This window comes from Streptomyces sp. NPDC058650 (assembly GCF_042717315.1).
In the GTDB taxonomy this organism is placed as follows: domain Bacteria; phylum Actinomycetota; class Actinomycetes; order Streptomycetales; family Streptomycetaceae; genus Streptomyces.
The window spans coordinates 1-52,574 of sequence record NZ_JBHXRL010000033.1 but is presented as its reverse complement, the minus strand read 5'-3'; the positions used below and the strand labels follow the sequence as shown (position 1 = coordinate 52,574).

67 protein-coding genes and 1 pseudogene (1 of these 68 running past the window's edge) are annotated in these 52,574 nt (G+C 71.3%); 20 read left to right on the top strand and 48 right to left on the bottom strand.

Annotation, left to right across the window (positions count from 1 at the left end; all coding sequences use genetic code 11):
- From ACFWWU_RS36015 to ACFWWU_RS35970, 10 genes are all read right to left on the bottom strand, one after another.
- Positions 1–386: the 5' portion of a hypothetical protein gene (locus ACFWWU_RS36015; RefSeq protein ID WP_384152991.1), read on the bottom strand. Its footprint begins 160 nt before the window's first position; the window shows 386 of its 546 coding nt (coding positions 1–386); its start codon is at positions 384–386; the stop codon falls past the left edge of the window.
- Between the two features lie 209 nt (positions 387–595).
- Positions 596–1,006 (bottom strand): DUF6415 family natural product biosynthesis protein, encoded by a 411-nt coding sequence (locus ACFWWU_RS36010; RefSeq protein ID WP_327379089.1) that lies wholly within the window; start codon positions 1,004–1,006, stop codon positions 596–598.
- Positions 1,007–1,050: 44 nt separating this feature from the next.
- Positions 1,051–1,233, bottom strand: a complete 183-nt coding sequence (locus ACFWWU_RS36005) for a hypothetical protein (protein WP_327379037.1) — start codon at positions 1,231–1,233, stop codon at positions 1,051–1,053.
- A gap of 96 nt (positions 1,234–1,329) precedes the next feature.
- Complete coding sequence (locus ACFWWU_RS36000) at positions 1,330–2,181, bottom strand: helix-turn-helix transcriptional regulator (protein ID WP_327379036.1); 852 nt, start codon at positions 2,179–2,181, stop codon at positions 1,330–1,332.
- Between the two features lie 32 nt (positions 2,182–2,213).
- Positions 2,214–2,741 (bottom strand): DUF6879 family protein, encoded by a 528-nt coding sequence (locus ACFWWU_RS35995; RefSeq protein ID WP_384152987.1) that lies wholly within the window; start codon positions 2,739–2,741, stop codon positions 2,214–2,216.
- Positions 2,710–2,901 carry a hypothetical protein gene (locus tag ACFWWU_RS35990; protein ID WP_384152984.1) on the bottom strand — a complete coding sequence of 64 codons (192 nt, stop codon included), beginning with the start codon at positions 2,899–2,901 and terminating at the stop codon, positions 2,710–2,712. Before ACFWWU_RS35990 ends, ACFWWU_RS35995 begins: the two co-directional genes overlap by 32 nt.
- A gap of 146 nt (positions 2,902–3,047) precedes the next feature.
- A complete protein-coding gene (locus tag ACFWWU_RS35985; RefSeq protein ID WP_384152981.1) occupies positions 3,048–3,692 on the bottom strand; it encodes a DUF402 domain-containing protein in 645 nt (214 codons plus the stop codon).
- A 145-nt stretch (positions 3,693–3,837) separates the two neighbouring features.
- On the bottom strand, positions 3,838–4,308 hold the full coding sequence (locus tag ACFWWU_RS35980; protein WP_384152978.1) for a hypothetical protein: 471 nt from the start codon (positions 4,306–4,308) through the stop codon (positions 3,838–3,840).
- A gap of 155 nt (positions 4,309–4,463) precedes the next feature.
- Positions 4,464–5,336 carry a replication-relaxation family protein gene (locus ACFWWU_RS35975; protein ID WP_384153008.1) on the bottom strand — a complete coding sequence of 291 codons (873 nt, stop codon included), beginning with the start codon at positions 5,334–5,336 and terminating at the stop codon, positions 4,464–4,466.
- 321 nt (positions 5,337–5,657) lie between these two features.
- Positions 5,658–6,128, bottom strand: a complete 471-nt coding sequence (locus ACFWWU_RS35970; RefSeq protein WP_327379030.1) for a hypothetical protein — start codon at positions 6,126–6,128, stop codon at positions 5,658–5,660.
- Positions 6,129–6,388: 260 nt separating this feature from the next.
- On the opposite strand from ACFWWU_RS35970, the gene ACFWWU_RS35965 reads away from it, so the two are divergent.
- Positions 6,389–6,826, top strand: coding sequence for a hypothetical protein (locus tag ACFWWU_RS35965; RefSeq protein WP_327379029.1), 438 nt, complete (start codon positions 6,389–6,391; stop codon positions 6,824–6,826).
- Between the two features lie 778 nt (positions 6,827–7,604).
- Here the strand turns inward: ACFWWU_RS35965 and mobF are convergent.
- The gene (gene mobF, locus ACFWWU_RS35960; RefSeq protein WP_384152973.1) at positions 7,605–9,374 is read right to left on the bottom strand and encodes a MobF family relaxase; all 1,770 of its coding nucleotides are present in this window, start codon (positions 9,372–9,374) and stop codon (positions 7,605–7,607) included.
- Between the two features lie 159 nt (positions 9,375–9,533).
- Here mobF and ACFWWU_RS35955 point away from each other — a divergent pair, with 159 nt between their 5' ends.
- Entirely contained in the window at positions 9,534–9,731 is a 198-nt protein-coding gene (locus tag ACFWWU_RS35955; protein ID WP_384152970.1) for a hypothetical protein, read from the top strand.
- Between the two features lie 190 nt (positions 9,732–9,921).
- Here ACFWWU_RS35955 and ACFWWU_RS35950 read toward each other — a convergent pair whose 3' ends face one another.
- The 20 genes from ACFWWU_RS35950 to ACFWWU_RS35855 form a co-directional block, all read right to left on the bottom strand.
- The gene (locus ACFWWU_RS35950) at positions 9,922–10,776 is read right to left on the bottom strand and encodes a hypothetical protein (RefSeq protein ID WP_384152967.1); all 855 of its coding nucleotides are present in this window, start codon (positions 10,774–10,776) and stop codon (positions 9,922–9,924) included.
- Positions 10,777–10,891: 115 nt separating this feature from the next.
- On the bottom strand, positions 10,892–11,551 hold the full coding sequence (locus ACFWWU_RS35945) for a plasmid partition protein (RefSeq protein WP_384152964.1): 660 nt from the start codon (positions 11,549–11,551) through the stop codon (positions 10,892–10,894).
- A 147-nt stretch (positions 11,552–11,698) separates the two neighbouring features.
- Positions 11,699–12,232 (bottom strand): hypothetical protein, encoded by a 534-nt coding sequence (locus ACFWWU_RS35940; RefSeq protein ID WP_384152961.1) that lies wholly within the window; start codon positions 12,230–12,232, stop codon positions 11,699–11,701.
- Complete coding sequence (locus tag ACFWWU_RS35935) at positions 12,229–12,648, bottom strand: hypothetical protein (RefSeq protein WP_384152958.1); 420 nt, start codon at positions 12,646–12,648, stop codon at positions 12,229–12,231. Before ACFWWU_RS35935 ends, ACFWWU_RS35940 begins: the two co-directional genes overlap by 4 nt.
- A 94-nt stretch (positions 12,649–12,742) precedes the next feature.
- Positions 12,743–12,922 (bottom strand): hypothetical protein, encoded by a 180-nt coding sequence (locus tag ACFWWU_RS35930; protein WP_327379014.1) that lies wholly within the window; start codon positions 12,920–12,922, stop codon positions 12,743–12,745.
- Complete coding sequence (locus ACFWWU_RS35925) at positions 12,919–13,404, bottom strand: hypothetical protein (RefSeq protein WP_384152954.1); 486 nt, start codon at positions 13,402–13,404, stop codon at positions 12,919–12,921. Before ACFWWU_RS35925 ends, ACFWWU_RS35930 begins: the two co-directional genes overlap by 4 nt.
- Positions 13,404–13,610 carry a hypothetical protein gene (locus ACFWWU_RS35920; protein ID WP_073920992.1) on the bottom strand — a complete coding sequence of 69 codons (207 nt, stop codon included), beginning with the start codon at positions 13,608–13,610 and terminating at the stop codon, positions 13,404–13,406. Before ACFWWU_RS35920 ends, ACFWWU_RS35925 begins: the two co-directional genes overlap by 1 nt.
- 23 nt (positions 13,611–13,633) lie before the next feature.
- Entirely contained in the window at positions 13,634–13,915 is a 282-nt protein-coding gene (locus tag ACFWWU_RS35915; protein ID WP_073920993.1) for a hypothetical protein, read from the bottom strand.
- Entirely contained in the window at positions 13,912–14,352 is a 441-nt protein-coding gene (locus ACFWWU_RS35910; RefSeq protein ID WP_384152951.1) for a hypothetical protein, read from the bottom strand. Before ACFWWU_RS35910 ends, ACFWWU_RS35915 begins: the two co-directional genes overlap by 4 nt.
- Positions 14,349–15,026 carry a GGDEF domain-containing protein gene (locus tag ACFWWU_RS35905; protein WP_384152948.1) on the bottom strand — a complete coding sequence of 226 codons (678 nt, stop codon included), beginning with the start codon at positions 15,024–15,026 and terminating at the stop codon, positions 14,349–14,351. Before ACFWWU_RS35905 ends, ACFWWU_RS35910 begins: the two co-directional genes overlap by 4 nt.
- Positions 15,027–15,117: 91 nt before the next feature.
- The gene (locus ACFWWU_RS35900; protein ID WP_384152945.1) at positions 15,118–15,393 is read right to left on the bottom strand and encodes a hypothetical protein; all 276 of its coding nucleotides are present in this window, start codon (positions 15,391–15,393) and stop codon (positions 15,118–15,120) included.
- 107 nt (positions 15,394–15,500) lie between these two features.
- Complete coding sequence (locus ACFWWU_RS35895; RefSeq protein WP_362910344.1) at positions 15,501–15,701, bottom strand: hypothetical protein; 201 nt, start codon at positions 15,699–15,701, stop codon at positions 15,501–15,503.
- A complete protein-coding gene (locus tag ACFWWU_RS35890; RefSeq protein WP_384152942.1) occupies positions 15,698–15,964 on the bottom strand; it encodes a hypothetical protein in 267 nt (88 codons plus the stop codon). Before ACFWWU_RS35890 ends, ACFWWU_RS35895 begins: the two co-directional genes overlap by 4 nt.
- Positions 15,961–16,950 (bottom strand): AAA family ATPase, encoded by a 990-nt coding sequence (locus ACFWWU_RS35885; RefSeq protein ID WP_384152939.1) that lies wholly within the window; start codon positions 16,948–16,950, stop codon positions 15,961–15,963. The genes ACFWWU_RS35890 and ACFWWU_RS35885 overlap by 4 nt, the downstream gene beginning before the upstream one ends.
- On the bottom strand, positions 16,947–17,300 hold the full coding sequence (locus ACFWWU_RS35880) for a hypothetical protein (RefSeq protein WP_384152936.1): 354 nt from the start codon (positions 17,298–17,300) through the stop codon (positions 16,947–16,949). Before ACFWWU_RS35880 ends, ACFWWU_RS35885 begins: the two co-directional genes overlap by 4 nt.
- Positions 17,297–17,806, bottom strand: a complete 510-nt coding sequence (locus ACFWWU_RS35875) for a hypothetical protein (RefSeq protein ID WP_384152933.1) — start codon at positions 17,804–17,806, stop codon at positions 17,297–17,299. The genes ACFWWU_RS35880 and ACFWWU_RS35875 overlap by 4 nt, the downstream gene beginning before the upstream one ends.
- A gap of 116 nt (positions 17,807–17,922) precedes the next feature.
- Positions 17,923–18,342: an RRQRL motif-containing zinc-binding protein gene (locus ACFWWU_RS35870; RefSeq protein ID WP_384152930.1), complete on the bottom strand. Its 420-nt coding sequence runs from the start codon at positions 18,340–18,342 to the stop codon at positions 17,923–17,925.
- Between the two features lie 241 nt (positions 18,343–18,583).
- Entirely contained in the window at positions 18,584–18,799 is a 216-nt protein-coding gene (locus tag ACFWWU_RS35865; protein WP_073920997.1) for a hypothetical protein, read from the bottom strand.
- Between the two features lie 119 nt (positions 18,800–18,918).
- A complete protein-coding gene (locus ACFWWU_RS35860) occupies positions 18,919–19,704 on the bottom strand; it encodes a hypothetical protein (protein ID WP_384152928.1) in 786 nt (261 codons plus the stop codon).
- 58 nt (positions 19,705–19,762) lie between these two features.
- On the bottom strand, positions 19,763–20,254 hold the full coding sequence (locus ACFWWU_RS35855) for a hypothetical protein (RefSeq protein ID WP_138899410.1): 492 nt from the start codon (positions 20,252–20,254) through the stop codon (positions 19,763–19,765).
- Positions 20,255–20,474: 220 nt separating this feature from the next.
- On the opposite strand from ACFWWU_RS35855, the gene ACFWWU_RS35850 reads away from it, so the two are divergent.
- Positions 20,475–20,636: a hypothetical protein gene (locus tag ACFWWU_RS35850; protein WP_350240895.1), complete on the top strand. Its 162-nt coding sequence runs from the start codon at positions 20,475–20,477 to the stop codon at positions 20,634–20,636.
- Here the strand turns inward: ACFWWU_RS35850 and ACFWWU_RS35845 are convergent, their stop codons facing one another.
- The 13 genes from ACFWWU_RS35845 to ACFWWU_RS35785 form a co-directional block, all read right to left on the bottom strand.
- Entirely contained in the window at positions 20,637–20,825 is a 189-nt protein-coding gene (locus tag ACFWWU_RS35845) for a hypothetical protein (RefSeq protein WP_138899411.1), read from the bottom strand. It lies immediately after the preceding gene.
- Between the two features lie 79 nt (positions 20,826–20,904).
- Positions 20,905–23,037, bottom strand: coding sequence for a chromosome segregation protein ParM (locus ACFWWU_RS35840; protein ID WP_384152925.1), 2,133 nt, complete (start codon positions 23,035–23,037; stop codon positions 20,905–20,907).
- 81 nt (positions 23,038–23,118) lie between these two features.
- On the bottom strand, positions 23,119–23,538 hold the full coding sequence (locus tag ACFWWU_RS35835; protein WP_327378997.1) for a conjugal transfer protein TraB: 420 nt from the start codon (positions 23,536–23,538) through the stop codon (positions 23,119–23,121).
- A 21-nt stretch (positions 23,539–23,559) separates the two neighbouring features.
- Entirely contained in the window at positions 23,560–25,323 is a 1,764-nt protein-coding gene (locus tag ACFWWU_RS35830; RefSeq protein WP_384152922.1) for an ATP/GTP-binding protein, read from the bottom strand.
- Between the two features lie 562 nt (positions 25,324–25,885).
- Entirely contained in the window at positions 25,886–26,194 is a 309-nt protein-coding gene (locus tag ACFWWU_RS35825; RefSeq protein WP_384152919.1) for a hypothetical protein, read from the bottom strand.
- On the bottom strand, positions 26,191–26,667 hold the full coding sequence (locus ACFWWU_RS35820; RefSeq protein ID WP_384152916.1) for a hypothetical protein: 477 nt from the start codon (positions 26,665–26,667) through the stop codon (positions 26,191–26,193). Before ACFWWU_RS35820 ends, ACFWWU_RS35825 begins: the two co-directional genes overlap by 4 nt.
- 257 nt (positions 26,668–26,924) lie before the next feature.
- The gene (locus ACFWWU_RS35815; RefSeq protein ID WP_384152913.1) at positions 26,925–29,096 is read right to left on the bottom strand and encodes a DUF2637 domain-containing protein; all 2,172 of its coding nucleotides are present in this window, start codon (positions 29,094–29,096) and stop codon (positions 26,925–26,927) included.
- A 138-nt stretch (positions 29,097–29,234) separates the two neighbouring features.
- Positions 29,235–29,606 (bottom strand): hypothetical protein, encoded by a 372-nt coding sequence (locus ACFWWU_RS35810; RefSeq protein ID WP_384152910.1) that lies wholly within the window; start codon positions 29,604–29,606, stop codon positions 29,235–29,237.
- A 110-nt stretch (positions 29,607–29,716) separates the two neighbouring features.
- Positions 29,717–29,893: a hypothetical protein gene (locus ACFWWU_RS35805; protein ID WP_384152907.1), complete on the bottom strand. Its 177-nt coding sequence runs from the start codon at positions 29,891–29,893 to the stop codon at positions 29,717–29,719.
- 95 nt (positions 29,894–29,988) lie between these two features.
- A complete protein-coding gene (locus ACFWWU_RS35800) occupies positions 29,989–30,183 on the bottom strand; it encodes a DUF5999 family protein (RefSeq protein WP_384153005.1) in 195 nt (64 codons plus the stop codon).
- A gap of 204 nt (positions 30,184–30,387) precedes the next feature.
- The gene (locus tag ACFWWU_RS35795) at positions 30,388–30,684 is read right to left on the bottom strand and encodes a WhiB family transcriptional regulator (RefSeq protein WP_384152904.1); all 297 of its coding nucleotides are present in this window, start codon (positions 30,682–30,684) and stop codon (positions 30,388–30,390) included.
- Positions 30,685–30,936: 252 nt separating this feature from the next.
- On the bottom strand, positions 30,937–31,137 hold the full coding sequence (locus ACFWWU_RS35790) for a hypothetical protein (protein WP_384152901.1): 201 nt from the start codon (positions 31,135–31,137) through the stop codon (positions 30,937–30,939).
- Positions 31,138–31,313: 176 nt separating this feature from the next.
- Positions 31,314–32,126, bottom strand: coding sequence for a hypothetical protein (locus tag ACFWWU_RS35785; protein WP_384152898.1), 813 nt, complete (start codon positions 32,124–32,126; stop codon positions 31,314–31,316).
- Between the two features lie 361 nt (positions 32,127–32,487).
- Between ACFWWU_RS35785 and ACFWWU_RS35780 the strand changes: the two genes are divergently transcribed.
- The 9 genes and pseudogenes from ACFWWU_RS35780 to ACFWWU_RS35740 all read left to right on the top strand — a co-directional run bounded on the left by ACFWWU_RS35780 (position 32,488) and on the right by ACFWWU_RS35740 (position 41,200).
- Positions 32,488–33,807, top strand: a complete 1,320-nt coding sequence (locus ACFWWU_RS35780; protein ID WP_384152895.1) for a GNAT family N-acetyltransferase — start codon at positions 32,488–32,490, stop codon at positions 33,805–33,807.
- 121 nt (positions 33,808–33,928) lie between these two features.
- Positions 33,929–34,150: pseudogene (locus tag ACFWWU_RS35775) on the top strand (helix-turn-helix domain-containing protein); the annotation flags it as partial.
- 237 nt (positions 34,151–34,387) lie between these two features.
- Complete coding sequence (locus ACFWWU_RS35770; protein WP_384153002.1) at positions 34,388–35,362, top strand: DNA-binding protein; 975 nt, start codon at positions 34,388–34,390, stop codon at positions 35,360–35,362.
- Positions 35,363–35,366: 4 nt separating this feature from the next.
- Complete coding sequence (locus ACFWWU_RS35765) at positions 35,367–36,047, top strand: RibD family protein (protein WP_384152892.1); 681 nt, start codon at positions 35,367–35,369, stop codon at positions 36,045–36,047.
- Positions 36,047–36,514 (top strand): deaminase, encoded by a 468-nt coding sequence (locus tag ACFWWU_RS35760; RefSeq protein WP_384152889.1) that lies wholly within the window; start codon positions 36,047–36,049, stop codon positions 36,512–36,514. Before ACFWWU_RS35765 ends, ACFWWU_RS35760 begins: the two co-directional genes overlap by 1 nt.
- Before the next feature lie 479 nt (positions 36,515–36,993).
- A complete protein-coding gene (locus tag ACFWWU_RS35755; RefSeq protein ID WP_384152886.1) occupies positions 36,994–37,266 on the top strand; it encodes a helix-turn-helix transcriptional regulator in 273 nt (90 codons plus the stop codon).
- 890 nt (positions 37,267–38,156) lie between these two features.
- Positions 38,157–39,602 (top strand): winged helix-turn-helix domain-containing protein, encoded by a 1,446-nt coding sequence (locus tag ACFWWU_RS35750; protein WP_384152884.1) that lies wholly within the window; start codon positions 38,157–38,159, stop codon positions 39,600–39,602.
- Between the two features lie 9 nt (positions 39,603–39,611).
- Positions 39,612–40,478 (top strand): DciA family protein, encoded by an 867-nt coding sequence (locus tag ACFWWU_RS35745; RefSeq protein ID WP_384152881.1) that lies wholly within the window; start codon positions 39,612–39,614, stop codon positions 40,476–40,478.
- Between the two features lie 62 nt (positions 40,479–40,540).
- Positions 40,541–41,200, top strand: coding sequence for a hypothetical protein (locus tag ACFWWU_RS35740; RefSeq protein ID WP_384152878.1), 660 nt, complete (start codon positions 40,541–40,543; stop codon positions 41,198–41,200).
- A gap of 58 nt (positions 41,201–41,258) precedes the next feature.
- Here the strand turns inward: ACFWWU_RS35740 and ACFWWU_RS35735 are convergent, their stop codons facing one another.
- Complete coding sequence (locus tag ACFWWU_RS35735) at positions 41,259–41,975, bottom strand: hypothetical protein (protein ID WP_384152875.1); 717 nt, start codon at positions 41,973–41,975, stop codon at positions 41,259–41,261.
- A 200-nt stretch (positions 41,976–42,175) separates the two neighbouring features.
- Here ACFWWU_RS35735 and tap point away from each other — a divergent pair, with 200 nt between their 5' ends.
- Complete coding sequence (gene tap / locus ACFWWU_RS35730) at positions 42,176–44,482, top strand: telomere-associated protein Tap (protein ID WP_384152872.1); 2,307 nt, start codon at positions 42,176–42,178, stop codon at positions 44,480–44,482.
- Between the two features lie 15 nt (positions 44,483–44,497).
- On the top strand, positions 44,498–45,055 hold the full coding sequence (tpg, locus tag ACFWWU_RS35725) for a telomere-protecting terminal protein Tpg (RefSeq protein ID WP_384152869.1): 558 nt from the start codon (positions 44,498–44,500) through the stop codon (positions 45,053–45,055).
- A gap of 134 nt (positions 45,056–45,189) precedes the next feature.
- Here the strand turns inward: tpg (ACFWWU_RS35725) and ACFWWU_RS35720 are convergent, their stop codons facing one another.
- The gene (locus tag ACFWWU_RS35720) at positions 45,190–45,918 is read right to left on the bottom strand and encodes a GNAT family N-acetyltransferase (RefSeq protein WP_384152866.1); all 729 of its coding nucleotides are present in this window, start codon (positions 45,916–45,918) and stop codon (positions 45,190–45,192) included.
- Between the two features lie 220 nt (positions 45,919–46,138).
- On the opposite strand from ACFWWU_RS35720, the gene tpg (ACFWWU_RS35715) reads away from it, so the two are divergent.
- From tpg (ACFWWU_RS35715) to ACFWWU_RS35690, 6 genes are all read left to right on the top strand, one after another.
- Entirely contained in the window at positions 46,139–46,729 is a 591-nt protein-coding gene (gene tpg / locus ACFWWU_RS35715) for a telomere-protecting terminal protein Tpg (protein WP_384152863.1), read from the top strand.
- An 85-nt stretch (positions 46,730–46,814) separates the two neighbouring features.
- Positions 46,815–47,594: a hypothetical protein gene (locus tag ACFWWU_RS35710; RefSeq protein WP_384152860.1), complete on the top strand. Its 780-nt coding sequence runs from the start codon at positions 46,815–46,817 to the stop codon at positions 47,592–47,594.
- 79 nt (positions 47,595–47,673) lie between these two features.
- Entirely contained in the window at positions 47,674–47,931 is a 258-nt protein-coding gene (locus ACFWWU_RS35705; RefSeq protein ID WP_384152857.1) for a hypothetical protein, read from the top strand.
- A 289-nt stretch (positions 47,932–48,220) separates the two neighbouring features.
- Entirely contained in the window at positions 48,221–48,457 is a 237-nt protein-coding gene (locus ACFWWU_RS35700) for a hypothetical protein (protein ID WP_362453826.1), read from the top strand.
- On the top strand, positions 48,457–48,729 hold the full coding sequence (locus tag ACFWWU_RS35695; protein WP_384152854.1) for a hypothetical protein: 273 nt from the start codon (positions 48,457–48,459) through the stop codon (positions 48,727–48,729). The genes ACFWWU_RS35700 and ACFWWU_RS35695 overlap by 1 nt, the downstream gene beginning before the upstream one ends.
- 17 nt (positions 48,730–48,746) lie before the next feature.
- The gene (locus ACFWWU_RS35690) at positions 48,747–49,271 is read left to right on the top strand and encodes a hypothetical protein (protein WP_384152851.1); all 525 of its coding nucleotides are present in this window, start codon (positions 48,747–48,749) and stop codon (positions 49,269–49,271) included.
- A gap of 955 nt (positions 49,272–50,226) precedes the next feature.
- On the opposite strand, the gene ACFWWU_RS35685 is transcribed toward ACFWWU_RS35690, so the two are convergent.
- Positions 50,227–50,703: a hypothetical protein gene (locus ACFWWU_RS35685; protein ID WP_384152848.1), complete on the bottom strand. Its 477-nt coding sequence runs from the start codon at positions 50,701–50,703 to the stop codon at positions 50,227–50,229.
- Positions 50,700–51,359: a hypothetical protein gene (locus ACFWWU_RS35680; protein WP_266977056.1), complete on the bottom strand. Its 660-nt coding sequence runs from the start codon at positions 51,357–51,359 to the stop codon at positions 50,700–50,702. The genes ACFWWU_RS35685 and ACFWWU_RS35680 overlap by 4 nt, the downstream gene beginning before the upstream one ends.
- Positions 51,360–52,574 lie beyond the last annotated feature (1,215 nt).

Genomic DNA, 52,574 nt, shown 5'->3' with positions numbered 1-52,574 from the left:
AAGCGGCGGTCACGGTGCTGCTCGGCATCGACCTTCTGGAAGCAGCCGGCCACCGTGCCCACGAAGTGCGGGACCAACAGGACCAGCCACCAGGTCGACCGGTCGAGGATGAAAACAAGCGCGATCAGCACGGCGCCGACGGCCGCCTGGCTGCGCCAGGACCACGTCACGATGCGCTCACTGCGTTGGCGCTCGGGTTCGGCCAGCCGCTCGGGGATCGTCTTCTCGAACTCCACCAGCCTGCTGGTGGAGTTCACCAGTCGGGCGTACTCCACCGCGAACTGGTCGTCATCGACGTCATGCTTCAGGACCTCGGCATGGCGAGCGCCGACCTTCTGCTGAAGCTGCGCCAACTGCTCTTCGATCTGCTGCTCGGTGCTGCCCACCGAACCACCCCCACCCGCGATGCGACGACACGCCGACCGGACACTTCCCCGCCGCCGGTCACCGCCAGCCGTCAAATCGATCGACCGTATCCGCAGCTGTCCGGGACTCGCCGGGTAATCGCACGCAGTGGCCGAAACCTTGCCGATCACGTCCGTTGTGCTGCTGCCTTGCCAGGGGCTTCACGGCGATGGCAGATACGGAGCGCGGGTCAGCCGACGGGCGGTGCAGTCCTGTCGGCGGTGAGCGCGGCCTCCAGGCGGTCCAGCCGTTCGTAGAGGGCGCGTACGAGGCGGGCGCGGTTCTGGACGCAGTGCACGGTGCCCTCAAGCGTCGCGGACAGCCGGCCTTCCGCCTCGCGCAGGACGACGTCGGCGAGCGCCCGGCGCCCGCTGCTCTTCGGCAGCTGGTCCGCGCGGCGCCGGACGTCGGAGGCGACGGCGCGGGCGTGGCCGGTCAGCTGGAGGCCGATCTGCTCGTAGTCGCGCTCCGCGAGCGTGTCCTCGCCGGTCCACGCGAGCACGGCCTTGACGAGGCACTCGTACGGTTCCCGGTCCAGCGGGAGTTCCGCCTCGATCAGCCCGTCGGGGTCGTACAGGACCGTGTGGCTGCTGGTGTGCATGGCGGGCCTCGCTGCCGGGAGCGTCTTGTGCGGGTGGCCGGCGGTCACCGCTGGGGTTCCTCGCTGCCGCCGTCCCCGTCGTCCTGGTCCTCGCCGTGCCGACCGAGGAACCGGGCGAAGCCGCGGTCCGCGCGGGCGAGCAGGGCCGGGGAGGGGACGCCGTACGCGGGCGGCTGGAGAACGCGGCCCTCCGGGGCCGGGGCGGTGGTGTCGTGGTGTGCGCGCATGCGGCCCCGCCTCTCCGGCTGGTGGTCCGTCGGTGACTTCGACGCTACGCAGCGTGGGAGACCACCTTCAACGAGATTGCGCGAAATTGCGGAGGTTCACTCCAGGGCGTCCATCGCGGCCGCGATGAGCGCGCGGGCAGCCTCGCCGTAGACGGCCATCTCCGCGAGGCCGGCGAACGCCTTCAGGTAGTCGGCGAGCTCGCGCGGCTGCGTCACCTTGATCTCCGCCGTCAGGGTCTCCACCACGGCGCTGGTGTCGTCGTGGACGTAGAACGCCTCCAACGGCCACACGGTGCGCTGCGCAGTGAACGGGATGATCCCCAGCGAGAGGGACGCGAGCGGCATCACGGTCAGGAGGTGGCGCAGCTGGCCGCGCATCGCCTCGGGGTCGGCGGTGCGGAAGCGCAGGACCGACTCCTCCATGAGGACGACGTAGCGGTGCCCGCCCTCGTAGAGGAACCGGGAGCGGGCGACGCGGGCGGCGACGGCTTCGGCGACGTCGTCGGGGGTGCCCTGGAAGCGGGTGATCTGGTTCATGAGGGCGGTCGCGAACGCCGGGGTCTGGAGAAATCCCGGGGGCACGTTAGAGAGGTAGACGCGGCAGATCCGGGTCTGCGCGTGCAGGTCGTACCAGTCCTGCTGGACCTGGCGCATCCCGTTGCGGTGCAGGCGGCGCCACTCCATGTACATCGAGTCGACGGCGCGGGCGGTGGCGATGAGGTCGTCGGCCTGGTCGTCCGCGCCGCACGCCGCGCACCAGGTCCGGATGTCCGCGTCCGAGGGCAGGGCGTCGCCCTTCTGGATCCTGCTGGTCTTCGCGGGGTGCCAGCCGCACCGGGCGGAGAGTTCCTTCCCAGTGAGGCCGGCGTCCTTGCGCAGGTGCGTGAGCCGCACGGCGAGCGCCTCGCGGGCCGACTGGGCACTGGACGAGGGTGAGGTGGTCGTCATGGAGTGGCGGCCCTTGATGTGCGTGGGTCAGATCAGATGCGGTAGTCGGCGTGCGGGGTGGCCAGGTCCCACACCGCACGGAACGCCTCCGCACACAGCTTGACGGCCTGCGGGTCCTCGGTGTGGTCGGGCTCCAGGACCTCGCCGTCGCCGGAGAAGACGTTGAAGCGGACGACCTGGTCGTCGATGAGCCAGAAGTCGTTGCCCGGCAGGGCGAGGGTCGAGGCGCGGCGGCGGGGCAGCCACCGGACCTGTTCACCGGCGCGGAGGTTGGCGTCGGTGATGGCGTGCTCGAAGCGGATGTAGTCGGTGACGGGCTCGGACACGACCCTCGCCCGCCAGACCTTCACCCCGCGCGCGACGGTCCGCTTCACCAGCGGCAGCCACCCGTTCCAGTAGTCCGAGTCGTCTGCGGGGACGCTCCCGTTGCGCAGGAAGGTGTCGTAGACCTCCCGCTCCTCCCCCACGGCGTAGGCGTCGCGGAGCTCCAGGTGCAGGGCGTGCCATTGGGCGGAGTCGAGCAGGTCCTCAAAGCTGAGGACGGGCGGCTTCTGCGGCATCGCATGCCTTCCTGATCTGGTCGATCATCCGCACGGAGAGCCGGATGACGCCCTCGTCGTCCGCCGGCGGACTGTCCTGGCTGCACGCGGCCCGGGTCGCCGTGTCGGCGAACTTGCCCTGCAGAACCAGTTCCGGCCCCTCAGCGGCTTCGGTGTCCACCCACACCGCGGGGCAGTTCCCTCCGCCGGAGTTCGGGTCCGTGCCGAAGAAAAGTAACGCCATGATCGCCTCCGGAGAAAGCCAGTTGCGGGGAGTTGCGCAATGACCGTCCCGCGCAGCGGCGCCTCGGTCAAGGGCGCGCGGCTTCACCGGCTCGCCGCTACCGCTCCCGGGCCGGCTTCCTCACGCTGGGGCAGGCACGGCGTGGGCCAGGCCGAGTTCCAACGCCAGGCCGCCCACCGGTCGGTGTCCGTGAACGGCCCGGCCCGTTCCTCGAGCATTGCGAGGACCTGGGCGCGGGCGAGCTCCACCGCCTGGTGCTCGGTGTCGGTGACGATGCCCAGGCGCCGCACGTGGGCGTACTCGTCTTCGTCCTTCCACGTCCACGTGCTCAGGTCGGGGGCGATGACGAGGTCGACGGTCAGGTCGAAGGTGTCGAACCCGGTCTCGGTGCGGCGGGTGGGGTGCTCGAAGTTGACGTACCAGTTCCTCAGCCCGCCCGCGGTGAAGAAGGCGTTGATGCTGAACCACGCCTGCGGCGGCTTCCACAGCAGCAGCTCCGTCTCCTGCCACACCCCGGGCGCCAGTTCCCACTCCCCCGTCGCCATCGCGTCGAACGCCTCCGTGCGCACCGAGCGGTCGCCGTCGGCGCGGGCCTTGGCGTACAGGGCGGGCCAGCGGGCCTGCGTCCCGGGCGCGCACGCCGTCACCAGCGCCTTGCCCGTGTCGGAGACCACGCGCAACGCCAGCTCGCTCCACACACGCCCGGAGCGGTACACATCACGCCGCACCACCGTCTCCCCAGTCGTGAAGGTTTCCACTGGTGCCTCCCTCGCGAGCCCGGCCGGGACGTCCAGCAGGGCGGGCACAACCTCAGCGCGCCCGGGGCCGGGTGGGCAAGCCGCCGTTCGGGGCGGCTTGCCCACCCCCTCTCGGTCAGGCTTCCCCGGGGGCCGGCTCCCACAGGGAGCGGGCGCGCCCGGTCCCGTCGCAGTGGAAGCAGCAGCCGCTCGCGGCATCGTTGCGGTCGCTGATGGTGTAGGTGGCGTCATGGAAGAGCCGGGTGAGCCCGGCGGTGTGCGCGGCGTGGATCGGGAGCTCCTGCCGTCTGCCGAGCGTGAGCTCCAGGGCGACGCCGGGGCCGGTGAACTGGGCGCGGGGCAGGTTGCCGGTCATCGAGCGGAGCGTCTCGTTCACCTCGTGCATCGTCTCCGCGCCGGTCAGCTGCACCCGGGCCGCGAGGATCGTGTCGGCGGCCGCGGTGAAGGACAGCAGCCCGGCCGGGCGGGCGAGCGGCCCGACACGGCCCACCGCGTCGGGGTGGGTGTGCTGAAGCTGGACCAGGGCGTGCCACAGATCGCCCGGCAGATCGAGGGGGGTGGTGGTCTCTTCTCGGCTGCGTCTCATACGGCCTGTGTACGGCCTTCCGTAGGCCGTGGCCTACGGGTGGGCCCGCTTGTCCCGCGCGATGGCACGGGGACTTCGGCGCCCGTTCCGCCCACCGGGCCGGACGCCGGACAGCCCCTCCGGCGGCGGGGGCGTGCCCGGCGTCCTGTGCGGCGTCAGCGGCCGGGCGGTTCGGGGTAGCGCCGCCGGCGCCGGTCCGGGTCGTCGACGCCGATCTCGTACCAGGGCTCGCCGCGCTTCAGCCGGGGCAGGGTATTCACCCACACCGCGACGGTGATGCCCTTCACGTCGGCAGTGAGCGCCTGGCGACGGTTGTCGAGCAGGTGCTCCTCCTTCCCCGCCAAAACGACATACAGCAGCGGGAAGCGCTCGGAGCGGGTGTATCGGTGGCGTTGCCAGAACGGGTACGTGCTGCCGTTGGTGCCGCGGGCTCCTTCCCAGACGCGGTGCCCGGCGTAGCGCTCGTAGTCCCAGACCTCCTTCGCGAGGCGGGCCTGGGACATGGTGCCGTTGTCGAGCTCGAAGAGGCGTACCTCGCTGGTCTTGGTCGGCACGGCGAGGACGGCGTCGGTGTTGAAGCTCAGGCCGGTCTGCTTGATGGCGTGGTTCACCTCCACCTGCCAGTCGGTCAGGCACTCACGGTCTCCGGACAGGACCGTGTCGGTGTAGGCGAGGATCATGTCCGTCACCGCGAGACCGTGCGGGCCGAGCCCGGCTCGAACAGCCTTCGCTCCGGTGCCGGCCTTCGGACGCAGCGGCAGCTCATTGCCATCGGCCAGAGCCTTCTGCCCCGCCACCGTCAGGTTCCAGATCTGGTGCTTGCCGTCCTTGCCGTTCGTCTCCGCCAGCCCGAGCTCCGCCAACTCCTTCATCGCCCTGCGCACGTATGACCGGCCATCCGACTTCTCCTTCGTGATCACCTCAGCCATCTGCCGAACCGTCGCTATCCGCACACACCCCAGCAACCGCAGCGCATCGGCTCGTACCTTCCCGGCCGTGGGAGTGGACTTCTTCCCCTTCGCTGACATCTCAGGGGAAAGGAGAGAGGTGTCAGCGTGCCGGGAGGCACCCTTGGAGGTGGTGTGAGCTGCGGTAATGGGCACAACGATGGAATCGTTCACGGCACTGGACGCGGCACTGGATTCCGGGCCGTCCGAAGGCCGCTCAGCACCCCTTGTCCAGGTCGGGCGCGGCTCAGGATCGGGCTGCCGGGCACTGCTGGTGTACGTCATGACGTGGCTCCTCATGCAGGTGGCGCGGGGGTCCGGATGGAATCCCCTCTCACTTGCTAGAGGTGTCGCGAAAGTCGACGGTGTGACGAACCACCGTTCACCGTTACCGAGCCGTGATCATCCGGTGGGCGCCGCGCAGAGCTCGGAGACGATCGCGAACGACGTCGTCACCATCGGCACCGCCATGGCCGGCGGCATCACCGCGTGCGTGCTCTGGCCGTGCGCCATCCCGTTGCGGATCTGCCGACCATAGTCGAGGTACTCCGCCTGCCGGGCCGTCAGGATGCCGTCTGCCGCGCCCTGCTTGATGAGGCCGTGCAGCGGCTTCTTGCCCGCGTCCGGGATCCGGTCGCGGAGCACGATCTCCACCGCGATCAGGGAGTGCATGACCGCCACGGTGGAGAACTCGTAGCAGTAGTACGACTGGCGCAGCAGCTCGCGCGCCGTACGCAGGACCGTCGCCGCGGCCTCGGGCACGCCGTCGGGCACGACCAGGTCCTCCACGAGGTCGTGCATGTCGGCGTAGCAGGTGACGAAGTAGTGGGCCCGGTCGTCCGGGACCGGGAACGGCAGCCGCTGCGTGGTCATCCCCGCAGTCTCCCAGCGGCACGTCCCGGGCGGCAGCGCCTTTTCCCTGATCGTCGCTCAGAGTGCCGGGGCGGAGATTTCTCCCCCGTTGAAATGGGCGGTATGTCGCAGGTAGCGGACCGTGTCAAGGGGAAACGTCGTGAAGGGCCGGGCCGTGGCTGCTCACCGTCGGTGCGCGGACTCTGTCCACAGGGCCGCGATTGCAGGCTCCTCTTGAGGCCGTCGCGATCAGCGGGGCGGCCCGAACGTGAGGAGCTGTCATGCCCGAGAACACCGTCACCGCGGCGCTCGCCCCGATGGAGCCGACCGAAGTCGCCGACGCCTTCGCTTACATCCAGGCGTGGCACGCCAGGGACATCGACACCGCTGGCGCGGTCGCCGACGACATCGGCCCGGAGAAGCTGGCCCGGCTGCTCCTGGACGTCGCCGCGCGCGTCTTCATCCCGATCACTGCCGAGGACGACCACGACGGGGAGCCGTGCGCGCACTCCTTCCTCGCCGCCGCGCTCGGGAGGCTGCTGCTGGAGCTCGCCTGCCACGGCGTGTGCCTGGCCAGCTCGCGGGGCATCGCCGACACCATCACCCGCTTCACCGAGAACATCCTCACCGACGACCACGGCGACGTCGCCGACGTCCTGCGCCAGCTGGAGGCCGCCGGGATCAAGCAGGCGATGGAGGCGCACCGCACCACCGCGTAGCCGCGCATCCGGGACGGCGGTGGTGCGGCGCACATCGGGACCGCACCACCGCCGCGCGCCTCGCCATCGCACCGACTGACGATGTCCGGCACTCGCGCGCGCATCGCGATGTCGAGCATCCGATGTTCTGCATCGCACGCGATGCCCACCGCCCGCACTTGGTGCGCCTCCCGACGATGCCGGGCACTCGCGCGCGCATCACGATGTCGAGCATCCGATGTTCCTCACCGCACGAGATGCCCACCGCCCGGATCGCGCGCACCGGCGGCCTACCCCTTGTCCAGCTCCGGCCGGGAGCTCAGCCACCCCTTGTCCAGGTGCGGGCGGCCGCACGTTTCCCCTTGACCACGTTGGATACCGGAGCGTTTCCCCTTGACAGCGCCGGTCCCGGCCGCCGATCAGATCATGGTCAAGGGGGGCTGTGATATAGAGCCCGCCGCCGCGCGCCCGGTGCGGTGCAGTGGCGCGCCCCGGACCGGATACGCGGCGCGGTGCGGTGCGGTGGTCCGGCGCGCGGCGCGCGTCGCATCGGATGCTCGACATCGTGGTGCGCGCGCGAGTGCCGGGCATCGTCGGGAGGCGCACCGGGTGTCGTGCGGAACATCGTGGTGCGCCCCGGAGTGGAATCCACCGGGTGGAACCCACCGGGCGGTGGCACTCGATGTTCTGCACCCAATGCCGGGCATCGTCCACTGGATGCACGACATCGCGGGTTCCACTCGGTGGACGATGCCCGGCATCGTCACCACAGCCAGGCACTGGAGTGCCCCACGTGTGGTCATGTGAGTCCTCCAGTGGGTGTCCGGCCGGGCGTCTGCTGCACGCCGGGCGGCGGGGTGTGTGACGGAGCGGGCGCCGACGGAGCGGGCTGCGGCCGGGGGTCCCGGGCGACGGCTCGCTCCCGGATGCCGTCCTGGAGCTTGGCGGCCATCTTCGCGACGGCCTCGATCGTGGCGCGGGTCTGCTCCAACGCGGCAACATCGGTCTCCTGCTCCAGGGCGTGGCCGGCTTTCCGGCCGGTGCGGGAGTCCAGGCGGTCCGCGCGGCGCAGCTCGTAGACCCGGGCACTCAGCGCTCCAGCGGCTAGGCGGGCCCGCGCGTAGAGGGGAGCGGTCCGCTTGCGGATCAGCGGGCGCAGCACGGCCTGGTCGTCGGTGTCGCGTGGGTACAGGGCGTGCAGATCAGCGGTCATCTTCCGGCCCCGGCCGACGGGGCGGGTGTAGTCGTCGACGACGGTCTGCACGATCCGTTCGTCCAGGCCCGGCTGGTGCGGTTGGCCACGCAGGACGTAGGAGAGGTAGCGGCGCGCTTCGGCGAGCAGGTGGTGGCGTTTGAACGTCCCCCGCATCACGTACACCACGGCGACGACGTCGACGGCCGCCAGGACGACGTCGACCACCGGACGCACCCGCGCCCACACCGCCGCAGCCGCCGCCCGCGCCCGCTCCGCGAGCCGGTCGATGACGTCGGGGCCGAACGCGGCGATGGCCGACTCCCGCCACCGCTCGCGCAGCTCGGACAGCGGCTGCGGCTCCTTGCGCTTGGGCGCGCGCGTGCGGTCGGCGGCCCGGCAGGCCAGCCCGTAGGCGGCCCGCTCCCCCGGCTCATGCCCGTGCTCCTCCACGTACTCGGCAGTGAGGACGAACAGCGCCTCCTCGATCTGCTGACGGCGCGTGGACTGCCAGCCGATGAGCCGCTGATCGATCCCCGATATCTCCATCACGGGACGGCGGCCGGGTGTCACCTCGCGCGGCTCCCACGCCCACCCGAGCCGGGCGGACACCTCCTCCATGAAGAACAGGAGGTAGAGAGTGTCAGCGGTAACGATGTGGGCCAGCAGCGTGTCCGCCGACAGGTTGCCCCACATGCCCTTGGCGTCCGGCCGGCGGGCGCGGATCGACACCACCGCATGATCGTGGAGCAGCGGCTTCGACTCGGCAGCTCTGGACTCGTAGTGCCGGAACACTGCAACGATCAGAGCGCCGTCCCGGATCGGCTTGCGGTGCTTGCCGCCACTCCCCGACCGGATCTGCGCGACCGACTCCCCCAGCCACCCCAGCGTCTTGTCCACGGAGATGTCCTGGCACTCCTCCAGCACCCGCCGTTCCTCGTCACCCATCAGCGCCCACGCGATGTGGGCCGTCGGCGGCGGCCGGAACACCAGGTCCATGCCCAGCCAGGGCCTGCGCTCCTTGGCCTTCTCCGTCTTCGGCGACCGGTTGTGCTCGATGGGCCTGCCCAGCACGGTCGCCCGCCGGGCCTTCGCCGGATCCTCGCCCGCCTGAAGGCGCTCGCGCTCGATCCGGTCGGCGTCCGGGTGCCGGCCTTCCCCCAGGAGCAGTTCGGCCTGCCGCTCGCTCACCTCGTCACCGGCCGTGAGGCCAACCGCGGCCAGGCCCCGGCCCCGCCAGATCCCGGGCGGGACACCGGCCTCGTCCTGGGCGTCACGCAGCGCCTTGCCCGCGGGGCGGTGGCCGTCACCGACCATCACGCCGCGGAGGAGGTAGCGCACCCCGTCACCCGGACGGAGCGCCGATTGGCTGATCATCGGGCCATGGAACACCGGTCGTGACCTGCGCAAAAGCGCGATCCGGGGTCCTTCCCGCCGGGCGGGAGGCCATCACCAAGTCTTTACCGGGGCGCCCGCCAGGCGGGCCGCCACACCAGCCCGAGACGGTAAGCCGCCAACGTGTGCACTCTCCCGCCCATGGAGATCACACGAGACGGAATCGCCTGCGCCCTCTGCCACACGACCACCCGGGAGCGGGTGTACCTGGTCCTCAGCGCCCAGTCGGCCTTTCCTCAGCGGGAGGTGACCAACGACCGCTGGTGCCCCGCCGGCTGTCATCGGATCCACGCCGCCCGGTGGCGGGAGGTGATGCCGCCACTCCGCGGCGACCTCTGACGACGCCGTGCGAATACTGCGCGCCGACCACCCGAGCGCCGCCAACCCCAGAATCCGACCACAACCGACTCCACCGCTATCGAGCACTCATCAGGGCACCAATCGCCCGATAACGCCCCCCGGCTGAGCCCCGAACCCCGAAAACACGCGGGACTTCCCCAATTGGGGAAGTCCCGCTCAAACACTGGGGTCAGCTCTCTACGAGCTCGGCATCCACGATGACTTCCCCGTCGACGGTGTCGGCGTCGGCCTCGACCTTCACCTTGCTGAGGATGCGGCCGATGCGACGGATGGCGTCCTGCTGGCGCTGGGCTTCCTCGCCCGTGCGAACTCTGCGCGCGGCCTTGTCCTCCGTGGCCTTCTCGATGGTCTGCCGTGCCACGTTCAGCAGCTGGAGCGCACCGTCTACAGGGTCCGCGCTCGGGTCGGACGTGCTGCCCTGCTCGCTGCCCGCTTCAGCTCTTTGCGTGGGCATCGGCGCTTCGGGCGTAGTCGTCCAGGCGGCGCTGACGGCCTGGCTGCGTTCAGCTGGGTCGGTCACGCCCTTGGCCGCCGCCACTGCCTTCTTCACCCGCTGCTGGACCTGGTTGGCCACGAGCCGTACTCCGCCGGCCTGGTACGCCCAGTACAGCTCGGCGTAGGCGCGCGCGGCCTCCTGGTCGGTGGTGCGCTCCGCGTACGGCTGCAGCTTGCGCAGGTGGCTGTCGGGCAGCGGCCGGCCCAGCTCCTTCTGTACGGTCTGCGCCAGTCGCCAGGACTTCTGAAGACGGTCGGCCTCGCTGGTGGAAAGGCCGTCATGCTCCAGGTGCAGGTACTGCTCCCAGGTACGAGTGCCGTCGCCGCGGTACAGGCGTCGCCGTCGAACCACTTCCAGAGCGAAGCCGAGCATCCAGCGGGCCGTACGGGCGTTGTCGACTGCTCGGTGGGCCTCGGAGAGGAGCCGCTGCTCCTGCTCGTCGAGCGGACCGTGGGCGGTCTCCGGCGTAGCGTCGACGTCCGGGAGGGAAAGCCCCCAGTGCTCCATCGTGAAGGGCTGGGCGCGCATCTGCGGAGGATCGGCGGGCCGGTCAGGCACGGCGACGCTGTCCGAGACCGGGGGCGGGCTGCTGGCGGGAGACTGCTGGGCGCCCTTGTCGGCTGCTGCTCGGAAGTCGCGACGCTTAGGCACTCTTGACCAGCCCTCGCGTCTGCAGCTCGGTGATCAGCTCACCGAACGGTCCCCTGGCTGCGTTCTCGACAGGGAAGCCCGTGGCCTGCTTGATGTCGTCCAGGACCGGGATCTTCACCGTGAGGACGTTGTAGTCGGCGTCGGCGAGCAGCCCCCGGATCTCCTTCTCGCTGCGCACGTTGGGGCGCACTCGGTTGAGGAGCACCCACATCGGCGGGGCGTTGCGGGAGGGCCTATCGAACGCGGACCGGCCGACCATGGTCTTGACCGGGGTGGAGGTACGCGGCTGGTGGACACGCTGGTAGTCGGCCATGGAGGGTTCCATGTGGACGATGACCAGGTCGGCAACCTTGAGGACGCTGTCGGCGATGTGCGGGTGGTTCTCGGTGTGACCGACGTCGACGATGTCGATCCCGGCTTCTCCGAGCGGCGTGTACTCCTCAGCGAACTTGGCGGAGGCGTTGTGCTCGACAGGGAAGGGGAAGCCGGCGAGTTCGGACCACTGCGTGAGGTGCTCGGATTCGTCCGCGTCCCACAGCTGCACGCGGTATCCAGCTTCGTGGAAGGCGTGTCCCATCATGCCGGTGTCGGTCGTCTTGCCCATACTTCGCGGGCTGATGTTGGCGATGAGCACGGCGGGGTCTCTCCTCATGCGGTGGCTACCTTCCGCATGATGCTGCCACGTCTCCCGTGCCACGAGGACGGGCACCACGTCACAAGTCGCGACTGCACTGCTTCTGAACGCAAAAAAGCCCTGCACCCCGTGTTGACGGGGTGCAGGGCTTCGGAGTGCCGAGCGTCAGGCTGCCCAGGTGGCGGGCGCGCCGTCTTCGTCGGGGCTGGGGATGCCGGCGGCGGTCACCGCAGCCGCCGGGTGCCGGAGCGCGGTGATCGGCACGGCACCGGGCTCATCGGCCGCCGCCCAGACCATGCGCCAGGTGTCGTCCCACTCGCAGCCGCAGCCGTGATCGGGGTGCGGGTGCCGTAAGAAGACGCCGTGGGTGTGGACGGCACGCGGGATGCGGGGGATGAGCACCGAGGGGTCGTCGCCGGGGTAGAGGTGCAGGTTCCGCCAGCCGTGGATCCGGGACATGTACGCGGCGGCGGCCTCGATGACGTCGGCCCACCGCTGGTGCCCGAGGACGATGAAGGCCACCGGGTAGAGGTGGTCCTCGGTGGCGTCGTCGATCCCGGTGACGTACAGGTCGCGATGGGCGACGAAGCCGCTGTCGGCTGCGTCGTCGGCGCATGGCGTCCAGAGCTGTTCGACGGGGTGCGGGGTGCCGTCGTCGCCCTCGCTGGTCTCGATCTCGTACGGGGCCGTGGTGGTCATGCGCTCGCTCCGGTGCTGGTGTCGGCCGCCTTCAGGACGCGCGGCAGATGGACGTGGAGGTGTTCGACGTCGACCTGGCGGCCGCGGGCGCGAAGTTCGCGGGCAAGTAGTTCGGTGAGACCGGATGCCCTGTGCCTACCTCCTGCACAGCCGATGGCGATCCGGCGGGGGCCGGCGGGCAGGTCGGCGTAGTCGGCGAGGTTGGCGAGGAGCTCGCGGGCGCCGGGGGTGTTGAGGACGACGTCCTGGACGCGGGGGTGGAAGCCGTCGAGGTCGAGGATGTCGCGGGCGGCGGCCGGGTCGCGGAGCCGGTCGCGGACGTCCTCGATGCGGTCGGCGGCGGGCGGGACGGGGGAGCCGTCCGGGCCGGTGGGCAGGTGCATGTAGCCGAACGAGATCAGGCGGATCGGGTGCAAGGGGTTCTCCTGCTCGCTGGTGAAGGACAAGGAACGCCAGAGCGCCGCGTCCGGCCTTCCGGCTCGGGTGCGGCGCTCTGGTGTCTGGCGCGGGCTATCGGGTGGTGGTGCCGGTGACCACGAGGAACTGGTCGGTGGTCAGGTCCATCACGACGTGGGCGTCGTGGCCCTGGGCGCGCTGGGCTGCGGCGTATTCGTCGGCGGGCCAGGAGCCGCGGGGGTGGCCGGCGGGGAAGCGCTCCAGGACGGTGCGGGAGGGCGCGGCGGTGGTCATCGGTCGTCACCGCCGTGCACGAGCTCGTGGATGTCGATGAGGGTGGTGATGGCGTCGGGGTTGTCGGCGAGGCCGACCCACGTGCCGTGCGCGGTGAAGACGGGCACGGCGTCGGTGTCGGCGTCGAAGATCACGCAGTAGTCGCCGTACCGGTCGATGACCATGTCGCTCAGGACCAGCATCGGCGCGGTGTCCAGGACCTCCAGGACTTCCACGGTGAGCCGGGCGGGCGCACCGGGTGTCTGGGGCTGGACCAGGTCGCCGGTGACGCGGAGCAGGTCGCCGGGCTGTATGCGGGTCAGCAGCTCGTGGACGATCCCGGCGGCCGTGCTGGTACAGGAGAAGACCGTGTCGGGGGCGTCCTCGGGGAGGGTGTCCGCGTCGGCGGGACAAACGGTCAGGTCGAACATCGCGGTGCCGTGCGGGCCGGGAGCGGGGATGGCGTCGACCCAGCCGTCGACGGTGCAGTGCGTGGTCTCCATCAGCTGGCCTCCGCCAGGGTCTCGGTGGGGCGAGGAGAGCGGGGTCGGGGGGTGCGCTGCGCGAGCACCAGGAGCTCGGCGTTGCGCTTCTGCTCAGCGGGCGTGAGGGGCCGGGCCTTCGCGGCGCCGTGGCGGTGCCAGAGCGGAGAGGCCGGCGGCTCGGGGTAGGCGAGAGCGTGGTCGACGTCGCGGTCGGTGCTGCTCATGGGGACCTCCGAGGGGGAGGGGTTCAGGCGTGGGTGGCGCGCTTGGTGCTCTTGGGCTGGGTGTCGGAGGCGAAGCGGCCCTCGCGGCGGGCCTCAACGGGATTCGCGGCGATCCAGTCCTCAGCGCACGCCTTGTGGACGGGCTCCCCGGCGTGGGAGCGCATCGGCGTGGGCTTGTCGCACAGCACGCAGGGGCGGTCCTGCCAGCGGTCGTAGTGCTGGCTGTCGCGCCATTCGAGGAGCGCGCCGGGAGCCGGGACCAGGCCCGGCTCGAACGGCGGCTTCTTCTTGGCTCGGGTGGTCACGGCCGGAAGCCGGGCAGCTGCTGGAAGACGCGCTCCAGCAGGTCCGGCTTCGGCTTCCAGGGCACGACCTGTCCGCGCGCGGGGACGGGCAGGGGGAGCTCCTGGACGTCCTGGAGCACGAGGTGCCAGGCCCCGGGGTGTGCCCACGGCGAGCAGAGCGGCGCTCCCTCGAGGTCCTGGTGGCAGTCGGTGATCCGGGCGACGCCAACGACCGCGCCGGTGACCAGCTGGCGGTCGCGGATCGTGCGGCCGATCAGCGGCACGCGCAGGGCGGGCCGCTCCACGGTCTGGCTCGTGTGCAGCAGCACCCAGCCGGTCCGCCACCTGACGGGCCTGTTCTCCACCGTCTTGGCTCCGGCGAGGATGCAGGCCGCGTACGGCTGCCGGATGCTGATGCCGCGGATCCAGTCGCCCTCGGGCAGGGTCGCGATGCTCATGCGGCCCGCCCCCACACGCTGGTGCCCGGACGGCCGGCCCGGCGGCCGTTGATTGACGGCACCGTGACGTGCTGCGCCGTCGCGAGGACCGCGCGGCCGGAGTGCTTGCCGTCGTAGAGAGCGGCATCGGCGGCCCTCTGCAACGCGGGGAGGTCGCTGGAGCCGACCGAGGCCGGGGCCGCGGCGCCGACCGAGGCGGCGACGTCGACGGTGCGGCCGTCGTCCAGGGTGACCGGCGTGTGCAGCATCCGGACCAGCTGTGCGAGACGCTGTTCACGGCGGTCGGAAGTCAGCTCCAGGACCACGGCGAACTCATCACCCCCGAGCCTGCCGATCGCGGCGCGCGGGCCCGCCCAAGCGGTCAGCCTGGCGCCGATCGACGCGAGGACCGTGTCCCCGGCCGCATGTCCGAGGCCGTCGTTGATCTGCTTGAACCGGTCGGCGTCGACCATGACCACAGTCACCTTGTCGCCGTGGCGAGCCAGGAGCCGGCGGGCGCGGGCGGTGTAGGAGTCGCGGCGCAGCAGGCCCGTCAGCGGGTCGCGCTTCGTCGCGGCGAGCTTCTTGTGCAGCGCGACGGCGTGGACCACCCAGCCGGTCAGCGGCACGGCGGCGGTGGTGATCAGAAGGGTGCGCGGGCCGAACCGGCCCGTCGTGTGCAGGACGGAGTCCATACTGAGGTCTCCCTCTCGTCTCGTACGGGATGGGGAAACCCCGGGGCGGCCGACTGGTTTTCCGGCCTTTGGCGGCCGTCCCGGGGCGAATTCACATCAGGCTGTTGGGGTTGACCCACGCCTTGGCGGTGGCCTTGTGCCAGTCCAGGACCCAGTCGGAACGCAGGCCGCGCGCGGCCCATCCGTTGCTGGCATCGTCGGGGGCCGGGCGGCCGGCGGACACGTACTGCACGGCGCGGTCGTAGGCGCTGTGCGCGGCGGCCAGGGCCTCGCCCGGTCCGGCGGCGCAGCCGTTGAAGACGTGATGTCCTCGCCGGTCCTGGTCCGTCGCGTGGTGTATCGGGACGTCGACCTCGTATCGGCGCATGACGTCCAACTCCTCTCTGTTTTGAGGGACCACCGCGACCGCCCCGGCCCCCGTCGTGCGGGGAGACCGGGGCGGCACGGAGCGTCCGTCACGCAGGTTGGGGCGGGTCAGAACTCCAGATGGATCGTGATGGGCCGCCGGGAGTCCCCGGCGTGGGTGTGGACGGTGCGGCGGTGCGCGGCGAGACCGGCGCTCCCGCCCTGGATCGGGAGGTGACAGTCCGGGCAACCGTGGGCCCAGTCGTCCCCGGCCGGGAGGTCGGCCGGGGTGAGCGGGTGCGGGTGCGGCCCGTCGGCGGCCCGGCTCACCGGCCCTCGCTTTCCGCTGGCTGCCGGTCGGCGAGGGCCAGGAGCTCCGCGGCGAGTTCCGGCGCGGACAGGATGGTGCGCAGGATCGAGGTGATCCCGTCGCGCTCGATGGGGTTCAGCCGGTCCCACACGGCGTGGGCGTCGCCGTGTGCGCCGACGGCCTTGAGGTAGTCGGCCTCGGTGAGGGCGGTGTGCTCAGCCCCGCACCGGCCGCACCGGAAGACGGCCTGGTCCCAGCCGCACGCGGGGGCCTTGGTGCTCATGCGCTGATCGCCTCCAGGGCCTGCGCCTCGAGGTCGGCGCGCCCCTCGGGGTCGTCGTCCCAGCCCCGGTAGTGGTCGTCGGCCTCCTGGTCGACGTCGTCGGGGCCGCCGTGGACGGTGCAGACGATGTCCGGGTCGTTGTCCATCGCGCCGGTCAGCGCCTTGTGCAGGTCGCTGACCGAGTAGGCCGGCGCCCACGCCTGCCCGGCGCACTCCGGGTCTGCGGGGCAGGGGAGCGCCACGTCGAAGCCGAAGTCGCCCTCGCCGTCGACGTCCTCGCGCAGCGCCAGGGTGAGGGACTGCTGCCCGAGGCGGATCTCCGCGACCCGGTCCCGGCCGGTCACCAGGTCCGAGTCCGGGCGCCACCGCCACAGCGGCAGGATCTCCGGGCCGAAGAACCGGCGGGCCAGCCACAGGTCGCCCAGGCCGTCGCTGCCGTCGCGCCCGAGGTCGGCCTCCCGTACCTGTGAGAGCCGCCCGAGGAACGGCTCCAGGCGGTGCAGGGTGTCGGCGAAGACGACCGTGTTGAAGCCTTCGGCCGTGAGCCGCTGGTGCGAGTGGACCATGGCCTGGTGCTGGGACCGGACGACGTCCTCGGGCACCCGCCGGTTGTCCGGGCGCGGGCCCTGCCGCTGAAGGCACACGTCCAGCGGCGTGGCGACGACGATCGCGGCGGTCGGCATGCCGTGCCGCTTGGCGGCCATCACCAGCTCCGCCCTGACGGGCTGGTCCAGGTTGGTGGCGTCGATGACCGTGTTGAGGTGGCGGGCCATCCTGCGCTCCAGGATCAGCTTGAGGACGTCGGCAGCGTCGCATGTCGCATCCTGCCGACCGGGGTCGTCACTGACGACGCCGCGCAGGCCGTCGAGGGAGAGGACCTGGGAGGCCGGCCAGGTGCGGGCCAGGGTCGACTTGCCCGCGCCGGAAGCGCCGATCAGCACGATCAGCCCGTTCTCGGGCAGGTCCGGGTACAGCACCGAGGTCATGCGGGATCTCCTTGCGGGTGAAGGGAGCGGGCGGCCCAGTTCAAGCGCGGCCCGGCGTTGTCGGTGAGCAGGGCGGCGGCCTCGTGCAGGGGGCAGGAGGCGTCACCGTCGCGGTCGGGCTCGATCTGCTCCGCCCGGCGCGCGGCGACGGTGAGCAGCTGCGCGAGGGCGGGAAAGAGGCCGCCGGGGACGTCGATGTCCTCCTGGAGCTCGCGCAGGATCGCGGCGAGCTCGCGGGCGTCGACGTCGTCGGCGCCCAGGTCGTCCTCGATCTGCTGGAGGGCGAGCTGGGCGATGCCGACGGAGGCGCGCACCCGGTCCAGCCGGGTGCGGGGGCGGCTGCCGGTCATCGGGTGGTGGACTTGGTGGTGGCGACCAGGGCGGCGACGGTCTCCCAGCCGTGATGCCAGGCGCCGTCCAGGTGGAAGGCCCCGTTGATGCCGAAGTCGGCGAGCTTGTAGAAGCCGCCCTTGCCGGTCTTGGTGGCGATCCTCTCCAGCAGACCCTTGCCGGGAACGCGTCGGTCCGCGGCGTAGTGGGTGCCGAAGGAGATGGCGAGCGCGGCCGCGGCCGCCGCCGGGTGGACCCGGATGCCGAGCGCACGGGCACCGGCCCCGGCCACGAGCGCCTGCGTGGCCGTATAGGTCAGGCAGTGATGCAGGCACGCCGAACGGCCGCCGGCCGTGCCGTGGGTGGTCTCCTGGCCGGTGGCCGGGTCCTTGAAGGTGACCGGGTGCTCGTCGGAGGCGCCCTTCACCCGGGCGCAGAAATCGTTCTGGACCCAAAAATCTCCGATCGCGCTCCCGGCGCGGGTCAGTCCGAGCAGGGCCGCGAAGACTGCGGGGCGATGCGTCATGCTGGATTTCTCCTGATCTCGATGGGTGAGGGAGCGGGCGGCCGGCTCTTTGCCGATGCTGCGGCCGCCCGGGTGTGGCCCCCGTCCCGGCCTGTGCGGCCGGGACGGGGCTCGCGCTACGCGGCCAGCCGGTGAGCGACGGGTGCCGAGGGCGCGAAGTAGCTGCTGGGGTCCACCGGGGTGCCGTCGAAGCACTCGATGCAACAGCCGAGCTTCTTGGAGAGGCAGAAGTAGAACCGCCGCCCGCAGTCGCCGCAGGTCTGGCGAGCTGCCATCGCCTTGTCCAGGGCCCACTCCTGAGCGAGCGTCGGCGTGCGCTTGGGCACCGCCAGGTCGACGCGGAGCAGGAAGCCGCGGGTCGGGTGCCGGCAGGACCACTGCGGGCGGGTCGCGCACAACCTGCACCGCAGGATCGCGACCGGTCCCTGATTGCTGCCGGGACTCAGCTGCATGTCCCGTAACTTCCGTCTGGTCACGAGCCCTTCGGGCACCGTGCCGCGGTCGAACTCCGGCAGCGCCGCGTCACTGCGCGGCACCCGGGTCACCTCGCGGCGGCGGCGGCGCCTCGTTCGGCGGCGCGGCATCACCGGCGCCAGGTGCCGGGCAGCCGGTCGGGGCGGTACGGGTGGCGGGGGCCGGGACGCTGCGGGCGGGGCCGGCCGATACGGCGGCGCGGGCGGGGGATGAGCACGATCGGTTCCTCCAGAGGTCGGTGCACAGCTCCGCACCCCGCCGACGTCGAACGTGTCGGCGGGGTGCGGAGCGGCGGGTGCCGGGTCAGGCGGGCGTGTGCGTGCGGTGCGCGCCGGGCGTGGTCGGTGCCGGCGTGGTGTGGCTCGGGCGCGGGTGCTGCGGCTGCTGGTCGGGGGCCCCTTGCAGGTGGGTGCCGATCAGGTAGCCGATCAGCAGTCCGCCGGTGCCGTAGACCTTGTGCCGGTTCGCCTTCCACCAGGTGGGCGGGGTCGGCTCCGTCAGCACGCCTATGACGGCCACGTGTTCTCCAATCGGTCGGGGACAGGTCGGGTGGTGCGTGAGGCCGGTCGGCCTGTCCGGCCCTCGCCCCGGCCCCGCGGTGGCGGGGAGGGGCGAGGACCAGGCGGAGCGACCGGGGGTCAGCGCTGGAGCGGGTGGACGTTGTCGGGTTCGTCGTCGAAGTCGTCGCCCGCCGGGGTGGGGGCGGGGAGCGTGGCGTGCAGGTGGAGCGCGGGACTGAACTGGTACTGCGGCGGGTGGTTGTGGACGATGGGCCGCAGGCTCAGGCCGCGCAGGGCGAAGATGCTGGCCAGGGCCCACATGAGGGCGGCGAGCCCGGTGGCGGCGGCGCGCCCTCCGGCCGGGGCGGTGGACCAGATCATGGCGAGGGTTCCGATGCCGAACAGCAGCCAGGCGATGCGGGCACCGGCGTTGCCGAAGAACCCGCCGACCAGGCCGAGCAGGCCGGTCAGCTGCCAGAACGCGTACAGGGCGGCCGGGGCGACGGCCAGGTGCGCAGCCTGGTCGGCGAGGAACACGCGGACGGGGTGGTCGACCGTGCCCCACAGGCCGCTGCCGTCGCCGCCGCTGGTGGCCGGGACGGCGGCCAGGCCCTTGAGCGCGGCGTCGGCGATGTCGCCAGCGGCGTCCAGCATCATGACGATGAGGCTGAGCCCGCCGAACAGCACGGCCGCCTTGATCCAGTTGGCGACCTCGTGCCAGCTGCTGTGCCGGACCTGGAAAACCTCCTCCCACCGCTGGTAGAGGAAGCCGCCCTCCTCCCACGACTCCTTCCACGCGGCGCGCAGCCACGCGAGCCGCCCGGTGCCGTTCTCGGGGGCCGGAGGCACGGGCGGCAGCTGGTTGAGGAGGTCGAGGAAGGACGGGTTGTCCTGGCCGTTGACGGGCTTGTCGTTGTGGGTCATGGCGTGGCTGCTCCTTCTGCGAAGGGATCGGTGAGCGGTGCGGGCTGGCCGGAGCCGGTCAGCGGATCTCGTTGCGGGTGCGGGCGAAGAACGCGCCGCGCGTGGTGCTGTTGTTGTGGATCTCGGTGTGGTGGGTGACCGGACCCTCGAAGACGTTCTTGGTGACGGCCGCGCGGGCCTTGCTGATCGCGCCGCCGATGGCGGTGGCGGCCATGGCCAGGCCCGCGAACGGCAGGGTGACCATGAGGACGCTGTTCAACGTGACGGAGGCCAGGCCCTGGAGCACGAGCCAGGCCCCGCAGCCGATGCCGGTGATCCCGGCGCCGACGCCGATGGAGGCCACCGCGATCCCGGCCGCCCAGGCCGGGACGATCCGGTGGTCCTCCTGCTTCACGGGCGGGGTGGTGCCGAAGGCCGGCGGCTCGGTCTCGTCGCGGAACGAGGTGGGGTGGTGGAGTACGGGCTTGGCCGCCCAGGCGTCGATCAGGCGGCGGGCTTCGGCCGCGGCCTCGGACTCGGGCATGCCGTGCTGGGTGTGCAGGGGGTCCATGGGGTGTTCTCCGATCACGCGGAAGGGGAGCGCCCTCCTGGCCGTGGTGGCCGGGAGGGCGCGTGGGGGAGGGGCGCGCGACGTCGAAGGGCGTCGCCGGAGCGTGTCCGGCGGCGCCATTCGGCGTTGCGTAGCAGGGGAGTTGAGGCTGGCGGGTGGGTAGGCACCGCACACGCGCTGCGGGCATCCTCGGACCAACAGGCGTCGGGAAGGGGCTGGGGTGGAGTTCGTCTTCCAGTGCGGGTGGTGCGACGGAGACAACTTCTTCGTGGGCAGGCAGGTCGGCTTCTGGGTCGACAAGTGGGAGGTGCCCTCGGAGTGGGACTGCCGCTTCTGCGACGGGCTCAACTACACGCCGGACCCGCCCTGGGAAGAGGCGTAGTCAGAAGCTGGAGATCAGTCCGGCGAACGAGGCGAGGCCGCTGTTGATGGCCGGGGCCAGGCCGGTCGCGGCGAGGGTGAAGCCGAACAGCGTGCAGGCCAGCGCGGAGCCGACGCGGACGTTGCCGCCCTTGATCAGGACGAAGACGATGATGCCCATCAGCACGGCGGCGGAGATGGAGAGGGCCACGGTGGTGGTGCTCCTTCGCATGGGTCGGGTGGGGCCGGCCGCGCTCGGGCAGGCCGGCCCCCGGGGTGGGTGGGTGTGATCAGGCGTCGGTGAGGCTCTTGATGGCCTCCAGCGCCTTGCGGGCAGAGACGACCTCCTGGCGACTGCCGCCCTTGGAGCCGCGGCCGCCGCCGCCCTTGCCGCCTCCGCCGCCACGGCGGCGGGAGCCGCCGTCGTCGCCGTCGTCTTCCTTGGGCTCGGGCCAGAACTCGCCGGGCCGCACGGGCTCGTTCCAGTCGAACCACAGGCCGCGCTTCTCCAGCTCACTGATCTCGTGGTCGGTGAGGTGGTTGACGTCGTCGGGGAACAGTTCGGCGAGGTCGGTGTCGAAGTCCGCGTACAGCGACCGCATGAGGACCGCGCGGCCGTTGTCCATGACCATGATGGCGACGCCACCGGTGGACACGCCGTTCTCCGGGTCGGCCTCGCCGCGCATGGCCCGCTCGATCGCGGACCCTTCCTGCTGGGCGTAGCGGGCCGGGATCGTCGGCACGTCGTACGCGTTCTCCATCGTGCCCTCCGCCGCCTTGCGGGTGGCACCGGGCGAACCCATGTTGAAGATGGACGGCCGGCTGTTCTGCCGCAGGTTGTCCTTCATCTCGGTGGAGAACCCGTTGTGCGCGAACGGCGACTGCCCGGCCGGGTTGAAGCCGATCCCGTACTTCAGGCCGGTGACCGTGAGGTCATCGCCGTCCTTCTGGATGAACTCGCCGAAGTCCCCGTCCTGCGCCGCGGTCATGAACTCGTCCGCGAACACGTTCAGCTGCCGGTAGGGGCAGCGGGCATCGCCCGGCTTGTAGTCGTGCGCCTCGCCATCGTGCGGCCAGGGCATCTCCGCCCGGATCTCGCACAGCGCCTTCGCCGCCCGCAGCGAGCGGGCCATCCACAGGGCGTTCGAGCCCTGCCGGTCGATGTACTTGCCCAGCGTGGACGTCTTCTCGTCCTTGCGGACGGTGGAGAGCCACACGACCTGCCCGGCGAGGGACATGGCGGCCATGTCGATCGCGAAGAACTGCGTCTTCCCCGACCGACTCACACCGAGGATCAGCCCGTGCCGGGCGGCGTTCTTGTCGTGCTGGAACACCATGTTCTTCACCGGCTGGCCGGTGATGGTGTACCCGCACACGTACATGCCCTTCGCGTCCGGGGTGAGCAGCTCCCGGGTGGCGGGGAAGATCGCGGACAGCGGGGGCTTGTCGAACGCGCTGATGAGGAACTCGATGCCGTCGATGAGGACGAACACGCAAGAGTCGTCCTCGGGCAGGCCCAGGCCGCGGCAGACCTTCGCCAGGTCGATACGCGGGGACGTGGTGGCGTCGGCCATCTTCGCCCGGTAGAAGGTGACCCCCCGGACGCCGTCGCGGGTCTTGTGGACCAGCTCGGAGCCGGGGGCCCCGCCCTTGGGCGAGCCGACCTTGTCCGTCCAGCGCTCCTGGTCGGTGGGGGCCTTGCGGCGCCGCTGGTTGGCGTCGGGGGTGATGTGGGCCTCCAGCCAGCCGGGGCCGCCCTGGCGGCCGGGCTGGATGGCGACCTCCGCCAGGACGACGTCGCCGGAATGCACGGCGAACGGTGCGGCGACGGCGGCCTCGGTCAGGCCGGTGATCGGCCGTCCGGTCTCCGAGGCGCGCAGCAGGATCGTCATGTCGTGCTGCTGGCCGGGGTGCCGGGTGGCCTTGACGATGTACGTACGGCCGGGCATCCCGGCCTGCTCCCACAGCATCCGCGCGTCGCGGGTGAGCAGGTCGGCTCCGTCGTCCTGGACGAGGGGCTCCTCGAAGACTTCGGCGGGCGCCGGCTGCGCGACGGGCGCGGCCAGCGCGGGGCGGTGACGGCGGCGGGCGTGCCGGGAGAAAGGCATCACCAGGTAGCCGGCCGCCGCCCATGTCGCGGCGAGCAGCCCGTCCATCCAGTACGGGCCGAAGCCGCCGGTGTGCCCGGCGGCGACATCGACGGCGGCGGCCAGGACCAGCGGGGACCACCGCAGGATCTTGCGTCCGGCGCCGGGCTCGTCGCTCTTGGCGGCGAGGAACCAGCCGCCGATCCCGGCCGCGCCGGCCAGCTGCACGACCTGGTTGACGGGACTGTCGGGGTAGATGTTCGGGGCCACGGCCAGCACGGGCGCGGCGAGGGTGTAGGCGAGGCGTTCGAGCGCGACGCTGCGCGGCGTGGTCACCGGCTTCTCCTTCGCAGAACAGCCGCGGGCGGCCCCGCAGAGTGCGGGGCCGCCCGTGGCGGGGTGGGTGGGGGAGTGGGGTCAGCGGTTGAAGAACCCGGGTCGGGGCGTCTTCTCCCGCCGGTTGGAGCGGATGTCGTCCAGCGCGCCGTAGAGCTTGGAGTGGGTGCGCTTGGTCTCGTGGGTGAGGTCGGCGGTCTCCTGCGCCGTCTCGTACAGCTTCTTGACCTGCACACCGGCGCCCCCGAGGGCGACACCGACGTTGCTGGTCAGCTCCACGAACTTCGGGTCGAGTTCGGCGTTGTCGACGTCGCGGGCCGCGTCCTCGGCACGCTTGGCGTTCCTGCGGACGCTGCGCACGAGCTCCTCCAGGCCGAGCCCGGCGTCATCCAGTGCGCGCCCGAGGGCGTCGAGCTTGGCCTGGACGGCCTTGTAGCGGTTGTCGCCGTCGGCCACGGCGGGTGCCGCGGCGCTGGGGCGGGGTGCGAGATCGCTGCTCATCAGCGGGTTTCCTCCCTCTGCTTAGTCGTGGTGGGCGGCGGCGGACACGTAGTTCAGGCCCGCGTCTTCCTTCGCGGCCATGTCCTCGCCGTACACGCGGGCGACCATCGCGGCCGCGAGCTTGGCGGCCTCCAGGGCCAGCCCGCACTCGGTCGCGCACCGCTCCGCCTGCTGCTTCATGCGGGCCGCGGAGTCGGCCAGGTCCGAGATCAGCTCGGCGACCTCGGTGGTGACGTTGTGGTCACCGACCAGGTCGGTGGCCATGTCCCGCAGGGCGTCGGCCACCTTGTCCAGGGCCTCCGCGAGGGCTTCGGCCCGCTCCTGGTCGGAGGCGGCCTGGATGGCGATGTTCGCCATCTCCACCAGGTAGTCGTCGAACGTGATGTCCGTGCGGTGCTGGGCGCCGAGGCCGCCCCCGCCGGACGGCCTGCTGACCTGCGAGCTGCTCACGCTGCTCCCTTCCGTGGCTGTCGGCCGACTGGTGCCGGGCCGTGCGGTGTGCTGCTCCGGCGCGGGCGGCAGGCCCCGCACGCCGGTCGTCAGGGCCCCGGGCGCGTCGGGGACGATGTCGGCGTCGACGATGTCGTCGCCGCCCGTGGCCCCGGTGCGCGGCGGGCGGGTGGGGCGGTCGGGCCACTCCACCGTCGGGGTGGAGTCCTCCTCGCCGAACGGGCTGTCCGCCGGACGGCCGCGCCGACCGGCACGCCCCGTACGACCGCGCCCCGTACGACCGGTGCGGCCGGTGCGGCGGGACCGTCCGCGCCGACCGGTGCCGCTGCTGGCGCCGGTGCGCCGGCGCCGGAACCGACGCCGCTTCTTCCCGCCGTCAGACGCCCCGTCACCGGCCGTGGAATCCGTCCCCGGCGTATCACCCGCCGTGCCGTCCTTCGCGGCGCCGGAGGCCCCGTCAGGGCCGTCCTTGGCGGTCTTGGCGTCCTTGCCGTCGGTGCCCTTGGCCTTGGAGTCCTTGTCCTTGTCCTTGGTCAGGTTCACCTTCTCGGTGCCGGCCGCCTTGGCGTCCTTCGCCTCCTGCGCGGCCTTCGCGTCGGCACGCCGCTTGTCGAAGCGGCGCTGGGCTTCCTCGCCGACGGCCTTGCCCAGCGTGGTGCGGCCCGGGTCGGCCGACGCCGCGGCTTCCCGCTTCGCCTTCCGAGCCTCAGCCCGCTGCGCCTTCTTGGCCCGGCGGTCCTCCCACGCCTGCTGCCGCTGCGCGCGGCCCTGGTCGCGGTCCTTGGACCGGTCCGCGACACCGGCGGAGTGCCCGGCGCTGCGCCGCTCCTGCCGCCCGGCCTGGCGGACCCCGGCGCGCTCCTGGCGGCCGCGGGCCCGCTCGGTACGGGCGCCGGACGACTGACTTGCCTTGTCGTCCTTCGAGTTGCCCCGCCCGGAGCTGCCAGAGCCCGTCTGAGAGCCTTTCGAGCCCCCGGACGAACCACTGGGCCCGGAACCGGCTGAACGGCCGCCAGAGCCCGACTGGGGGCCCTTCGTGCCGCCCTTGCCGCCACCGGTCCCGGACCCCGAACGGCTGCCAGGGCCGCCGGAGTTGGAGCCGCGCGAGCCGCCGGACCCCTTCGGCCCGGCACCCGAGTTGGTGCGGGACGGCCCGCTGCCGCCCCCGCCGCGCGAGGACCCGCCCCCGCCGCCGGCCTTCGAGCGGCCCTTGTCCGCACCCAGGCCGGAGGAAGACGACTTCGTGCGGTCGGCATCCGCCTTTCCGCGTGCCGCCGCCTTGTCGCCCTTCGCTTTCATCATCGCGGCGTGGAGCTTTCCGTTCTGCTCCATCATCGCGACTTCCTGCGCGGTGCGGCCCTCCAGCAGCGCCGCCTTCCGTGCTATTTCAGCCTCACGAAAAGGCGCTTCGCTTTCCTGGTTGTACCGCGCCGTTTCCAGCCGGAATTCCAACCAGTCACCGAGACGGTCAGCGAGAGAACGGGGCTGCTCGTATTCGCCTTCCTCGTATTCGCCTTCTTCTTCATCGGCTTCCGGCGCGGCAATTCCTTCGGAACGCAGCGCCGCAGCCGGGTTGGGAGCGGCCGGAATTGCGGGAAGTTCCATCGTGGTCTCCTCCGGGCTCTCCGGGGGAGCCGCCGGAATGTCTTCCGGCGGCGGAATGGTGTCGATGAAATCCGGGATCGACGGCAGCGTGTAGGTGGAATCGCCGCTCCACGGACCGTGGACCAGGGTTCCGCCGCCGGTGTCGTCGGACTCGTCGGACACGGGGCACCTCCCCTCCTGGGGACTTGACAGACAGTGGGGTCTCGTGTGCACGCGCGTGCACGTGCACGTGTGCACGCTTTACGCGCGCGAGGCCCCGCCGGAGTCCGGCGGGGCCTTCATGGGGTGACGCTCAGCTACGCGGGCCGTGCTGCTTCAGGACCGTGTCCGCGTACTGCATGAGGTGGTCGAACAACCGCGGGTCACCCGCCTGCCGCTTCTCCAGGACCAGCTTGAAGAGGCGGCAGACCAGCGTGAATGCGGTGACGACATCACCGCGTCCCGCTTTTACGTCCCGGCTGATTTCGGTTCGAGTAACGCGGAGCCAGAATTCCATCCGGCCGACTTCCCCGCGACTTTCGATCGCCTTGCGCTCTTCCTCTTGCAGCCAGCCGTTCCGCCCTTGGATCGAGCGTTCGACGCTGCTGAGGGGGCGCGTCACGCCGACTCCCTCTTACCGAGGTCGTAAATCGACGTGGGACCACCATAGCCGGAATTCTGGTTCTGCGCACCCTGCTGCGGCGGGGTGGGCGCGGCCTGGAGGGTCGGCGGGTTCTTCTTACGCTGCCTTTCGATCTCCTTTTCCTTCCTGTCCTTGGCCGTATTCACGACGGATTCGTCGTGGGCGCGGCGCTTGTAGGCGCTCTTTTCCAGGCCCTCGGTCAGGTTGTTGAGGTTCTTGAGCACGTTGCCGAGGGCCTTTTCGACGGGCATCGCGCGCAGCCGGGCGTGGTACCAGCGGTCGCCCTCCACGTTCGTGCCGCGCAGGTGCACGCGGGTCTCGAGCGCGAGGGTCTCCAGGTTCTTGCCGATGTCCAGCAGGACCCGCTGAACGTCGGCCAGGTACCGGGCGGTTGCCTCCGGGCTCTGCGCCACGTCGCGCAGGGGGGAGTAGTTCGGGTCGTTGCTGTTCATGCGAGAAGACCTCCAGGTCTCGGGGGTTGGGGAGGGGGAGTCCGTCCCCGAGGCTGTTGCGCGGGGTGGTGATCGGAACGATTTCGTCCGCGCCCCGCTCGGGGCGGGCGCGGGCGAGCGGCCTGCCGGCCGTGGCCGTCACCGGTCCGCGCTCACGCTCGGGAGCGTGGGCGCGGGCCGGTGGCGACCATGAGCGGCAGGGTTCTGCCAGGGGGCGAGCGCGTCGGCGCTCACCGGGCGCTCACCGAGGCGCTCGCCTACGCGCCCGGGGTGACCTCTTCGACCTGATCGCGCAGACGCTGAGCGGTCGGGCGGGAGACCGGGTTGCCGGTCGCGCCGTCCAGGCCCGCTTCGGTGAGCGCGTCGCGGATCTCCGTCCACTGCGGGCGGCGCCCGAGCTCGGTGTAGAGCAGACGGATACGAGCGTGGCGGCGCTCGGTCAGCGCCTCCGTCTCGCTGCGGGAAAGAGCGCCGTCCGCTCGCTGAGCGTCGTCGTCCTCCGTGGCGCGCTCACCCTCGTGAGCGCCGGAGGTGAGCGCCGGGCGCTCACGCTCGCCGTCCGTCTCCCCGGGGGCGAGCGCGCTCACGTCGGGGTGAGCGCGCGCGCTCTCCTCCAGCCGCTCGACCGTGAGCGCGTCCTCGGGGGTGAGCGTGTCGGCGAGCGCGGCGGGCGCGCTGCCGAGCTTGAGCGCCATCCTCTGCTCCAGCGGCGCCTTCCACCGCCACAGCAGACCGAACTCCTCGCGCAACTGCGCTCGCAGCCAGGTCTCCTGCTGGAGGCGGGTGAGCGCCTCCTCGTAGGACGTGATCTCCCACAGGATCATCCGGCGGCGAAGGCGGGCGGTCGGGATGGGAGCGAGGATCCAGCGGGAGCGGCGCACCGTCTCCATCCGCTTCTTGCCGGTGACCGCGCCGATCCGCGTGCCGTACACGTGCGAGGCGATCTCGGAGAAGATCACCCACAGCAGCGTGAGGGCGGCGTGCCCGATACGGCCTCCGGGGGTGGAGGACGCCTGCCAGTTCAGGTAGACGGTCACCGCCGTCAGCGCGCGGGGCACCCAGCGGATCCAGCGGAGTTCCATGCCCATCCGGATGAGGATGAGGTTGGCTCCGGTGAAGGCGGGGATCGCGACGTCGATGCCGACGGGCAGCAGCCACGGCCAGTCCCAGCCCCAGCTGGCGGCCTTGGTCTCCAGCGCGGTGTAGGAGGAGAGCAGCCCGAGGGTGGAGACGACCGCGGCCGCCAGGACGATCCCGACGACCAGCACCAGCTCCTGCCCGGACAGCGGCGGCACCCCGCCGGCGGGCCGGGCCTCGTCGCGGGCCTTGCGCCGCTTGGCGCGCGACTCGGTCCGGATCTCCCGGCGCCGCGCCCGCTGCACGGTGCGCTGCGTCGCCGCCTCGAGGACCCGCTCGCCCTCGGCTCGGGCCAACGCCGCGGCGGCCTGGTCGGCCGTGGCCTGCGCCGCCGCCTCCCGGGCCGTCTCCGCGTCGGCTTCGGCCTGCTCGCGCAGCCGGGCGACGTCCCTGTCGGCGGCCGCCCGCAGCTCCTCAGCGGTGGACCGGGCGTCGGCCAGGGCGCGGTCGGCGTCGGCCCGAAGGCCGGCGGCGACCTTCTCGGCTCCGGTCCGTACCTGCGCGGCCTGGCCGTCCGCGCTCTCGCGCATCCGGTCGGCCTCGCCCCGCGCCCGCTCCAGCACCTGTTCGGCGTCGGTCGTCGCACGGGTACGGGTCTCAGCTGCGGTGCGCTCCGCGCCAGCCAGCAGCTCGGTGCGCTGCGTCTCCGCGTCGGCGAGGGCCTTCGCGGCGGCCTGCGCGGCCTCGGTGCGGACCTGCTCCGCCTGCGCGGCCGCCGTGGTGGTGACCTCCTGCGCCTGGCGGTGCGCGTCGGCGAGCAGCTGCTCCACCGTCACCTTGGCGTCGGCGAGGACCCGGTCGGCCTCACCGGCCGCCGTCGCCGTGACGGTGTTGGCCTGGCGGTGCGCGTCGGCGAGCAGCTGCTCCGCCGTCGCGTCGGCGGCGGCGCGGACCTGGTCGGCGTCGGCGGCTGCCGTGGTGGCGGCCTCCGTACGGACCCGGTCGGCGTCCGTCGCGGCGACGGCCAGGAGGCGGGACTGCTCTGCGGTGGCGGCCTCGGTGATCGAGGCCGCCTCGGTGCGGGCAGCGTCCAGCAGCTCGGTGGCGCGGGCCTCGCCGTCGGCGAGGATCCGCGCGACGTCGGCGGCGGCCTGGTCCCGAAGGTCGGCGGCGCGGTCGGCGGCGTCGGCCATAACCGGGTCGGCCTCCGGGAACACCAGCGGCACCGTCTCCTCGGGAGCGGCGGCCTGGGCGGGGATGGAAGCCGGCACGGCCGGTGCCTTGGCGCGCCCGTTGCGGGGCTTCGTCGCCGCGGGCTGGCGCCGGCGGCGGGTGGCGGGCTTGGTGGCCACGGGGTGTCCTCTCTTCCGGGCGCCTCCGTACAGAAGGGGCACCGTGGATCTGCGGCGGTGGGTAGGGTCGTGAGCAGGCCCTCCGGGGCCCCGGCAGCGTGAATGCCGGGGACTCGGAGGGCCGTTGTGCTGGGGCGGTCAGCGCCGGGCGGGCAACGTGGCTGCCTCCGGCACGAGGTGCTGGCGCAGCCAGGCGACGGCGGCCGGGGTCATCGCCCCGGTGTTCGTCTCGCTCAGCGGCGCGGTGTCGATGTCGTGCATCGCGTCGGCCGCCGGGAGCGGCCGCATGTAGTCGGGGTCGATCCCGGCGCGGTAGCTGAGGCTGCCCAGCTCGGTCAGGTCGTAGAGGACCTTGCCGGTGTCGACGTGCCGCCAGGAGCGCTCCACCCGGCCGACGAACGTGTGGCCGGTCTGGCCGAGCCAGAACCGTTCGACGTTGCGGAACAGGACGATGTCGCCCTTGATGTAGGTGACGGCCGGTCGGACGGTCTGCGTCTGCTGCTGCGCCATGTGCTCTCCTCTTATCTCGTGGTCCGGGCTGTCCGGCTCCCCGTCACCGCCCGACCCGGCCGCGAGGGTGCGGCGGCCGGTGCGGGCGGATCAGGCAGCTGGCAGTCGGTTCACCGCGAGTCGGTGGTGACTTCGTCCTCGGTGGGGAAGTTGTGGCGGCCGTCGTCCATGCGGACGGTGAGGTGGCCGCCGGTGTGGACCTCTTCGACGGTTCCCTGGGCCCCGGCCTGGTGCCGAGTGCCGAGGGCCTCGATGTCGGTGGTGAGCGTGACGCGATCTCCGCGCATGGCCATCCCTTCGTGGTCCGGACTCTCCGGCTCCCAGTCACCGCCCGACCCGGCCGCCGGGGTGCGGCGGTCGGTGCGGGCGGATCAGGCAGCCGTCAGGCCGTGGCCGCGGCGAGGGGGCGGTGCGGGGCGATGATCTGGCCGTCGGGCAGCAGCTCGCCGGTGTCGTCGAAGAGCACCAGGGCGTTGCACAACAGGCTCCAGCCCTGCTCCGGGTGGGCCGCCACGACCTGCGCGGCCTCGCGGTCCGGGCTGGCGGCCGACGGGCACTTCGGCGTGTGCGTGCACAGCGAGCCCGGCATCTGGGAGGCGCCGGTGGGGGTCGTCGCGGTGTCGAGCTGGGGGCTGCGTTCCATGGGGCTCTCCTGCGGGGAGGAAGGCGGTCCCGGGATTGTTCCGGGCTGGAGACGTGCGAAAAGGCCGGCGGCCCGTCGTGCGGACAGCCGTGGTGCGGCAGTGCTGTGGGACGGGCCGGAAGTTGCCCGACGCTCCCGTCAGGCGGTGCGGTTGCGGGCGGCGCGGCGCTTGAGGGAGCGGCGTTCCTTCTCGGACAGCCCGCCGAACACGCCGTAGTTCTCGCCCCGCTCCAGCGCGCCCTGGAGGCAGGACTCCATCAGCGGGCAGCGACGGCAGACAGCCTTCGCTTCCTCCTCCTGGAGAAGCGCCGGGCCGGTGTCCCCGATCGGGAAGAACAGCTCGGGGTCCTCGTCGGCGCAGAGCGCACGGGGGGCCTCGGTGTCGCTCGTGGCGACGGCTCCGTAGTAGGGGGTGCGTACGATGGTGCTGTTCATCAGGGCCTCCCAGAAGGTCCGTACGACAGCCCCGGGGGTGCATCCCTGGGGCTGTTTGCGTGGTGGCGGCCGGACGGCCGGAGCGAAGGTGAGCTCCCGACGCTCTCCGCCGGCCCCGCCCGTGTGGGCGCGGGGACGACGGGCAATGCCGGGGGATCGGTCAGCGGCGGTTGTTCTCCGACCGCTGGTTCTGTTCCTGGTTCTTGCGCGAGAGCTCAGCGCGCTCCGCGTCGGTCAGGCTCGTGATGGCGTTCACCGGGTCGCCCCCATCTGCGCGAGGGTGCGGCGGGCGCGGCGGCCGGCCTTCGCGGCGCGGGAGTCGCCGTCGGCCACCAGGTGGCGGACCAGCTGGTGGAACTGGTCGGTCTCGTCGCGCTCCGGGCCCTTCTGGTTGTCGGCGTCCTCCATGTCGTCGTAGAGGCCGTTCGACGGGGCGGGGATGGTGCGTGTCATGCTGGGCATCAGGTCCTCCGAGTCAGGTCCTGGACAGTCCGAGGGCTGCAATCCCAAGGGCTGTCGCGATCACTCCCCATTTGGGGAGTCGACTGCTGTACGAGCAGCCACGGCCCCGGCCGCCCCCTCTTGAAGCGGGGCGGCCGGGGCCGTGGTCGTTCGTCTCGGTGTGCGAGTCAGGCGGCTGACGGGGCCAGCCTCTTCCGGGCGTACTGCTCGCCCAGCTCGGCCTGCCGCCGGTCGTGCGCCTTCACGTCCTGCGGCATCAGCGGAAGGGCGGGGCCGCGGAACTCTGAGAGCGTGTCGGCCTCCCGCTCGCGGCACTGGTTGTTCGCCGTCTCGACAGCCTCGCCGCCGTGCTTGGCCCACTGCTCACCGCGCGCCGCCCGCTGCTGAGCGTGCTGCCGTCCGGCGCGCGCGTCCTGGCGGGCCAGGAGCTCATTGGCCTCACGGCGGTTGGGCGTCTTCACGACCACCTGTGCGAAGCGGCGCGCCAGGCGCTCGCCGTCCGTGCAGTGCTGGCCCTTCGTGCAGTCCCTGCATCCCTTGCGGTGAGCGAGGTAGGACTGGCGCGCCGAATCCAGCGTGATCTCCGCTGCGATCCGGGAGACCGGAGCGGCCGGGGCCGGGAGAGGCTTGTAGAACTGCTGAGCAGCGCGCCGGTTGTCCTGCGGCATCGCGTCGCGCAGCAGACGGTTCTGCTCGGACTGCCACCGCCGGACGTCGATGTCGATTTCCACGACCTGGTCGGTGCCGGGGCAGAGGGTGTGCTTCTGGCCTTCCGCGACCTTGTCGGAGACGCAGTGCTCGCGGATCTTGAGGACCTTGTTGCCCATGATCCGGCGCCAGGTGCGGCAGTCGGGGCAGGCGATCGACTTCACTTCGGCCGGACGGACGTTGTAGTCCTCCGGGGCCATGGTGCTGAGCAGCAGGGGCGCACGGCGGTTGGTGTTCTTGGTCCGGACGCGGCCGGGACGAATGCGGGGCATCGAATCCTCCTGACGATGATGTGGGTGCGGGTGCTGCCTTCTCCGCCGCGCCAGGCCGGCCTTTCGGCTGGTGGTCCTGGCGGACAGACAGCGCAGCAGCGCCGTCGGGGTGGATCAGGTGGAGCTATTCGGTACAGGCGCCCGTGGCCGGGGGAGCTCGGCTCACCCCACTGCCGCAGCCTCCGAAGAGGCGGTGACTCCTGCTGTTGATCTTTGGTGCGGTCAAGCATGCGGGCTTTAGCTAGTAGACTTAGATTGACTACTCAATGCCCGACGCAATGAAGCATGCACGCTGCGCGACGCGGGGTCAAGCCCCTTCGGCTAGATTGACTAGTCATTCCTGGGCATGTAGACATCTCCCATGGCAGTCAGCGGCAGGGCCCGAGCCCTCTACCAGCGCATCGCGGACAAACTCCGTGCTCAGATCACCGATGGGACGCTGGTTCCTGGTGACCGGCTGCCGACCGAGGCGGAGATCGCCTCCGAGTGGGACACGACCCGTTCGACTGCCGTGCAGGGTCTGAAACTGCTGGTCAACGAAGGTCTGATCATCAGCGACCGCCCGCGGGGGTACTTCGTTCGCAGCCGGCGTCCAATGGTCTATCGGCCGCAGGGCGAATTCCGAAAGCGACCGCTGTCCCCTGAGATGGACCAGTTCCTCACGCAGATGTCCGAGGAGGGGCGCGAGGCCAGCCAGCACATCGAGGTGCAGGTCGAAGCGCCGTCTCGGCAAGTGCGCGAGCGTCTCCACCTGGATGAGGGAGAGCTGGTTGTCGTCCGGCGCCGTGTGCGCTTCGTTGACGGAGTCCCCTACAACACGAACGACTCGCACTTCCCGCTCGCGCTGGTCCAGAGCAGCGAGATCATGAACCCGGACGACATCGCCCGCGGTGCGAACGTCGTCTTGTCGGAGCTCGGATACGAGCAGGTCCGCGCACTGGACGAGATCCAGGTGCGGATGCCGACTCCCGAGGAAGCCGACCGTCTGCAGCTCGGTCCTGGAACGCCCGTGGCAGTCCATCTGTGCACTGGGTTCACCAAAGACGGCAGGCCGGTCCGCGCTGTGGTCAATGTGCTGCCCGGCGACCGACACGTCATCACCTACGAGCGCAGCCGCCCCCAGTTCGATGCCGCACCGATAATCCGCCAGGCTGTTGCCGCAGACCTGCGCACGGTCATTGACCTGTGGGAACACGCTGCCTCGTGGCTCGGCGAGCGAGGCATCGATCAGTGGCAGTACCCGCCGCGCGAAGACCGCATCAAGGCCAACATCGCGGCCGGCGAGTGCTGGATCGTCGAAGCCGACGGCGCGCCCGTAGCGACCATCACGGTCGATGAGCACGCAGACTCGGATTTCTGGAGTCCCGATGAGGCTGCCGAGCCGGCGCTCTACGTGCACCGCATGGTCGTGCGCCGCGATGTGTCGGGGCTGGACCTCGGCTCGGCCATGCTCGACTGGGCGGGCCAGCACGCTACGAGCCAGGGCAAGCAGCTGCTCCGCCTGGACGCCTGGCGCACCAACGAGGGGCTGCAGAAGTACTACACCGACCGAGGCTTCAAGCACGTTCGGACCGTCGAAGCCGCCGACCGAAGCAGCGGTGCCCTGTTCCAGCGTCCCTCCAGCTACAGCCGTAAGACCGGGCCGCAGCTCGCCGTTGTTCCGGCCGAAAGCAAGCACTGACTCAACCCCCTCGCTGGACTCGAGAACCCGACGATTCGGTTCTAGTCCCGGGGAGCTGCAAGTTCCAGATCTGACATGTGGCCGGGTGAACTGGCCACATCAGCCACAGGATTGGGGCGGGATGGCACAGAAACCGAGGGAGCTGACGCCCTGGGTGTCCCCCCTGCACAACTGGGGCTACCAGCTGCGCGAGCTGCGGAATTCGCGGGGTCTCAGCCTCCGCGAACTCTCGAAGCCGACCCGCATCGACCACGCTCACCTGGGGCGATTCGAACGAGCGGAGCGCATGGCCGACCGCACCCAGGCGGCGCTCCTGGACGATGCCCTGGGCGCTAGCGGGATGCTGCTCCGCCTCTGGGAGCAGATCGGTGACGAGCGTGGCCATGTGGCCAATCCACCCGTTCATGTGGCCAACTCGGCGGTCAGCCTGGCCTTGACGGCAGCAGACCAGGCAGCGTCGGACGGTGAGGGGATCTCGGTCCCGTGTCGTCTACGCGATGGGTCGGTGGTTTGGGTGGCTCTGGAACGGCGTGCACTGCTGCGCGCGGGGGTGGGGTTGGGAGCCGCTGCGGCGGTAGGCATGGGTTCGCCGGCGGCCGCGGACTCGGACGGCGTGCCGAGCCTGGTCCGCAAGGCGCGGGCCGCGTCGGCGTACGGCTCGACACCGGTGGAGCACCTGCGCCGCGCCCGTCGCCACCTGATCGACGGCGACAACCTGCTCGGGCCGCGCCACGCTCTCAAGACCACGCGCGACTACATCGACGTCATCCAGCAGCTGCGGCGGGAGGCGAAGGGCACCGACCGGCACGACCTGATGGAGCTCCAGACGCAGTACGGGGAGTTCCTGTCCTGGCTCCACCAGGACCTGGGCAACCCGGATGCCGCGTCGTACTGGCTCGACAGGGCAATGCAGTGGTCGTACACGGTCGGCGACACCGACCTGACCACCTACGTCATGGCCCGCAAGGCCCAACTGGCCGGTGACACCGCCGACCTGGTCGACGTCGTCGACCTGGCCGAAGCCGCCCAGCGGATGGCCCGGCCCCGCAGCCGACTCGCCGCCGTGGCCCGCACCTACGAGGCGTACGGACACGCCCTGCGCGGCGACGCCGACGACAGCGAGCGCGCCATCGACTCCGTGCGCAACGCCCTGGACGGCATCGGCTCCGACCCCACCCCGTGGGGCGTGTGGCTGAACGCCTCGTACGTAGAGGTCCACCGCGCGCAGGGCCTGGAGGCCCTCGGCAAGCACGACCAGGCCGCCGACGCCTTCGCCGACGCCATCCGGCTGATGCCCGACGACTACCACCGCGACCGCGGGGTCTACATGGCGCGGCAGGCCGTAGCCCTGGCCGGCGCCCGCGATCCCGAGCGGGCCGCGACGGTCGGCATGCACGCGCTGACCGTCGCCGCCGACACCGGCTCCGGCCGCATCACCAACGAGCTCGCCCGGCTCGACACCGCCCTGATCCCCTGGCAGCGCGAGGCCCTGGTTTCCGAGTTCCGCGCCGCTTTCGACTCCACCCTCGCCCACGAGACAGAAACGGAAGCCTGAGCAGATGACTGCCCGCCCGTACGTCGTGCTGTCGGCCGCCATGTCGGTCGACGGCTACCTGGACGACACCAGCCCCGAGCGGCTGCGCCTGTCCAACGCCGCCGACTTCGACCGCGTCGACCAGGTCCGCGCGGAGTCCGACGCCATCCTGATCGGCGCGAACACCATGCGCCAGGACAACCCACGCCTGTTGGTCAACAGCGACGAACGCCGTGCTCAGCGCGTCGCCGACGGCAAGCCGGCCTACCCGCTCAAGGTCACGGTCACCCGCACCGGCGACCTCGCCGCGGACCTGAAGTTCTGGCACCACGGCGGCAACAAGCTCGTCATCACCGTGGACGACGCGGTGGAAAAGGTGCGCGCGACGCTCGGGGACCTCGCCGACGTCGTCAGCGTCGGGCCGGACCTCGACTGGGGCCTGGTCCTCGATGAGCTCGGGCGCCGCGGCGTCAGGCAGCTGATGGTGGAGGGCGGCGGCACGATCCACACCCAGCTCATGGCGCAGGACCTCGCCGACGAAGTGCACTTGGCCATCGCGCCGCTGCTGGTCGGCCAGCCGGAGGCCGCTCGGTTTCTCGGGGCCGCCGACTACCCGGGCGGGTCGACCGCGCGGATGCAGGTCCTCGAGGTCCGCGCGATCAACGACGTCGTCTTCGTCCGCTACGCCCCGAAGGGACGCGCCTGATGTACGCGCCCGACCGAGACCAGGACCTGCGCTGGATGAACCGCGCGATCAACCTTGCCGCGCTGTGCCCGCCGGCCGCAGGGGCCTACTCGGTCGGCGCGGTCATCGTCGGCGAGGACGGCAGCGAGCTCGCGTCCGGCTACTCCCGGCAGGCCGATCCGCACGAGCACGCGGAAGAGGCCGCGCTCGCGAAGCTGCCTGCGGATGACCCGCGACTTGCCGGGGCGACGCTCTACAGCACGTTGGAGCCCTGCTCTCAGCGGCACTCGCCGCGTACCCCGTGCGCTCAGCGCATCTTGGCCGCTGGGATTCCGCGGGTGGTCATCGCCTGGCGGGAGCCGAGCCTGTTCGTCGACGACTGCGTCGGCTACGAGCAGCTGGCGGAGGCCGGAGTCGCGGTCGTGGAACTGCACGAGCTAGCCGCGGCCGCGAAGTCGGCCAACGCGCACCTGGGGGACCTTGCATGACGGAGCAGGGGTACGTGATCGGATTGCCCGGCAGCGGAGCCGTGAAGATCGGCACCGTCGCGCCGTCTTGCAGGGGACCGCGCAGGGCGGGGACGAGGGGGGTGACATTCGCTGGTGACATCCAAATGTCACCCCCGAATGTCACCAGACACCGCGTCAGATCACGTGCCACACTCGCCGCGTTCGTTCCCCTTCCCGCGTGGCGGGACGGTTCACGGACTCGCTTCCCGCCAGGCGGGAGCGTCAGGGTTACGAGTCGGCGAGCGCTGGAACTGCCGCTCGAAATCTGTTCCGATTCAAGGGCACCAAGGGGTTCTACCTGCACGTTCTCACGTCAGGAGCGGGACGGTCATCGCCGAAGGGAGGGGAGTCAGGTGGAGCCGGTCGGTATCTCGTACGGCAACACGCTCGTTCTCGTTAGCGAAGATCACCGGGGCCGTGTATCTTTTTGTCAATCATTCCCTACGGTGGAGGTCTCGATGTCTGATCCGCTGAGGCGAATTGACGCCCTGGTGGAGGAGGACAACTCCCTCCCCGCGCTCCAGGTCCGGCGGCAGCTTCGGCTCGCCGCCGGCCTCACGCAGACCGAAGTCGCTGAGGCCATCGGCGTCAAGCGCCTTGCGATCGCCCGCTGGGAGGCCGGGGCCACCCAGCCTCACCGCGGGAACCGTCGCGCGTACGCGCACCTTCTTCGGAAGCTGGCAGAGAAGTACCCGGACGCTGCCATCGAGGGAGCGTCCGATGAGCGATGACTTCATGGTCTCGGCCGTTTCCGGGGTCGCCGACTCCGCCTTCGGTATCGAGGGGGTCGGGATGACCTAGGTCATCGGCCGCGCGCGCCAAAAGAGTGGACTGGTAATCCACTCCGGCCTCGCGCGGCCCGTCAGCGCCGATCACTAGGTCGGCTGCCTGGTCCCGGTTGGCGCCGGTTCCAGGCTCCAGCTCACTGAGCTGGATTTTCTCTCGTAGTACCCCGCCTTGGTAAGCGGGTTCGCACCACCGGTCCGCGAGGACCGAGCAGTACCGCAGTCGCCCCTGGCAGGGGGCTTCCGCTCGCTCCACCGGCCCTTGGCAGGGCCACCGAAGCTCCATCAGAACGACCAGCCCGAGGGCTGTCCGCATCACCCGTCCGAGTCGCCACAAGGAAGCAAGGGAGCCGCCTCTGGTTCTTCGTCCGGTGCCCGCTCCTCACGGAGGGGGCGCCCACACATCCACACGAACGGACAGCCCAGCCCCGCTAGGGGCTCGGTCGGTCCACGCATATGGAAGTTGGTCTCTTCATAGTGCCCGATCTCGTGTCCCTCTGTCAGCTTGGCTCTGCCCGATTCACCCCGGTTCAGGTCCGGCGATCGTCCCGTGTGACGGGATTCGCGCCCGGCTTCTCCCCTTCCGAGCGGTTCGTACAGGAAGTGGGTCTTCCGGTAGGAAGCTACAAGCGCGGGGCTTTCGGGATGGGCTCGCGGGGTGCAGCCGTGACGTCCACCGCCCCGTTGAACGGCTCTCGCCGTTCCGCTCTCGTTGTCCACAGGCCCGCCGTTGATCTCCGGACTCTGTCCACAGGGGAAATCTCCGAGGCTGCTCGGATGATCGTTCGCGCCTGCCCGCCCATGCCCGCGCACCGCTCTGTCGCGGTGGTGGGCCGATGAGCGCCATGACGGCACCGGCCGTCGTGGTGATCCCGTCCCCGCGCACGTCCGGCTCGCCGGTCGACGGCGCGGTCGCTGTACTGCCCGGCTTGTTCGTGCCGGAGGCGTCCCAGTGGCTGACGACGTCGACAGGCCGGATCGCGCTGGACGGCTACTCCTGGATGCAGGCGGTCCACTGGGTCGCCGGGTCCGGGCTGTACCTGCCGCGTCGGCACCGGTCTCACGGGCCGCGCTCGTTCGGGCCGACGACGGTGCGCGTCGCCCAGGAGCTCGCGGAGCTGTTCCCGTGCCGTCCGGGGATCGAGTACCTGGTGCGCCGCACCGGGCTGTCGGAGCGGAGCGTGGAGTACCACCTGGGGATGCTGCGGGAGGCCGGGCTGCTTGCGTACGTCGTGCGGGGCACCCGGATCCGCGGTGAGAAGGCGCAGGCGTCGGAGTTCGCGCGGATGGTGCCGCCCGAGTTCGACGTCGCGCTGGGCATCCGCACGGCCGGTGAGGGTTCCGGTCGGCGGATGACGGGGATCGCGGAGGCCGGCCGGGAGCTGATGACGACGCTGGCGACCAAGGCGGCCCGGAAGGTGCGCAAGCGGCGGGCGAAGTCGTCCTCGAGGACGTCGGCGAAGGGTGCCCGGAAGCCCGCTGACCAGGGTGCTGTGACGCCTGTTTCGGATGAGGTCCGTTGCACCCCAATGGTGGGTAGTTCCCGCAGTGCTTTTTCTGCGGGAACTACCTCTCTTCCCCCTGAGAACAAGCTCGCAAGCGGGCAGAGCGATTCCCCCACCCCGAAGAAGGTCAAGCGCGGCAGCCGGAAGCTGAACGCGGTCGGGCGCCGTTTCCAGCTGGCCTCGGAGCTGATCCGCCAGGTGCCGTGGATGGGCCGCGCTGCGGTGCCCCGGATCGCCTGGATCCTCAAGGACGTCTCGGACGCGGGCTGGACGGCCGACCAGGTGATCGCGTTCCTGGACTGCGGCGACGCCCCCGGCACCGTGCACCGGCCGTCGGGGTTCCTCGCCGGACGCCTGGCCAGTGCGGTGGCGCTGTGGCCGACCGAAGAGGGCCGTCAGCGCGCTGTTCAGGCGTACCGGGACTCTCGCCGCGCTGAGAAGGCCCGCCACCAGGAGTGGGAGGGCGCCTGGACGCCGCCGAGCAGTGAGTCGGTCCGCCGCCTGGTCGCCGACGCGTTCACCCCCCAGCAGCAGCACGAGGAGCCGGTCGAGATGCAGCCCGCGCTGAACGGGATCGAGGACCTGAGCCCGGAGGACCTGGCGGACATGCGGGCGACGGGGATGGGCGAGTTCATGGCGGGCGACACCACGCTCATCATGACCACGTTCGACACCCTCGGCCCGGCCGCCGCCGTGCACATCTACGGCGCTGACCTGGTGCAGCGCGCTCGCAAGCTGGCGAGCAGCAGCTCGCTGATGACCGTCGGACGCCGGTAGGAGGCCGTGATGACCCAGACCCTCAACACCACCGTCAGCAGCAGCGAGGAGCCGGCCCCGGAGCTGTCCGGCGTCGACCTGGCCCGGGTTGCGCTGCACCAGGCGCGCGAGGCCGCGAAGGCCCGCGGTGAGGCCGGCACCCGCAAGGCGAAGCGCCGTACCCGCACCACCACGGTCCGGGGTGATGGCCGGGAGCCGACCGGGTTCGCCGCCGTGCTCCAGGGCCTGATGGCCGACCGGGCCTGGGACGTCCCGGCCGCCGGCGGAAGCATCCTGGACCAGTGGCCGGACATCGCGGCCGCCCTCTCGCCGAAGCTGGCCACGCACGTGAAGGCGGTGGCGTTCCACTCCGAGACGGGGCAGCTGGACCTGTGCCCGGACTCGTCGGCGTACGCGACGCAGCTGCGGCTGATCAGCTCCCGGATCGTCACCGCGGCGAACGACGCGGCCGGCACCCAGGCGGTGCGCACGGTCCGGGTCCTGGCCGTCGGCGCTCCGACCCCGGCGCCGCGCGAGACGGTCACCGCCCCGGCAGCCGCGGCTGCGCCCCAGACGCCGGTGAAGACCCGCGACATGGCCCCGCCCGGCTTCCACCAGGCGCTCGCCGCCCACCAGGCCGTCCCGCGCGTCCAGCACGTCCACTCGGGCGTCACCGAGGCGATCGAGCGGCAGACCAGGGCGATGCGCGAGCTCAGCCGCCGGGCCTTTCCCGACCCGGACCCTGATCCGGACGATGCGCCGGCCCCGATCGACGGTGCCCGTATGCAGCGCCGCCGTCAGGCCGCAGTCACCGAGGCCGCCGCGTTGCGCCGGGCCCGTGCTGAGAAAGCCGGCCGCCCGATGGCCGCACCGCATCAGCTGGCGCGGACCGCGTGATCCCGCAGCCGGCTGCCCAACCCGACCGTTTTGCTCATGTGCCGTTGAAGAAGGAGACCGCCGTGCAGCCCACATCCCCTCTGGTGCCGGATCAGCTGAGCCGGGAGCGCGCGCGTACTGCTGTTCGTGCAGTCCTGAACGGCCCCGCCTTGGCGGGCGAGCTCGATGCCGTACGGCTCGCCGCAGTGGTCTTGCAGGCCCTGATCCCATCGGGGGAGAGGTCGGTGACGCTGCGCTCGCAGAGCTTGGGGGAGTGGGCCGGGGTGTCCCTCTCGCATGTGGCGTCGCTCGTGATTCCCGGGCTGCGCCGGGCGGCTTGGCACACCGTTCCGGGCGGGGACCCGGGCCTTGTGTTCACGTCGCCCACCGAGGCCGCCCCGGACGGAGCCCTGCGGCCTGTGGTGTCTGCGCTCTTCGCGCCGGGCGCCGGGTTGATGAGGACGCGCACAGGACGCGGAGCGGCCACTGACCGGCTTGCGTTCCTGCTGCTGCTCCTGGAGACCTCGGCAACGGGCGAGGTGTCGCTGATCGACGGCCCAGTCGACAGCCAGCGCGGCCGTATCTCCGCGACGATCGCGGCTCTCCTGGGGTGCGGCCTGCCGGGCGCATCGAAGGTCGCAGACCGGCTGGAGGCGATGGACCTGGTAGAGCGGCGGCGGGAGGAGACCGCTTCCGGCCTGTATCAGGGAACCCGCCTGTTCATCCCCGCAGCCCGCCAGTAGGCGCTGCGGCCAAGCCAGGCCGGCCGCCAGGGCGGGCCAGCCTGGCTTGGCCGCCCGGTCAGCGCTTCCAGCGGACGAAGAGCTGCTCCCCGGGCCCGGGGTCGATGCCGAACGGCAGGCTGAGCGGGGCCAGGTCCAGCTTCTCCTGCGGGGCCAGGGGTGTGAAGCCGCGCTGCTGGTAGAAGCGGTCCAGGCCGGAGTCGACGGGGAACTGGCCGTAGAACAGGAGCAGGTCGAGCTGTTCGTAGACCTGCACGGTGCGCTTGAGCAGGTGGGTGGCCCACCCGGCACCGCGGGCCTTCTCCGTGACGCTGAGGCCGGCCAGCTTGGCCAGGGCGATGGGAATGGACATCAGCTGCTCAGGAGGAAATCCCTGCTGCTGGGCGCCGTTCATGATGGGCATCGGCGGCATCGAGTACGCCGCGCCGACGATGTCGCCGGCCTTGTCCTCCGCGACCAGGACCAGGGACAGCCCGGGGATCGCGTCGAGGTACGTCCTCTGCACCAGCAACGGCGTCATCGCCCTGATCCACGCCTCCTGGCCGGTCAGCCCTGCGCACAGCGCCACGGCGAGCTCGCCGCCGAACTGGTCGGCCGCTGGCTGGTCCAGCCGTGCCCCCGCGGCGGCCATCAGGTCCTGCACGGCGTCGGCCTCGCCCGCCTGGGCAAGCCGGATGCGCCCTCCCTCGGGGCCTTGCCAGCCCTCGATGACGCGCTTGGCGGTCACAGGCTGCGGCGGGGTGGAGCCGCCGCGCGTCTTCCCTCGTTTGGCCATGCTCGGCACCGTACTGAGCCGGACCCGGCAGGGCTGGCAGATCGCCAGAACCAGCCATGGCGGGGATCCACCCCGCCTGAGCCCGCAGGCGTCAGCATGAAACGTCGCCTCACCCTCAAGAGGGTTCGTACGGTGTTTGTACGGTAGAAGTACGCAAAGATTACGGTTCATGGGGTAGAGTGTGGGTCAGGAGGTGTTCCATGTCCGAGATGTTCGATGCGGTCGACGCGCTGGTCGCGTCCCGCTCTGCTCTGCCGTCGGCGGAGGAGCGCAAGCGGCTGCGGGTCGCCCACGGCCTGACGCTGGACGACGTCGCCGGCGCCCTCGGGGTGCGCCGGGCCACGGTGTCCGCGTGGGAGTCGGTGAAGAAGCCGACCGAGCCGCGCGGCCCGGAACGCGAGGCGTACGCGCGACTGCTCAAGCAGCTCGCGGAGCTCTACCCGGCCCCGGTGCCCGCCACGTTCACCCGCGCGCCCAGCCCGGCAGGCAAGATGCCAGAGGTTCCGGACGCTGTGCTCGACGAAATCGCCGCATCCCTCTACCCCTCTCCCGGCGTGCCCCACCCGGCGGAAACGCGGACTCTGTCCACAGGGGAAGCGTCCGAGGCTGCGGACATGACTGAAACCGAGAACACACAGCCCTCTGCTCCCGTTGCTGCTGCTCCGACGGCCGCGCCGCGTCCGGCGCCCACCGCCAGGCCGACGTCGACGTCGCGCCGCCCCGGCGCGAAGAAGGCGGCCCCGGCCGGAACCCCGGCGGGCGAGATGGACCCGCGGTTCGAGAACGGGCCGCTGGCGGTCGTGGATGTCGAGGACGGGAAGGTGCTGGCGTACTGCACCGGCGGCCTGGTCCTGGACGTGCCCGCCAAGTCCCTGCCGTCCCTGGTGGACTGGACGCTCAAGGAGGCGAAGCTCGGTCAGCCGAAGCTGTCCGGGCCGGGACGGCCCGCCGATCCGCTGCTCGTGCTTACCGAGGCCGCCCTGGAGCGCTACGGCCTCCCGGTCTCGTTCACGGCGGAGGAGAAGGACGCCGGTCGGATCCCGGAGGGCCACAAGGTCATCAAGCAGCTGGTGCGCGCCGACTGGAAGCTCACCAAGAGGGGCTTCGGGCCGTGGGCGCGGATCTACCGTCCGGCCAAGGGCTCGGACCGCCAGTGCGTGCAGCTGTGCATCCCGTCGTGGAACGCGCTGGACGCCCGGTTCTGGGGCGACGCCGCGCAGCTTCCGCCGGCGGAGCTCGCCCGCGTCCTGGGCGTGTACGCGTCGCGGGTGATGACGCCGCGCGGCTCCACCGCCGTCACCGGCCTGGAGCTGATGACCGCGCTGCACCCGCCGACCCACGCCGTGCGGGATGAGGAGACCGGTGTCCTGCGGCAGGCGGAGACCAAGACGCCCGGGTCGCTGGGCAGCGACCCGGTGGACTGCGCGCCGTGCGAGGCCCCGGACGGGCATCCGGTGGTCACTGCGCTGGATCTGCCGCGCTTCCACGTGCGGGGACCTGCGGAGAAGCTGTTCGAGGAGGCGTACGACTGGGCGCGGCCGATGACCGATGCCGAGTGCACCCTGCGCTACCTGGTCGGCCTGGACGTGAACATGGCCTTCGCCGCCGGCGCGAACGGGCTGAACGTCGGCCTCGGTGAGCCGACGCACGTCAAGGGCCTCGCGTTCGACCCGAAGCTGCCCGGCTCGTGGCTGGTCGACCTGTCCCACGTCGACCTGTCGCGGGTGAAGGTCGGCAAGGAGTGGGTGGAGCTGGACGGCAGCCTGTTGCCCTCCCCGTTCACGCCGAAGGGCGACCGCCCGACCGGCCCGGCCTGGTACGCGACGCCCACCGTCGCCTACGCCCAGGAGCTCGGCTACGACGTCGCGCCGATCGAGGCGTGGGTGCGGTACGACAACGGCCGCTACCTGGACGGCTGGTACGGGCGGCTGCGTGACGCCTACCTGGCGACGATGGCCGACCTCGGCGTCGACGCCGAACTGTCGCCGGAGGACTTCCTCACGGCGATGGACGGCTACAAGGAGCGCGACCCGGAGCTGACGATCGTCGTCTCGGCGATCAAGGCGACGGTCAAGGGCGGCCTGGGCAAGCTGCGCGAGCGGCCCCGGGGCGAGGGCTGGCGGCCGGGCGAGCGGTGGCGTGCCCTGGAGCGCCCCACCTGGCGCCCGGACATCCGGGCGGCGGTCATCTCCCGCACCCGGATCAACCTCCACAGGAAGATCGTCAAGCACGCGTCGTTCACCGGGCAGTACCCGATCGCGATCCTGTCCGACTGCGTCGTCTACGCCGCGAACGGACCGAGCCCGCTGGACTTCCTGCCCTACCGGGAGGGCAAGCCGCTGCCCGGCGGGTTCAAGCTCGGCATCAACCCCGGCCTGGTCAAGCACGAGGGCACCCAGTCCGTCCTGTGGGGCGAGGAGGTCCGGGACAAGTTCAACGCGCCGGAGCTCAACCTCGCCCGGTCCATCAAGGACGGCACCGTCACCGACGCCGACAATGGCGAGTAGGGGAGTACGCAGGCGATGAGCATGTTCGGGGACGGCCTGGACAAGGCGGTGCAGAAGGCGTTCACCCGCCCGGCACCCAAGTCCGCGGGCCCGCAGATGCGGTACATGGTCAAGCAGCTCGGTGGCACGAAGGCCGTCGCCGAACTGCTCGGCATGTCCCAGCGGCAGGTGGAGCGGTACGTGGCGGGCAAGGCGAAGAAGCCGCGCGCCGACCTCGCCGCGCGCCTGGAGCGCGAGGTGACCAAGCGGTGGCAGCCGCAGATCCGGGCCAAGGCCCGCGAGAAGGCGGCGACGACCGGCGGCATCGTGATCGACGCCCGCGCCCGCATGGGCTACACCGCGCCCATCGGGTCGACCGACCAGGACCGCATCCGGCACCTGACCGTCGCCCTGCCGCCGGTCTACGCCGCCCGCCTCTTCGACGCCCAGGCGGCCGGCGCCAGCGACACCGAACTCCAGGAGATCGCGGCCGAAGCCCTCAAGGAGGTCTACTTCCAGGACGGCGGCCGCCGCGCCGGGAGCCTGGACGAGGTCCGGTTCACCGACGTCGAACACCTCGAGTTCGGCCTCTAGCAGCCGCGCCCCGAACAGCCCGCGAGCCCGGACCAACTGGTCCGGGCTCGCTCGCGTATCCGCGGGGGCCGGATGTCGTGCACGCGCGCCGTGCTCAACGACACCGCCGCGCGCCGGTCAATCCGGCGCTGAGGTCAACGCGCGGGGACCGGCAGGACGCCTTGGACGACCAGATGACGGCCGTAGGGAGTAGGCATGGCCTCCATCTGGACGCCGGTGCGCAACGGCTTCACAGAGAAGCGCAGACCAGCGATCGGGCCGTGGCAGATGAACCCCGATGGTGTGGGGATGCCGATGCCGTCAGGGGAGAGGGTGAAGCCCAGCCCGGCGTAGAAGTCCGTCAGCTCCGGCTCGTGCGTGACGTACAGAACCGCCGCGCCCAGCTTCCCGGCTGGGCGTGAGCCCGCCGCCCTCTCCGCTTCGGCGACCAGGGCCCGCGCGACGCCCTTGCCGCGCCACTGGTCGACCACCGCGAGGGAGTCCAGACAGGCGACCAGCCCGGCGATGAAGTGCACGTTGGGCGATCCGATCAGCATCGGGTGGGTGAAGGCCCACGTCGCCGGCAGCGCGAGCATGCCGCCGGCCAGCGCGCCGGACGACGTCTCCTCCACCACTCGCGCGTACGTAAGGCTCTCCGGATCGAGGCTCTGGTCGATCACGGAGGGAATCGCCCGCCAGGAGCCGTCGGGGTTGTCCGGATCGGCCAGCCGGATCACCGGCTGCAGTGGGCGGGCGTCGGCTCGGGCCGCCTCCCGGATCACCAGCCCGTCCGGCAGATCCGGGACGGGCACCGCAATGATGTCTCCCGGCTGCCTCGCGGACCGGTCGGCCGTGGCGGGGGCGGCGTACATGCGCTCACCCATCACGTTTCCCGAGTACAGACCCTGCTGCGCCTCCCGACGTGCCGGATTTCCCGATCGACGGGCACCCTTGCGCACCCCTGTTCGCTTCCCCACAGCGTTCCTCCCCTTGTCATCCGCAGCCTCCCCAACCCGGACTCTGCCTAACACGCGGCTCTGACAGCCGACTTGGTCGTCGAAGCCTGGCCTCTGTCCACAGGGCTTCGCTGGCCTGATGGTGGACATGAGCGATCACGAGCAGCAGCAGCCGGCCCCGCGCCGCGGCAAGGTCCTGGAGGCCCTCGCGCGGGCGGAACGGAAGGTCTTCACCCGGCCCGCACCAAAGTCCGCGAAAGTACAGGTGGAATTCCTTCTCACGCGGGTGAAGGGGTCGACCAAGGCCGTGGCAGAGCGCCTGGGCGTCTCGCGCCGAACAGTGGAGCGCTACCGGGCCGGGAAGCTGAAGAAGCCGCAGAAGCGCCTCCAGGCCGCCCTGGTGGAGGAGACCGAATCGGAGTGGCAACCGCAGGTCAGGGCACAGGCGCGCGCGGCGGCGTCCACGTCCAAGGGGATGATGGTGGAGGTGACGGCCTACTTCGGGTTCACCTGCACGGGTAGCTCGGACGATGGCCGCGAGCGGCAGATCACCACGGACATCTCGCCCACCTATGTGAAGCAAATCCTGGAGCTCCAGGAAGCTGGTGCGACGGAGGAAGATCTACATCCGATCGTCGCGGAGGCCATCACCGAGTCGTATTTCACGGAATGGGGCACGCGGGCTGACGGGCTGCGCGCCGATTTCACGTCGGTGTCCTCCATTTCTTTCCGGTTCTGACCCGCCCGAATTCGGAGCCTGCTATAAACCAGATCGGCGGGCCGCCGTACAGCGCTCTGGCGGCGGCCCGCTCCAAATCCGCACGATGAATGCGAGACCGAAGATGACCCGGTTCTGGCCGCCCGGCGAGAGCACCCGCCGACCGCCCGCCCCGCGAGCCGCCGCGCTCTACGATCCGGCCCGCGCCGCCCGTATCGGCCGCCGCGTCGTACGGCGCCGGGCGAGGGGAATGGACGCCGGCGCGGTCGCGGCGGCCCTCGAGGAAGCCCGGTTCGATGCCCGGCAGGCGTCCCGGCACGAGGACCTGGTTGGCGACGTCCGCAGCCACGCGGAGCTCACGGAGTGGGAGCGCCTGGACCAGCTGCTCGCCGCGGCCGCGCCGGGCACGGTCTACGACCCGGACACCGACGACATCGTCCAGGCCGACCTCGCCGTCGAAGCCGCGGCCGCCGTCGCCCGGGAAGCCGAGCTGCGCGAAGCCGCCCGGATGGCGGCCCGCGCCGACGAGCTCCAGGCGCTGCGCGAGCTCGGCAACCTGGAGCAAACCGAGCCCCGGCACGGCGACGAAGCCGTACGCGACGAGCTCACCCGGCGAGCCGGCGGGTACGTCCAGGCCGACGTCGACGCCTGGCTCGCCCGCGCCCTGGCCGCGCACCTCGGGCACTACCGCGACCGGGCCGCCCGCGAGGAAGCCGCCGGCCTTCTGACGCCGCCGGTCCTCGCGCACGCCGCGCTGCTCGCCGAACTCGCCCGCCTGGTCCCCGGCGCCGATGTCGACGAGCTGGCGTTCGCGGCCCGGATCGCCACCACCGAGCCCGAAGCCGCCAGCGCGCTCGCCGCGTTCCTCACCCGCACCCGCTCGTAGCGCCGCACTCGCGGCCCGCTCCGGGCACATCCTGGGGATCACCCGCCGCGCCTGGCACAGGCCGGACATCATGAGGGGCGTGGCCGACAACACCCTGCATCTGAAGTACGAACAGATCGACCTGCGCACGGCGAACCTGTCCGGCGCCCTGATGGGGCTCTCGGACAGGCTCCGGGCCTTCTGTGACGGAAGGGTTCTGTACAGCGGTGAGGAACTGTCCGGCAGGGCGCAGGACCTGGCGCAGGAGATGAACGCGATCGTGGCGCGATGCGCCGCGCTGGATGCGATGCGTCAGGCCTACCGGGACCTGGTGCCGGACGTTCCGCAAGATGGCTGAGCAGCCTTCGTCACCGAATGCCCGTGATCACCGAGGGTGACTGTCACGCTGTCACGCTCGGGTGTCACGCGCCCTCGATCCGGCTGTCACGCTGGGGTGTCACGCTGCCGATCGGGCCCGCAATCACGGGGCTGACCCCCGGATTTCGGCCTCGCGCCGAACAGCGTGACACTCCTCCGGATGCGGCTACGGAGCGCAACCGGTACCCAATTCGGCCGGAGTGGTCCCCGGCCCGCGCACCCGGCGATACCGTGGTGAGATCTGCCAGTTACGCGCCCTGGAGCCCTCGATGAGCGAACAGCCGGCCACCCCCGCCGACACCGCCGCCCGGCAGCTGGAGCCCGCGGCCGCCGACGCGGTGCGCGCGTACGCGGCTAAGACCCGCGCCGACGCCGACCGGTTCGCCGCCGTCCTGGAGGACATCGCCACCAACGGCCTGCCCGACCCCGAGCAGTGCACCCCGTGGGAGGAGCTGCGCGAGGCCCACCTCACCCGCCTCGCCGCCCAGCGCCCGGCCGTCGCCTGATGGTCAAGCAGCACGGCCCGCGCCGCGCCCGGATCACCTTCTCCGACTCCGCCGCGAAGCAGCTGGAGAACATCACCAGCGAGGCGGACATCCACGCCCTGGACCGCGCCCTGGTCGTCATCTCCGTCGACCCCGGCATCGGCGAGCCGCTCCCCGGCAGCGCCACCGGCCCCCAGCTGCGCGAGTACGCCGACGACGTCGAGCGCGTACGGCTCTTGTACTGGGTTTCGGTGTTGGGGACCGTGATCGTCGTCGCATACATCGAGGTCTAGCCGCCGAAGGAGCCGAGGTGCCCCACCTCATCCAGCAGCTCTCCGCCCACCGCGCCCTCGGTGGGCTCCGCACCGTCCTGGCGGGGTGCTCCCTCCCGGCTGCCACGCTCCGCGAAGGCCCGGCGCGGGACGACGGGCCGGGCGCGGCCTGGCTCGTCTTCCTGTGCCGAGCCCACTCCGAGGACCTGCCCGGGTGGCCCGCGGCCGCGACCCACCCTGACGACGGCTCGATGCCCTGCGGGACCGTCCTGGACTACCGCACTGCCGAGCAGCAGCTCCAGTCGCACGCCGACCTGTGGCTGACGACGCTGACCGGCGTGGACCCCCAGGCGCTGGGCTACGTCTGGTCCGACGTCCTGGACCAGGCCGACCGCGTGCTGCTCGCCCGGGTCGAAGAAGCCGGCGCCGATGGCGAGGACAGTCCGCTGCAGAACATGCTGGCGGTGATGGGGCTGGCGTGCCGGGCTGCGGGTGAAGGCGACCTCGAAGTGGCGGCAACGTCGATGGCGCACTGCGAGACCCTCGCGCAGAGCCTGACCTGAAAGGTCTGCGGGAGCCTGTGGACAGCACGGCGGACCTCTCCGCAGTTCGTTGTTTGGTGAGGGATCGGGTCCGTCGTTTGGTGAGGGATCGCTCGCGTAAGAGGAATACCTAGGACTGACTGACCAGATGACGAGCGCGCTCCCCTCACCCGCCGTAGGCGAGGTACCGGTAGTAGAAGCTGCGCAAGACCTCGCTGACGCGGATGTTCGGTTGGCGGTTCTGGTGGGTGCGCAGTATTCGCACGGTCGGGCAGAGCTCACCACCGAGCCCGTCACCTCACGGCCCGCGTGATCCTTCCCGCCGCTGTGCGGCCGCCTGCGCCGCTCTGGGCACTTCCGGACTCCCAGGAGACGATCAGGGACCTCTCGGGCCCTCACAGCGGCGTACAGCGCTTCGCGCCGCCCGGGGTGCATCTGGCCCCCGGCCGACTTGCCGGGGCTCGTCCTCGGCGTCGGTGTTCTCGCTCTCCCGGCCGCGAACTCTGCTCTCAGGGGGAAGAGAGTTCAACCCGCACATAGGTACTACAAGTACCTAACTACATTGGGGTGCAAGAAACTGGTCGGCCGCGGCCCGCTCAAGCGGCCCCCAGCGGCCTCCCGGCGAAGTCCCGGAGAGGGGCCTCCAGCATCGCCCGGACCTTGCACCCTTCCGCGTGCTGCCCGTCCTGCTGCACGGGCTGCTGCTCCTGGTGGCGAAGGGTGCAAGGGCAGCGGGTGGGTGCAAGACCGGGTGCTGCCCTGGCCGTTTGGCTCGCGCTGCAGCATGTGCTCGACCCGGGCGGCACACGGGTGCTGCACGGGTAGCAAGGCTGGCCTCACCAATGCAGCGCGGATGGCTGCTGCACCGGAGCTGGCTAGACGGACGCGACTCCTGCAATGCCGCTCCGGCCGTACGTCTTCCGTACGCGAGAAGCGGCGCCGCACTGGTGGGTGCAACGCCGCTTCGGTGAGGAAGTCAGGTTCGCCGGCGCGCGGCGAGGTCGATGGGCGGCTCCAGCCGCCGTTGCCGCTCGGCAGCCTTGGCCCGCTTCTCCTCCTCGTACGCCTCGATCTGCTGCTCGTAGCGCTCTTGGAAGTCGGGGTGGTCGAAGCGGTCGTCGTCATCCATCGCCCCGATGGCCTGGAGCTGCTCGGCTGGGGTCCGGAACCCGGCGATCAGCGGGCTGAGGCGGTAGGCGCCGTTGCCCTCCTTCCACACCATCCGGGCGAAGGCGAGGTGCTGGAGGCCGCGAGTGATCTTCGTCCGAGTGATGCCAAGCTCGGTGGCAAGGGTGCCGTGAGTGACCAGGCAGCGCCCGCCCGGCTCCTGGCGGCCCAGGAGGTGGATCAGCACGGGGTACGCGGACGGTGGCATGCCACGCGGGGCGAACACCAGAGCGTTGTTGGCCGTCCAGACGTACTCCGGCGCGACGTGCTCCACAGCGATCGTCATGACGTCCCATCCTCCTCGGCGCGGGCCTGGGCGCGCGCCTTGTCCTCCCGGAGCGGCTTCTGCTCCGGCTTCGGGAGCTGCCGCAGTTCCTTGAACACCTCGGGCAGATCCGGGTTGTCCTCGATGGCGTCCAGCAGCGAGAGCTGATCGACCTTCAGTGTCCCCTGTGCCCGCATACCCGCCTTCGGCTCCACCGGTACCCGGCCGCCCCGCAGCGAGAGCCGCGGGTGGAGCTGGTAGAGCCCGGCCTTCACCTTGGCGGTCACCCCGAGGGCACCGGTGTCCTTGAGCGACCGGGAGATCTGGCTCTGCTTGACCTTCAGAAGGCCAGCCAGCTTGCTCTGCGTCGCCTCCACGGTCCCGCCGGGCTTCTGGATCCCCATCATCCTGATGATCAGCCTCAGGGTGACGATGTCGTCGCGGTAGTAGTCCGAGAGCCAGCACAGGAACTCCTGGCTGTCCATGACGAAGTCGTCGCCCAGGAAGCCGTCGCTGGTGACCGGCGGCTCGACACTGGCCCGGTAGCCGTCCGGCAGGTTGACCACGTTGGTACGCCGCAGCGCCCCGGGCGCCCGGAAGGCGCTGGGCGGGGGAGGCGGAGGAGCTCCGGGTGAGGCCGGCCTCCGGCGCGGCTGCTGCTGGGGCTGTGCAGTCATCGCGGTGGTCCGCTCCTCAAGATCGGTAGGGCCAGGACCGGCAGCATACGCGATTGTCTCCCTGGTGCACTTTCGTGTCTCCCCGCTGCACTTTCGGCGTGTCGTTATCACCCGGGGGTGATTTCTCCCCCCTGCCGACCCGCGAGCGACCGCGACGCCCCACCCGCCCCGAATGTCTCCCCAGTGCACAATCCGACACCCGGGCCCGTGACACCCACCCGGCTGATTGTCTCCCTGGTGCACAAACCGACCTGGTTTTATAACCCCCGGGCGATAACTGGACCCTCGATTTATCACCCCGGGGTGATACTCCCAGCGGCACCAAAACGCGCTGACCTGCGTCGATGCGGAATCTCGCTCCCCCTCTAGAGCGTGTGCGCGCGTGATACCGGATCGCGCGGCCGTGATCAACCACCGACACGCCGCAGTCTGCGGCGCGGCCTCTCGCGCGTTCGCGGCCGACTGCGGGCCGGGCACGGAGGTGGCGGGCCAGGCTTCGCGTGCGGGTCCTCGCGCCGGCTGCGGACCGTAGGCGGCAGTAGCGGCTCTGAGTCTCGGGTGGTGCCGACCGTGACGATCAAAAGCGAGGAAGCGTGGCCGGGGCCGGTGGACGGTTCCGCCGCCCGGCCCTGGGGGGCCGTTCGGCTCCGGTACCTCCGCACGCCGGAATTCGAGCTTTCCGATATCTGAGGTACCGTTCTGTGGCTCAGGTCCGCAACTTCCCAATTCGTGATTCCTCAGGTGAGTGGTCGGAACCGAATTTCGGGGCTGACCTTGTATCAAAAGTCGCGCCCCGTCCTGGTGGTTGGGGGGTGTCCCGTGTTTCCGCCAACGGTACATGCTGCATCAACCCGATGCACGCGGTACACTAGAACCCACACGAGCGAGCGACCCCCACCCTCGTAGCCAGCCCGGCCCGCGCCAGCGGGCCCCAAAGGTTCTGGAGGCGCAGCCCGAAGGACCGTCAGGCGGGGGAGCGCAGCGGACCCGCCGGGAGCGCCCCGCGCTCCCCCAACTCCCGTAGTGGAGGCCCCACTAGCCCGCACCACCACACCCCAGTGGCACGGCCGCGCGATGCGCGGCCAGCCGGGCGCGCAGCGGCCGGTCCCACTGCCTCCAGGAGCGCAGCGGAGGGAGGCGCCCACGCTCCGCGTGGGCGAAGGGAGCGCAGCGACCGCCCCGCTTGCACATCGCGCAGCGATGTGGTACCCGCTC

What these genes read in the sequence shown, in the direction of transcription:
- ACFWWU_RS36010 (WP_327379089.1), bottom strand. Translation starts at nt 1,006, where the DNA reads ATGCACACCAGCAGCCACACGGTCCTGTACGACCCCGACGGGCTGATC.
- ACFWWU_RS36005 (WP_327379037.1), bottom strand. Translation starts at nt 1,233, where the DNA reads ATGCGCGCACACCACGACACCACCGCCCCGGCCCCGGAGGGCCGCGTT.
- ACFWWU_RS36000 (WP_327379036.1), bottom strand. Translation starts at nt 2,181, where the DNA reads ATGACGACCACCTCACCCTCGTCCAGTGCCCAGTCGGCCCGCGAGGCG.
- ACFWWU_RS35995 (WP_384152987.1), bottom strand. Translation starts at nt 2,741, where the DNA reads ATGCCGCAGAAGCCGCCCGTCCTCAGCTTTGAGGACCTGCTCGACTCC.
- ACFWWU_RS35980 (WP_384152978.1), bottom strand. Translation starts at nt 4,308, where the DNA reads ATGAGACGCAGCCGAGAAGAGACCACCACCCCCCTCGATCTGCCGGGC.
- ACFWWU_RS35975 (WP_384153008.1), bottom strand. Translation starts at nt 5,336, where the DNA reads ATGTCAGCGAAGGGGAAGAAGTCCACTCCCACGGCCGGGAAGGTACGA.
- ACFWWU_RS35970 (WP_327379030.1), bottom strand. Translation starts at nt 6,128, where the DNA reads ATGACCACGCAGCGGCTGCCGTTCCCGGTCCCGGACGACCGGGCCCAC.
- ACFWWU_RS35965 (WP_327379029.1), top strand. Translation starts at nt 6,389, where the DNA reads ATGCCCGAGAACACCGTCACCGCGGCGCTCGCCCCGATGGAGCCGACC.
- mobF (WP_384152973.1), bottom strand. Translation starts at nt 9,374, where the DNA reads ATGATCAGCCAATCGGCGCTCCGTCCGGGTGACGGGGTGCGCTACCTC.
- ACFWWU_RS35955 (WP_384152970.1), top strand. Translation starts at nt 9,534, where the DNA reads ATGGAGATCACACGAGACGGAATCGCCTGCGCCCTCTGCCACACGACC.
- ACFWWU_RS35950 (WP_384152967.1), bottom strand. Translation starts at nt 10,776, where the DNA reads ATGCGCGCCCAGCCCTTCACGATGGAGCACTGGGGGCTTTCCCTCCCG.
- ACFWWU_RS35945 (WP_384152964.1), bottom strand. Translation starts at nt 11,551, where the DNA reads ATGAGGAGAGACCCCGCCGTGCTCATCGCCAACATCAGCCCGCGAAGT.
- ACFWWU_RS35940 (WP_384152961.1), bottom strand. Translation starts at nt 12,232, where the DNA reads ATGACCACCACGGCCCCGTACGAGATCGAGACCAGCGAGGGCGACGAC.
- ACFWWU_RS35930 (WP_327379014.1), bottom strand. Translation starts at nt 12,922, where the DNA reads ATGACCACCGCCGCGCCCTCCCGCACCGTCCTGGAGCGCTTCCCCGCC.
- ACFWWU_RS35925 (WP_384152954.1), bottom strand. Translation starts at nt 13,404, where the DNA reads ATGGAGACCACGCACTGCACCGTCGACGGCTGGGTCGACGCCATCCCC.
- ACFWWU_RS35920 (WP_073920992.1), bottom strand. Translation starts at nt 13,610, where the DNA reads ATGAGCAGCACCGACCGCGACGTCGACCACGCTCTCGCCTACCCCGAG.
- ACFWWU_RS35910 (WP_384152951.1), bottom strand. Translation starts at nt 14,352, where the DNA reads ATGAGCATCGCGACCCTGCCCGAGGGCGACTGGATCCGCGGCATCAGC.
- ACFWWU_RS35905 (WP_384152948.1), bottom strand. Translation starts at nt 15,026, where the DNA reads ATGGACTCCGTCCTGCACACGACGGGCCGGTTCGGCCCGCGCACCCTT.
- ACFWWU_RS35900 (WP_384152945.1), bottom strand. Translation starts at nt 15,393, where the DNA reads ATGCGCCGATACGAGGTCGACGTCCCGATACACCACGCGACGGACCAG.
- ACFWWU_RS35890 (WP_384152942.1), bottom strand. Translation starts at nt 15,964, where the DNA reads ATGAGCACCAAGGCCCCCGCGTGCGGCTGGGACCAGGCCGTCTTCCGG.
- ACFWWU_RS35885 (WP_384152939.1), bottom strand. Translation starts at nt 16,950, where the DNA reads ATGACCTCGGTGCTGTACCCGGACCTGCCCGAGAACGGGCTGATCGTG.
- ACFWWU_RS35880 (WP_384152936.1), bottom strand. Translation starts at nt 17,300, where the DNA reads ATGACCGGCAGCCGCCCCCGCACCCGGCTGGACCGGGTGCGCGCCTCC.
- ACFWWU_RS35875 (WP_384152933.1), bottom strand. Translation starts at nt 17,806, where the DNA reads ATGACGCATCGCCCCGCAGTCTTCGCGGCCCTGCTCGGACTGACCCGC.
- ACFWWU_RS35860 (WP_384152928.1), bottom strand. Translation starts at nt 19,704, where the DNA reads ATGACCCACAACGACAAGCCCGTCAACGGCCAGGACAACCCGTCCTTC.
- ACFWWU_RS35855 (WP_138899410.1), bottom strand. Translation starts at nt 20,254, where the DNA reads ATGGACCCCCTGCACACCCAGCACGGCATGCCCGAGTCCGAGGCCGCG.
- ACFWWU_RS35835 (WP_327378997.1), bottom strand. Translation starts at nt 23,538, where the DNA reads ATGAGCAGCGATCTCGCACCCCGCCCCAGCGCCGCGGCACCCGCCGTG.
- ACFWWU_RS35830 (WP_384152922.1), bottom strand. Translation starts at nt 25,323, where the DNA reads ATGATGGAGCAGAACGGAAAGCTCCACGCCGCGATGATGAAAGCGAAG.
- ACFWWU_RS35820 (WP_384152916.1), bottom strand. Translation starts at nt 26,667, where the DNA reads ATGAACAGCAACGACCCGAACTACTCCCCCCTGCGCGACGTGGCGCAG.
- ACFWWU_RS35810 (WP_384152910.1), bottom strand. Translation starts at nt 29,606, where the DNA reads ATGGCGCAGCAGCAGACGCAGACCGTCCGACCGGCCGTCACCTACATC.
- ACFWWU_RS35805 (WP_384152907.1), bottom strand. Translation starts at nt 29,893, where the DNA reads ATGCGCGGAGATCGCGTCACGCTCACCACCGACATCGAGGCCCTCGGC.
- ACFWWU_RS35795 (WP_384152904.1), bottom strand. Translation starts at nt 30,684, where the DNA reads ATGAACAGCACCATCGTACGCACCCCCTACTACGGAGCCGTCGCCACG.
- ACFWWU_RS35790 (WP_384152901.1), bottom strand. Translation starts at nt 31,137, where the DNA reads ATGACACGCACCATCCCCGCCCCGTCGAACGGCCTCTACGACGACATG.
- ACFWWU_RS35785 (WP_384152898.1), bottom strand. Translation starts at nt 32,126, where the DNA reads ATGCCCCGCATTCGTCCCGGCCGCGTCCGGACCAAGAACACCAACCGC.
- ACFWWU_RS35780 (WP_384152895.1), top strand. Translation starts at nt 32,488, where the DNA reads ATGGCAGTCAGCGGCAGGGCCCGAGCCCTCTACCAGCGCATCGCGGAC.
- ACFWWU_RS35770 (WP_384153002.1), top strand. Translation starts at nt 34,388, where the DNA reads ATGGGTTCGCCGGCGGCCGCGGACTCGGACGGCGTGCCGAGCCTGGTC.
- ACFWWU_RS35765 (WP_384152892.1), top strand. Translation starts at nt 35,367, where the DNA reads ATGACTGCCCGCCCGTACGTCGTGCTGTCGGCCGCCATGTCGGTCGAC.
- ACFWWU_RS35760 (WP_384152889.1), top strand. Translation starts at nt 36,047, where the DNA reads ATGTACGCGCCCGACCGAGACCAGGACCTGCGCTGGATGAACCGCGCG.
- ACFWWU_RS35755 (WP_384152886.1), top strand. Translation starts at nt 36,994, where the DNA reads ATGTCTGATCCGCTGAGGCGAATTGACGCCCTGGTGGAGGAGGACAAC.
- ACFWWU_RS35750 (WP_384152884.1), top strand. Translation starts at nt 38,157, where the DNA reads ATGAGCGCCATGACGGCACCGGCCGTCGTGGTGATCCCGTCCCCGCGC.
- ACFWWU_RS35745 (WP_384152881.1), top strand. Translation starts at nt 39,612, where the DNA reads ATGACCCAGACCCTCAACACCACCGTCAGCAGCAGCGAGGAGCCGGCC.
- ACFWWU_RS35735 (WP_384152875.1), bottom strand. Translation starts at nt 41,975, where the DNA reads ATGGCCAAACGAGGGAAGACGCGCGGCGGCTCCACCCCGCCGCAGCCT.
- tap (WP_384152872.1), top strand. Translation starts at nt 42,176, where the DNA reads ATGTCCGAGATGTTCGATGCGGTCGACGCGCTGGTCGCGTCCCGCTCT.
- tpg (WP_384152869.1), top strand. Translation starts at nt 44,498, where the DNA reads ATGAGCATGTTCGGGGACGGCCTGGACAAGGCGGTGCAGAAGGCGTTC.
- ACFWWU_RS35720 (WP_384152866.1), bottom strand. Translation starts at nt 45,918, where the DNA reads ATGGGTGAGCGCATGTACGCCGCCCCCGCCACGGCCGACCGGTCCGCG.
- tpg (WP_384152863.1), top strand. Translation starts at nt 46,139, where the DNA reads ATGAGCGATCACGAGCAGCAGCAGCCGGCCCCGCGCCGCGGCAAGGTC.
- ACFWWU_RS35710 (WP_384152860.1), top strand. Translation starts at nt 46,815, where the DNA reads ATGAATGCGAGACCGAAGATGACCCGGTTCTGGCCGCCCGGCGAGAGC.
- ACFWWU_RS35700 (WP_362453826.1), top strand. Translation starts at nt 48,221, where the DNA reads ATGAGCGAACAGCCGGCCACCCCCGCCGACACCGCCGCCCGGCAGCTG.
- ACFWWU_RS35695 (WP_384152854.1), top strand. Translation starts at nt 48,457, where the DNA reads ATGGTCAAGCAGCACGGCCCGCGCCGCGCCCGGATCACCTTCTCCGAC.
- ACFWWU_RS35685 (WP_384152848.1), bottom strand. Translation starts at nt 50,703, where the DNA reads ATGACGATCGCTGTGGAGCACGTCGCGCCGGAGTACGTCTGGACGGCC.
- ACFWWU_RS35680 (WP_266977056.1), bottom strand. Translation starts at nt 51,359, where the DNA reads ATGACTGCACAGCCCCAGCAGCAGCCGCGCCGGAGGCCGGCCTCACCC.